This is a genomic window from Belnapia arida (genome assembly GCF_016773205.1).
Lineage (GTDB): Bacteria > Pseudomonadota > Alphaproteobacteria > Acetobacterales > Acetobacteraceae > Belnapia > Belnapia arida.
On sequence record NZ_JAETWB010000002.1, the window covers coordinates 53,914 to 108,679 of the forward strand.

The 54,766-nt window shown below is 71.4% G+C and carries 56 protein-coding genes and 1 other RNA gene (2 of these 57 running past the window's edge); 20 read left to right on the plus strand and 37 right to left on the minus strand.

What is annotated here, in order from left to right:
- Both JMJ56_RS07215 and JMJ56_RS07220 read left to right on the plus strand, forming a co-directional pair.
- Positions 1-357, plus strand: partial view of an efflux RND transporter permease subunit gene (locus JMJ56_RS07215; protein WP_202830957.1) — the final stretch only. 2,790 nt of this gene lie to the left of the window's left edge; 357 of the gene's 3,147 nt are visible here — the last part of the coding sequence; its start codon lies off the left edge, out of view; its stop codon occupies positions 355-357.
- A gap of 8 nt (positions 358-365) precedes the next feature.
- The gene (locus JMJ56_RS07220; RefSeq protein WP_202830958.1) at positions 366-1,556 is read left to right on the plus strand and encodes a TolC family protein; all 1,191 of its coding nucleotides are present in this window, start codon (positions 366-368) and stop codon (positions 1,554-1,556) included.
- Here the strand turns inward: JMJ56_RS07220 and JMJ56_RS07225 are convergent, their stop codons facing one another.
- The 5 genes from JMJ56_RS07225 to JMJ56_RS07245 form a co-directional block, all read right to left on the minus strand.
- Positions 1,557-2,144, minus strand: a complete 588-nt coding sequence (locus tag JMJ56_RS07225) for an ABC transporter substrate-binding protein (protein ID WP_202830959.1) — start codon at positions 2,142-2,144, stop codon at positions 1,557-1,559. It abuts the gene before it with no gap.
- Positions 2,145-2,206: 62 nt separating this feature from the next.
- Positions 2,207-3,208: a tryptophan--tRNA ligase gene (trpS, locus tag JMJ56_RS07230; RefSeq protein WP_202830960.1), complete on the minus strand. Its 1,002-nt coding sequence runs from the start codon at positions 3,206-3,208 to the stop codon at positions 2,207-2,209.
- 32 nt (positions 3,209-3,240) lie between these two features.
- Entirely contained in the window at positions 3,241-3,441 is a 201-nt protein-coding gene (locus JMJ56_RS07235) for a heavy-metal-associated domain-containing protein (RefSeq protein ID WP_202830961.1), read from the minus strand.
- Positions 3,435-3,836, minus strand: a complete 402-nt coding sequence (locus tag JMJ56_RS07240) for a MerR family transcriptional regulator (protein WP_202830962.1) — start codon at positions 3,834-3,836, stop codon at positions 3,435-3,437. Before JMJ56_RS07240 ends, JMJ56_RS07235 begins: the two co-directional genes overlap by 7 nt.
- Positions 3,833-6,268 carry a heavy metal translocating P-type ATPase gene (locus tag JMJ56_RS07245; protein ID WP_328702302.1) on the minus strand — a complete coding sequence of 812 codons (2,436 nt, stop codon included), beginning with the start codon at positions 6,266-6,268 and terminating at the stop codon, positions 3,833-3,835. The genes JMJ56_RS07240 and JMJ56_RS07245 overlap by 4 nt, the downstream gene beginning before the upstream one ends.
- Between JMJ56_RS07245 and JMJ56_RS07250 the strand changes: the two genes are divergently transcribed.
- The gene (locus tag JMJ56_RS07250; RefSeq protein ID WP_202830963.1) at positions 6,267-6,986 is read left to right on the plus strand and encodes a hypothetical protein; all 720 of its coding nucleotides are present in this window, start codon (positions 6,267-6,269) and stop codon (positions 6,984-6,986) included. The genes JMJ56_RS07245 and JMJ56_RS07250 overlap by 2 nt on opposite strands.
- Positions 6,987-6,988: 2 nt before the next feature.
- Positions 6,989-8,083 (plus strand): trypsin-like peptidase domain-containing protein, encoded by a 1,095-nt coding sequence (locus JMJ56_RS07255; RefSeq protein ID WP_236037551.1) that lies wholly within the window; start codon positions 6,989-6,991, stop codon positions 8,081-8,083.
- Here the strand turns inward: JMJ56_RS07255 and JMJ56_RS07260 are convergent.
- Positions 8,064-9,212, minus strand: coding sequence for an MFS transporter (locus JMJ56_RS07260; protein ID WP_202830964.1), 1,149 nt, complete (start codon positions 9,210-9,212; stop codon positions 8,064-8,066). The two genes, JMJ56_RS07255 and JMJ56_RS07260, sit on opposite strands and share 20 nt — an antisense overlap.
- Before the next feature lie 104 nt (positions 9,213-9,316).
- Between JMJ56_RS07260 and JMJ56_RS07265 the strand changes: the two genes are divergently transcribed.
- Positions 9,317-9,847, plus strand: a complete 531-nt coding sequence (locus JMJ56_RS07265) for a GNAT family N-acetyltransferase (RefSeq protein WP_202830965.1) — start codon at positions 9,317-9,319, stop codon at positions 9,845-9,847.
- Between the two features lie 63 nt (positions 9,848-9,910).
- On the opposite strand, the gene JMJ56_RS07270 is transcribed toward JMJ56_RS07265, so the two are convergent.
- Positions 9,911-10,843 (minus strand): hypothetical protein, encoded by a 933-nt coding sequence (locus tag JMJ56_RS07270; protein ID WP_236037552.1) that lies wholly within the window; start codon positions 10,841-10,843, stop codon positions 9,911-9,913.
- 142 nt (positions 10,844-10,985) lie between these two features.
- On the opposite strand from JMJ56_RS07270, the gene JMJ56_RS07275 reads away from it, so the two are divergent.
- The 4 genes from JMJ56_RS07275 to JMJ56_RS07290 all read left to right on the plus strand — a co-directional run bounded on the left by JMJ56_RS07275 (position 10,986) and on the right by JMJ56_RS07290 (position 13,818).
- The gene (locus JMJ56_RS07275; RefSeq protein ID WP_202830966.1) at positions 10,986-11,894 is read left to right on the plus strand and encodes a sulfite exporter TauE/SafE family protein; all 909 of its coding nucleotides are present in this window, start codon (positions 10,986-10,988) and stop codon (positions 11,892-11,894) included.
- A complete protein-coding gene (locus tag JMJ56_RS07280) occupies positions 11,891-12,631 on the plus strand; it encodes a TIGR02186 family protein (protein ID WP_202830967.1) in 741 nt (246 codons plus the stop codon). The genes JMJ56_RS07275 and JMJ56_RS07280 overlap by 4 nt, the downstream gene beginning before the upstream one ends.
- The gene (locus tag JMJ56_RS07285) at positions 12,631-13,131 is read left to right on the plus strand and encodes a universal stress protein (RefSeq protein WP_202830968.1); all 501 of its coding nucleotides are present in this window, start codon (positions 12,631-12,633) and stop codon (positions 13,129-13,131) included. Before JMJ56_RS07280 ends, JMJ56_RS07285 begins: the two co-directional genes overlap by 1 nt.
- A 450-nt stretch (positions 13,132-13,581) precedes the next feature.
- Positions 13,582-13,818 (plus strand): hypothetical protein, encoded by a 237-nt coding sequence (locus JMJ56_RS07290; protein WP_202830969.1) that lies wholly within the window; start codon positions 13,582-13,584, stop codon positions 13,816-13,818.
- Between the two features lie 187 nt (positions 13,819-14,005).
- On the opposite strand, the gene JMJ56_RS07295 is transcribed toward JMJ56_RS07290, so the two are convergent.
- The 4 genes from JMJ56_RS07295 to nudC form a co-directional block, all read right to left on the minus strand.
- Positions 14,006-14,296, minus strand: coding sequence for a hypothetical protein (locus JMJ56_RS07295; RefSeq protein ID WP_202830970.1), 291 nt, complete (start codon positions 14,294-14,296; stop codon positions 14,006-14,008).
- Positions 14,297-14,380: 84 nt separating this feature from the next.
- Positions 14,381-15,040 carry a phosphorylase family protein gene (locus JMJ56_RS07300; protein ID WP_202830971.1) on the minus strand — a complete coding sequence of 220 codons (660 nt, stop codon included), beginning with the start codon at positions 15,038-15,040 and terminating at the stop codon, positions 14,381-14,383.
- 55 nt (positions 15,041-15,095) lie between these two features.
- The gene (locus JMJ56_RS07305) at positions 15,096-15,401 is read right to left on the minus strand and encodes a phosphoribosylamine--glycine ligase (RefSeq protein ID WP_202830972.1); all 306 of its coding nucleotides are present in this window, start codon (positions 15,399-15,401) and stop codon (positions 15,096-15,098) included.
- Complete coding sequence (gene nudC, locus JMJ56_RS07310; RefSeq protein WP_202830973.1) at positions 15,398-16,345, minus strand: NAD(+) diphosphatase; 948 nt, start codon at positions 16,343-16,345, stop codon at positions 15,398-15,400. Before nudC ends, JMJ56_RS07305 begins: the two co-directional genes overlap by 4 nt.
- A gap of 100 nt (positions 16,346-16,445) precedes the next feature.
- Between nudC and ffs the strand changes: the two genes are divergently transcribed.
- From ffs to recR, 4 genes are all read left to right on the plus strand, one after another.
- Positions 16,446-16,538, plus strand: an RNA gene (gene ffs, locus JMJ56_RS07315) — signal recognition particle sRNA small type.
- Positions 16,539-16,587: 49 nt separating this feature from the next.
- Entirely contained in the window at positions 16,588-18,459 is a 1,872-nt protein-coding gene (locus JMJ56_RS07320; protein WP_202830974.1) for a DNA polymerase III subunit gamma/tau, read from the plus strand.
- A 9-nt stretch (positions 18,460-18,468) separates the two neighbouring features.
- A complete protein-coding gene (locus JMJ56_RS07325; RefSeq protein ID WP_043360235.1) occupies positions 18,469-18,804 on the plus strand; it encodes a YbaB/EbfC family nucleoid-associated protein in 336 nt (111 codons plus the stop codon).
- Positions 18,805-18,808: 4 nt separating this feature from the next.
- Complete coding sequence (gene recR, locus JMJ56_RS07330; RefSeq protein ID WP_202830975.1) at positions 18,809-19,417, plus strand: recombination mediator RecR; 609 nt, start codon at positions 18,809-18,811, stop codon at positions 19,415-19,417.
- A 9-nt stretch (positions 19,418-19,426) separates the two neighbouring features.
- Here the strand turns inward: recR and JMJ56_RS07335 are convergent, their stop codons facing one another.
- Positions 19,427-21,496 (minus strand): calcium-binding protein, encoded by a 2,070-nt coding sequence (locus tag JMJ56_RS07335; RefSeq protein WP_202830976.1) that lies wholly within the window; start codon positions 21,494-21,496, stop codon positions 19,427-19,429.
- A 288-nt stretch (positions 21,497-21,784) separates the two neighbouring features.
- Between JMJ56_RS07335 and JMJ56_RS07340 the strand changes: the two genes are divergently transcribed.
- Entirely contained in the window at positions 21,785-22,834 is a 1,050-nt protein-coding gene (locus tag JMJ56_RS07340) for a class I SAM-dependent methyltransferase (RefSeq protein ID WP_202830977.1), read from the plus strand.
- A 10-nt stretch (positions 22,835-22,844) separates the two neighbouring features.
- On the opposite strand, the gene JMJ56_RS07345 is transcribed toward JMJ56_RS07340, so the two are convergent.
- From JMJ56_RS07345 to JMJ56_RS07385, 9 genes are all read right to left on the minus strand, one after another.
- Positions 22,845-23,840 carry an FkbM family methyltransferase gene (locus JMJ56_RS07345; protein ID WP_202830978.1) on the minus strand — a complete coding sequence of 332 codons (996 nt, stop codon included), beginning with the start codon at positions 23,838-23,840 and terminating at the stop codon, positions 22,845-22,847.
- 41 nt (positions 23,841-23,881) lie between these two features.
- Complete coding sequence (locus tag JMJ56_RS07350; RefSeq protein WP_043342193.1) at positions 23,882-24,064, minus strand: CsbD family protein; 183 nt, start codon at positions 24,062-24,064, stop codon at positions 23,882-23,884.
- Positions 24,065-24,154: 90 nt separating this feature from the next.
- The gene (locus JMJ56_RS07355) at positions 24,155-25,486 is read right to left on the minus strand and encodes an aspartate aminotransferase family protein (RefSeq protein ID WP_202830979.1); all 1,332 of its coding nucleotides are present in this window, start codon (positions 25,484-25,486) and stop codon (positions 24,155-24,157) included.
- Between the two features lie 77 nt (positions 25,487-25,563).
- Positions 25,564-25,710 carry a hypothetical protein gene (locus JMJ56_RS07360; protein ID WP_202830980.1) on the minus strand — a complete coding sequence of 49 codons (147 nt, stop codon included), beginning with the start codon at positions 25,708-25,710 and terminating at the stop codon, positions 25,564-25,566.
- 58 nt (positions 25,711-25,768) lie between these two features.
- Positions 25,769-27,016, minus strand: coding sequence for a NupC/NupG family nucleoside CNT transporter (locus JMJ56_RS07365; protein ID WP_202830981.1), 1,248 nt, complete (start codon positions 27,014-27,016; stop codon positions 25,769-25,771).
- Positions 27,013-28,023 carry a DNA recombination protein RmuC gene (locus tag JMJ56_RS07370; protein WP_328702303.1) on the minus strand — a complete coding sequence of 337 codons (1,011 nt, stop codon included), beginning with the start codon at positions 28,021-28,023 and terminating at the stop codon, positions 27,013-27,015. The genes JMJ56_RS07365 and JMJ56_RS07370 overlap by 4 nt, the downstream gene beginning before the upstream one ends.
- A 53-nt stretch (positions 28,024-28,076) precedes the next feature.
- Positions 28,077-28,685 carry a carbonic anhydrase gene (locus tag JMJ56_RS07375; protein ID WP_202830983.1) on the minus strand — a complete coding sequence of 203 codons (609 nt, stop codon included), beginning with the start codon at positions 28,683-28,685 and terminating at the stop codon, positions 28,077-28,079.
- A gap of 201 nt (positions 28,686-28,886) precedes the next feature.
- Entirely contained in the window at positions 28,887-30,464 is a 1,578-nt protein-coding gene (gene purH, locus JMJ56_RS07380) for a bifunctional phosphoribosylaminoimidazolecarboxamide formyltransferase/IMP cyclohydrolase (RefSeq protein ID WP_202830984.1), read from the minus strand.
- 104 nt (positions 30,465-30,568) lie between these two features.
- Positions 30,569-31,390 (minus strand): lipid-binding SYLF domain-containing protein, encoded by an 822-nt coding sequence (locus tag JMJ56_RS07385; RefSeq protein ID WP_202830985.1) that lies wholly within the window; start codon positions 31,388-31,390, stop codon positions 30,569-30,571.
- Positions 31,391-31,677: 287 nt separating this feature from the next.
- Between JMJ56_RS07385 and JMJ56_RS07390 the strand changes: the two genes are divergently transcribed.
- Positions 31,678-32,493 (plus strand): calcium-binding protein, encoded by an 816-nt coding sequence (locus tag JMJ56_RS07390; protein ID WP_202830986.1) that lies wholly within the window; start codon positions 31,678-31,680, stop codon positions 32,491-32,493.
- 7 nt (positions 32,494-32,500) lie between these two features.
- Here the strand turns inward: JMJ56_RS07390 and JMJ56_RS07395 are convergent, their stop codons facing one another.
- The 5 genes from JMJ56_RS07395 to JMJ56_RS07415 are packed head-to-tail and all read right to left on the minus strand — an operon-like array spanning position 32,501 to position 36,907.
- Entirely contained in the window at positions 32,501-33,136 is a 636-nt protein-coding gene (locus JMJ56_RS07395; RefSeq protein WP_202830987.1) for a histidine phosphatase family protein, read from the minus strand.
- A 7-nt stretch (positions 33,137-33,143) separates the two neighbouring features.
- Positions 33,144-33,947 (minus strand): ABC transporter permease, encoded by an 804-nt coding sequence (locus tag JMJ56_RS07400; protein ID WP_202830988.1) that lies wholly within the window; start codon positions 33,945-33,947, stop codon positions 33,144-33,146.
- The gene (locus JMJ56_RS07405; protein ID WP_202830989.1) at positions 33,944-34,693 is read right to left on the minus strand and encodes an ABC transporter ATP-binding protein; all 750 of its coding nucleotides are present in this window, start codon (positions 34,691-34,693) and stop codon (positions 33,944-33,946) included. The genes JMJ56_RS07400 and JMJ56_RS07405 overlap by 4 nt, the downstream gene beginning before the upstream one ends.
- 16 nt (positions 34,694-34,709) lie before the next feature.
- A complete protein-coding gene (locus tag JMJ56_RS07410; protein ID WP_202830990.1) occupies positions 34,710-35,861 on the minus strand; it encodes a hypothetical protein in 1,152 nt (383 codons plus the stop codon).
- Positions 35,858-36,907, minus strand: a complete 1,050-nt coding sequence (locus tag JMJ56_RS07415; RefSeq protein WP_202830991.1) for a hypothetical protein — start codon at positions 36,905-36,907, stop codon at positions 35,858-35,860. Before JMJ56_RS07415 ends, JMJ56_RS07410 begins: the two co-directional genes overlap by 4 nt.
- Positions 36,908-36,966: 59 nt before the next feature.
- Between JMJ56_RS07415 and JMJ56_RS07420 the strand changes: the two genes are divergently transcribed.
- The 3 genes from JMJ56_RS07420 (at position 36,967) to JMJ56_RS07430 (ending at position 39,931) form a co-directional block, all read left to right on the plus strand.
- Positions 36,967-37,758, plus strand: a complete 792-nt coding sequence (locus JMJ56_RS07420) for a metallophosphoesterase family protein (protein WP_202830992.1) — start codon at positions 36,967-36,969, stop codon at positions 37,756-37,758.
- Between the two features lie 79 nt (positions 37,759-37,837).
- A complete protein-coding gene (locus JMJ56_RS07425; RefSeq protein WP_202830993.1) occupies positions 37,838-39,250 on the plus strand; it encodes a bifunctional heptose 7-phosphate kinase/heptose 1-phosphate adenyltransferase in 1,413 nt (470 codons plus the stop codon).
- 81 nt (positions 39,251-39,331) lie between these two features.
- Positions 39,332-39,931 carry an invasion associated locus B family protein gene (locus tag JMJ56_RS07430; protein WP_202830994.1) on the plus strand — a complete coding sequence of 200 codons (600 nt, stop codon included), beginning with the start codon at positions 39,332-39,334 and terminating at the stop codon, positions 39,929-39,931.
- Between the two features lie 75 nt (positions 39,932-40,006).
- Here the strand turns inward: JMJ56_RS07430 and JMJ56_RS07435 are convergent, their stop codons facing one another.
- The 3 genes from JMJ56_RS07435 to JMJ56_RS07445 are packed head-to-tail and all read right to left on the minus strand — an operon-like array spanning position 40,007 to position 43,207.
- Positions 40,007-40,999, minus strand: a complete 993-nt coding sequence (locus JMJ56_RS07435; protein WP_202830995.1) for a Bug family tripartite tricarboxylate transporter substrate binding protein — start codon at positions 40,997-40,999, stop codon at positions 40,007-40,009.
- A gap of 55 nt (positions 41,000-41,054) precedes the next feature.
- Positions 41,055-42,164, minus strand: coding sequence for an enolase C-terminal domain-like protein (locus JMJ56_RS07440; RefSeq protein WP_202830996.1), 1,110 nt, complete (start codon positions 42,162-42,164; stop codon positions 41,055-41,057).
- 53 nt (positions 42,165-42,217) lie between these two features.
- Complete coding sequence (locus JMJ56_RS07445) at positions 42,218-43,207, minus strand: Bug family tripartite tricarboxylate transporter substrate binding protein (RefSeq protein ID WP_202830997.1); 990 nt, start codon at positions 43,205-43,207, stop codon at positions 42,218-42,220.
- Positions 43,208-43,349: 142 nt separating this feature from the next.
- Between JMJ56_RS07445 and JMJ56_RS07450 the strand changes: the two genes are divergently transcribed.
- Both JMJ56_RS07450 and JMJ56_RS07455 read left to right on the plus strand, forming a co-directional pair.
- Complete coding sequence (locus JMJ56_RS07450) at positions 43,350-44,363, plus strand: NAD-dependent epimerase/dehydratase family protein (protein WP_202830998.1); 1,014 nt, start codon at positions 43,350-43,352, stop codon at positions 44,361-44,363.
- Entirely contained in the window at positions 44,360-45,325 is a 966-nt protein-coding gene (locus JMJ56_RS07455; protein WP_202830999.1) for a tripartite tricarboxylate transporter substrate binding protein, read from the plus strand. Before JMJ56_RS07450 ends, JMJ56_RS07455 begins: the two co-directional genes overlap by 4 nt.
- Before the next feature lie 133 nt (positions 45,326-45,458).
- Here the strand turns inward: JMJ56_RS07455 and JMJ56_RS07460 are convergent, their stop codons facing one another.
- From JMJ56_RS07460 to JMJ56_RS07495, 8 genes are all read right to left on the minus strand, one after another.
- Positions 45,459-47,273 carry a hybrid sensor histidine kinase/response regulator gene (locus tag JMJ56_RS07460; protein ID WP_202831000.1) on the minus strand — a complete coding sequence of 605 codons (1,815 nt, stop codon included), beginning with the start codon at positions 47,271-47,273 and terminating at the stop codon, positions 45,459-45,461.
- A gap of 163 nt (positions 47,274-47,436) precedes the next feature.
- Positions 47,437-48,780: an MATE family efflux transporter gene (locus JMJ56_RS07465; protein ID WP_202831001.1), complete on the minus strand. Its 1,344-nt coding sequence runs from the start codon at positions 48,778-48,780 to the stop codon at positions 47,437-47,439.
- On the minus strand, positions 48,773-49,255 hold the full coding sequence (locus JMJ56_RS07470; protein WP_202831002.1) for a winged helix-turn-helix transcriptional regulator: 483 nt from the start codon (positions 49,253-49,255) through the stop codon (positions 48,773-48,775). The genes JMJ56_RS07465 and JMJ56_RS07470 overlap by 8 nt, the downstream gene beginning before the upstream one ends.
- Before the next feature lie 160 nt (positions 49,256-49,415).
- Entirely contained in the window at positions 49,416-50,348 is a 933-nt protein-coding gene (gene glk / locus JMJ56_RS07475) for a glucokinase (RefSeq protein WP_202831003.1), read from the minus strand.
- Positions 50,349-50,427: 79 nt separating this feature from the next.
- The gene (locus tag JMJ56_RS07480) at positions 50,428-51,000 is read right to left on the minus strand and encodes a metal-dependent hydrolase (RefSeq protein WP_202831004.1); all 573 of its coding nucleotides are present in this window, start codon (positions 50,998-51,000) and stop codon (positions 50,428-50,430) included.
- Positions 51,001-51,099: 99 nt separating this feature from the next.
- Positions 51,100-53,391, minus strand: a complete 2,292-nt coding sequence (locus tag JMJ56_RS07485) for an HWE histidine kinase domain-containing protein (RefSeq protein WP_202831005.1) — start codon at positions 53,389-53,391, stop codon at positions 51,100-51,102.
- A gap of 139 nt (positions 53,392-53,530) precedes the next feature.
- Positions 53,531-54,130 carry an HD family hydrolase gene (locus JMJ56_RS07490; RefSeq protein WP_202831006.1) on the minus strand — a complete coding sequence of 200 codons (600 nt, stop codon included), beginning with the start codon at positions 54,128-54,130 and terminating at the stop codon, positions 53,531-53,533.
- Positions 54,130-54,766, minus strand: partial view of an arylsulfatase gene (locus JMJ56_RS07495; RefSeq protein WP_202831007.1) — the 3' portion only. Its footprint extends 20 nt past the window's final position; only the last 637 of its 657 coding nucleotides appear in the window; its start codon lies beyond the right edge, outside the window; it ends in the stop codon at positions 54,130-54,132. The genes JMJ56_RS07490 and JMJ56_RS07495 overlap by 1 nt, the downstream gene beginning before the upstream one ends.

Below are 54,766 nucleotides of genomic sequence, written 5' to 3' on the forward strand. Positions count from 1 at the left end.
GTGCTGAACGGCGTGGTGCTGGTCTCCTACATCAACCGGCTGATCGCGGAGGAGGGGCTGGCGCTGGCCGATGCGGTGCGCGAGGGGGCGAAGCGGCGGATGACACCGGTGATCCTCACCGCCACCATCGCCGCCTTCGGCCTCGTCCCCTTCCTCTTCGCCACCGGGCCGGGGGCGGAGATCCAGCAGCCTCTGGCCGTGGTCGTCATCGGGGGCCTGGTCACGGCGACGGTGCTGACGCTGGTGCTGCTGCCGATCCTCTACGCCCGCTTCGCCCTGCCGAAGGCCGAGGCCGAAGCGGCACCAGCCGCCAGAACAGCGCCCCCGGCCGGCGCCAAGCCAGTGCCTGCCGAGTGATGCCGCCGATGCGTCCGATCCTGCTTCTGCTCGCCCTCCTGCTCGCGCCGATTGCTGCCGGGGCGCAGGGCGACTCGCTCCTTGCCCGGCATCTTGATCAGGCGGTCTCGCTCGATGCCGCCAGCCGCGGCCTTGCCGCCCAGCGCGGGGCGGTGGCGGCGCGGAGCGCCACGGTGCGCTCGCCCATCGCCGGCTCGCCCGCCGTCAGCGGCGCCTGGCGCACCGATACGCGCGGGCCGCGCGAGGCGCTGCAATTCGACCTGGAAGTGGGCGCCCCGATCTGGTTGCCCGGCCAGCGCAGCGCCCTCGGCAACGCCGTGGCGACGGGCGTTACCGAGGTGGAAAGGCAGATCGCCCAGCGCCGGCTGGAACTGGCCGGTCTGCTGCGCGAGTACTGGTGGAACGCGGTGCTGGCAGCGCGCGACCAGCGCCTCGCCCGCGACCGGCTGGCCACGGCGCGCGACATCGCCCGCGACGTGGCCCGCCGCGCCCAGCTGGGTGACATCCCGCCTTCCGACAGCCTGCTGGCGCAGAACGAGACGCTGGCGGCGGAGCTGGCCTTGGCCGATGCCGAGGCGGCTTTGGTCGCCGCCCGCGCCGTCTACGCCACGTTGACCGGCGGCGCCGAGCCCGACCTGCCGCCGGAGCCGCCGGCGCCGCGTACGGCGCGCCATCCATTGCTGGCGGCCGCCGAGGCAAGCCTCGCCCGCGCCGAGGCGGAGGCCCGGCTGGTGGCAGCGACGCCGCGCGACAACCCGGAACTCGGCGTCTTCGGCCAGAGCCAGAACGGCAACGTGACGGAGCAGGGCGTCTCGCTCGGCCTCCGCCTCCGCCTGCCGCTGGCGACCGAGGCGCGCAACGCCCCCCGCCGCGCTGCGGCCGAGGCCGACATCACCCGCACCACGGCGGTGCTGGCCCAGCAGCAGCGGCTGGTGAGGGCCGGGGTGCTGGCGGCCGAGCAGGCGCTGCGTGCGGCGGAGGAGGCCTTCCGCATCGCCCGCCAGCGCCTTTCTGTCGCCGACCAGCAGCTCGATACCGCGCGCCGGGCCTTCCGCGCCGGCGAGACCGGCATCTTCGACCTCTACCGGGTGCGGCAGCTCCAGCTGGAAGCGGCCGGGGCGGAGGCGCGGGCCTCGGTCCAGCTCGGCCGGGCACGGTCCAGGCTCAATCAGGCGGTGGGGTATGCGCCGGGGCTGTGATCAGCCCCGCAGCGCCTCCGCCGTCCGCCGCCGCAGTTCGGCGACCAGCCGCTGCGCCCCGCCCTCGCGCAGGAGCCCCGCGAATTCGGAGCGGCGGCTGGCCAGCTCGCTGATGGTGCCCGTCAGGTAGATATCGACGATGCGGCCCTCGCGCAGCAGGTAGTTGATCTGCACCGGCGAGTCGCTTGGGCGGATGATCCGCGTGTTGACGATCACGTCGCCATTCGGCCGCGGCGCGCTGCCCTCGATCTCGAAGCTCTCGCCGCCATAGCCATCGAAACGGCTGGCATAGGTGGCGATGGACCAGTCGCTGAAAGCCGTCACCAGCGCCTGCTGGTCGGCTGGGGAGAAGGTGGTCCAGGGCGGGCCGACGGCGATGCGCGTCATGGCCGGCAGGTTGAAGACCTGCTCCATCACCGGCCTGAGGCGCTGCTCCCGCCCGCGGACGCCGAGGCTGCGGGCATTCTTCATCACGTCGAGCAGGGCGGCGTTGAGCCGCTCGATGGGCGCCGTCTGCGCCTGGGCGGCGGGGACGAGGGAGAGGGCCGCGAGCGCGGCAAGCAGGGTGCGGCGGGAGGGCGTGTTCATGCGGCGCCCTCTAGCATGGGGCGGCCCCGGCCCGCGATCCGGGGCCGGGATCACATCAGCCTTTACCGCGGCAGGAAGCCGACGATCCGCTCCGCCTCGGTGACGATGGGGTCGGCGATGGCGGCGGCGCGGTCGGCGCCCAGGCGAAGCGCCGCGTCGAGCGAGGCCGGATCGTCCAGCAGGCGGCGCATCTCGGCCTGAATCGGCGAGAGATGGGCGACCAGCGCCTCGGCCAGAACCTCCTTGAAGGCGCCGAAGCCCTTCCCGCCATGCTCGCGCAGCACGCCGTCGGGCGTGGTGCCGCCAATGGCGGCGAGGATGCCGACGAGGTTGCGCGCCTCGGCCCGGCCCTCGAGCCCGGCCACCGAATCGGGCAAAGGCTCCGGGTCGGTGCGGGCGCGGCGGATCTTGAGCGCGATAGCGTCGGCATCGTCGGTCAGGTTGATGCGCGACTGGTCGGAGGGGTCCGACTTCGACATCTTCTTGGTGCCGTCGCGCAGCGACATGACGCGGGCGGCGACGCCCTGGATCAGCGGCTCGATGCGCGGGAAGAAGCCCTCGGCGGAGAAGTCGTGGTTGAACTTCTCGGCGATGTCGTTGGCGAGCTCGAGGTGTTGCTTCTGGTCGTCGCCGACCGGCACCAGCGTCGCCTTGTAGGCCAGGATGTCGGCGGCCATGAGGTTCGGATAAACATAGAGGCCGGAGGAGGCCGCCTCGCGGTCCTTGCCGGCCTTGTCCTTGAACTGCGTCATCCGATTCAGCCAGCCGAGCCGGGCGACGCAGTTGAAGATCCAGGCCAGCCGCGCATGGGCGTGGACATGGCTCTGAATGAAGAGGATGCAGCGTTTCGGGTCGAGCCCGCAGGCGATCAGCGCCGCCGCCATCTCCCGCGTCTGGGCCGCCAGCTCCTTGGGGTCCTGCCAGACGGTGATGGCGTGCAGGTCGACGACGCAATAGATCGCGTCATGCGTGTCCTGCAGCGGCACCCAGTTGCGGATGGCGCCCAGGTAGTTGCCGAGGGTCGGGATGCCGGAGGGCTGGATGCCGGAGAAGACGCGCTGCATGGCGCGGTTGATCCACCTCCAGGCCCCGCAGGTCAAGCGGCGCTTGTGACCTTGTAGCCCTCTTCCTCCACCGCGGCCGCGACCGCACGGGGCTCGGCTCCGGTTTCCGCCCGGACGGTACCGGTGGCGAGGTCGATGGCGACCTCCGCCCGAGGGTCGAGCGCGCGGATCGCCTCGGTCACGGCGCGGACGCAATGGCCGCAGCTCATGCCTTCGACATGCAGGGTCAACATGGGTGCTTTCCTTCCAGCCCATCGAGGATGGGGCAATCGGGCCGGGCATCGCCGTGGCAATGCGCGGCCAGGTGACGCAGGCTCTCGGCCATGCGGCGAAGGCTCTCGGCCTTCTCCTCCAGCGCCGTGACATGGGCGAGGGCGATGGCGCGGACCTCGGCGCTGGCCCGGCCGCGATCCTGCCAGAGGGCGAGCAGGCGCCGTACCTCCTCCAGCGGGAAAGCGAGGTCGCGGGCATGGCGGATGAAGCGCAGCACGGCGATGTCTGCCTCGGCGTAGCGGCGGTAGCCGTTCGCCTCACGGGCGGGGCGGAGCAGGCCGATCGACTCGTAGTGGCGGATCATCTTCTCCGAGACGCCGGAGGCGCGGGCGGCCTCGCCGATGCTGGCGGTCATGGGCGCCACCTCGCCAGACGCAGGGCATTGGCCAGGACCGAGACGGAGGAGAAGGCCATCGCCGCACCGGCCAGCATGGGCGAGAGCAGGCCAAAGGCGGCGAGCGGCAGGCCGATCAGGTTGTAGCCGAAGGCCCAGCCGAGATTCTGCCGGATGGTCCGCAGCGTCCGCCGCGTCACCGCCAGCGCCGCCGGCACCAGAGCGGGGTCGGGCCGCAGCAGGGTGATGCCGGCGGCCTGGATGGCGATGTCGGTGCCGGAGCCCATGGCGATGCCGAGATCGGCGGCGGCGAGCGCCGGGGCGTCGTTCACCCCGTCGCCGACCATGGCGACGCGCTCGCCGCCCGTGCGCCAGGCGGCGATGCGGCCGGCCTTGTCGGCGGGGAGCAGGCCGGCGGCGGCCTCGGTGATGCCGAGGCGGGTGGCGACGGCGGCGGCGACATCGGGGCTGTCGCCGCTCAGCATGGCGGTCTTCGTGCCCATGCGGGCGAGGCTGGCGATGGCGCCGGCGGCGTTTGGCCGCTCGGTATCCTCGAAGGCGAGCAGGGCAAGGGCGCGCTTGCCCTCGATCAGCCAGGCGGGCGTCATCGTCGCGGGGGCGGCGAGGCCGGACGGGTCGGCGCCGCTCTCGGCCAGCAGGCGGGGGCTGCCGAGCAGCAGGGCGCGGCCCTCGACGGTGCCGGCGACGCCGCGGCCGGGCAGGGCGCGGAAGTCGGTGGCCTTCGGCAGCGCTGGTCCGGCGCGATCGAGCACGGCGCGGGCCAGCGGGTGCTCGCTGCCGGCCTGCAGGGCGCCGGCCAGGCGCAGCGCCTCGGCCTCCGTCACGCCCGGCGCGGTGGCGACCGAGGCGAGGCGCGGGCGGCCTTCGGTCAGCGTGCCGGTCTTGTCGAAGGCGACCAGGGTGATCGCCCCTGCCCGCTCAATCGCCTCCGCATCGCGGATGAGGATGCCGGCCCGCGCCGCCGCGCCCGTTCCCGCCATGATGGCCGCGGGCGTGGCGAGGCCAAGGGCGCAGGGGCAGGCGATGACCAGCACGGCGGTGGCGCGCAGCACGGCGGCCTCGGCCCCGGCGCCCGCCAGCAGCCAGCCGACCAGCGTCAGTGCGGCGATACCGATGACGACGGGGACGAAGACGGCGCTCACCCGGTCCACCAGCCGCTGCACCGGGGCGCGGCTGGCCTGGGCGGCGGCGACCAGGGCGGCGGTGCGGGCCAGCACCGTCTCGGCGCCGACCGCGCGGACCTCCACCACCAGCCGGCCGTCGAGGGCGATGGTGCCGGTGGAGACGGCATCGCCGGGACCGCGCGCGACAGAGCGGCTCTCGCCGGTGAGTGCGCTCTCGTCGATGCCGGCCTCGCCGTCCTCGATGCGCCCATCGGCCGGGATGCGCTCGCCGGGGCGAATGACAACGCGGTCGCCGATGACGAGGGCGGCGGCGGGCACCTCCTCCTCAGCGCCATCGGCGAGGCGGCGGGCGGTGCGGGGGCGGAGCGCCAGCAGCGCCTCGATCGCCGCCCCGGTCGCGCGGCGCGCGCGGGCCTCCAGGTACTTGCCGAGCAGGATGAAGAGGATGACGACCGCGCTGGCCTCGAAATAGAGGTGATGCCAGCCCTGCAGCAGCCCCCAGAGCGAGAGGCCGAAGGCGGCGCTGGTGCCGAGCGCCACCAGCAGGTCCATGTTGCCCGTGCCCGCCCGCAGCGCCGCCCAACCGGCCCGGTAGAAGCGGGCGCCGAGCCAGAATTGCACCGGCGCGGCGAGGGCCAGCTGCGCCCAGCCCCCCGGCATCCAGTCCTGGCCGAATGCCATTCCGATCATGCCGAGGAAGAAGGGTGCGGTGAGCAGCGCGGCCAACAGCAGGTCGCGCCGCTCCCGGCTGCCCTCGGCGGCGCGGACCTCCGGCGTGCTCTCGCGGAGCGTGTAGCCGGCGCGCTGGATGGCGACCGCCAGCGCCGCTTCCTCCGTGCCCGCCACAGCGCGGACCATGGCGCGCTCGGAGGCGAGGTTCACCTGCGCCTCCAGCACGCCGGGGAGGCGGCGGAGGGCGCGCTCCACCCGGCCGGCGCAGGTGGCGCAGGTCATCCCGGCGATGCCGAGGTCGAAGCGCGCCTCGGGCACCGTGTAGCCGGCGCGGGTCACGGCCTCGATCAGCGCCGGGAGGGGGACCGTGCCCTCGACGGCGGCCCGCTCCGTCGCCAGGTTGACCTGGGCCGAGGCGACGCCCGGCACGCGGCCGAGGGCCCGCTCCACCCGCCTGGCGCAGGTGGCGCAGGTCATGCCGGCGATGGGCAGGCCGAGGGCCTGCGGCGCAATCGCGCGGGTCTTTTCCGTCCCTGCGGCGTCTTCCCCGCTGGGGCGAGCAATCCCTCGCCGGTTCATCGCCGGCGTCGCGTCGGGACGGATCTTGGGGTCGGCAGGGAGGGGCGCTTCGGGCATGGCGGAGATATGGGGCTTCCCACAGTGGGAGGGTCAAGGGCTGGAACCGCCAGAGGTTGCCATCGCCGTCGAGGCCTGGCGCCAGGCCTGGCGGCCGGAGCGCCTCCGCCTGCTGCTGCTCGCCGAAAGCCATATGGCGGGCTCGGCGGCGGAGCTGGCGGCACCGCTCCTCCCTGCCCCGGGCTGGCCGATGCCGGCCGGCTTCGCGCGGCATCTCTATTGCCCGGCCTATGGCGAGCCTTCGCTGGCGCCCGGGGTGACCCGCAATGCGGGGACGCCGCAGTATTGGGGACTGCTTTCGGCGGCGGAGGGCAGCACGGCGCCGACCCGCGCAGCCTTTCCTGCGGTGGAAGCCCGGCTCGCCGCGAAGCTCGGCCTGTTGAAGCGGCTGCGGCGGCGGGGCGTCTGGCTGACCGATGCCTCGCTGGTGGCAGTTGCCGGGCCGGGCGGGGCACGGGTGTCGCCGGCCGCCTATGCGGCGGCACTGCGTGAGAGCTGGCGGCTGCATCATGGCGTGGTGCTGCCTGCCCTCGACCCGGCGGGGGTGGTGGTGATAGGCCTCGCCGTGGCCAAGGTGCTCAGGACGGAGCTCGATGCCGCTTTCCCCGGGCGCTGGCAGGCGGTGCCGCAACCGATGGGCGCGCGCGGGGCGGCAGCCGCGGCGGCGATGGTGGGGGCACTGGCCGAGGCGCTGCGGCGTCACGCGCCAGGCGATTGACTATGCTGCGCCCGCGTCCGACATCCCCGGCCATGCCGCACCCGTTCCGCCTCGCGCTGCTCTTCCTCCTGCTCCTGCCGGGCACTGCCCTGGCGCAAGGGCAGCCCTTCCATGTGATGAACCGCACCGGCGTGCCGGCGAAGGAGCTGAACGCCGTCCGCACCCCGCGCGGGGCGGCCAGCGACTGGGGGCGCAACCTGCTCTCGCCCGACCGGCCGCTGGCGCCGGGCGGCGGCTTCCGCGTCAACCCGGCCGAATCCGCCGGCTGCCGCTTCGACCTCCGCCTGGTGCTGGAGGATGGACGGGAGGCGATGCTGCAGAACCAGGACATCTGCGCCAACCGCGAGCTGGCGCTGGAAGCCGCGAGCCGCCCGCTGCCCTCCGGCAAGCCCGCGCCTGCCACCGCCGCCGTCGTGCCGCCGCCGCCGAACGTGCCGCAGCAGCGGCCGAACCCGAATGCCCGCAACGTCTCCACCGGCAGCGGCTTCCTCGTCGCGGCGGACCGTGTGTTGACCAACCACCACGTAGTCAATGGCTGCGACCGCATCGTCATGCGCGCGCCGGATGGCCGCTGGCTCGCCGCGGTGCCGCCGGCGCGGGTGGACAACGACCTCGACCTCGCCCTGCTCGCGGTGCCCGGCCTGCCGGGGCCGGCGTTGCCCTTCCGCAGCGGGCCGGCGGTGCGGCGGGGCGATGGCATCGTCGCCTATGGCTTCCCGCTGGCGGGGCTGCTCTCCTCCGACGCCAAGCTGACGCGGGGGGAGGTGAACGGGCTCGCCGGCCTCGCCGACAACCGTAACCAGTACCAGATCAGCGCCGAGGTCCAGCCGGGCAATTCCGGCGGGCCGCTGCTCGACATGCACGGCAACATCCTCGGCGTCGTCGTCTCGAAGCTGAACGCCCAGCGCATCGCCCGCGTCACCGGGGACATCGCGCAGAACATCAATTTCGCGGTGAAGGGAGAGGCGGCGCAGGTCTTCCTCCGCCGCGCCGGGCTCAACCCGCAGCTGGCGGAAAGCAGCGGGCCGGAACGCGGCGCGGCGGATGTCGGCGAGATCGCCAACCGCAGCACGCTCTTCATCCGCTGCGAGAAGTAACCCACCACAGCAGGCAGGCAGCGAGGAGCAGCGCCAGCCAGCTCCCCGCCAGGGCAGGCCCGGCGCCGAAGGCATCGATGCCGAGGCCGACCGTCAGCGGCACCGCGCCGAAACCGAGATGGGCGAGGACGAAATAGCCGGCGACGGCGCGCGCCCGCTCCTCGCCCGAGGCCGCCTCGGCCACCGCGGCAAGGCCGCCGGGATAGACGAAGCCGTAGGTGCCGATGCCGACCACGGCGCCGCCCAGCAGCAGCGGCGCCATCCCCCAGCCCGCCGCCCCCAGAAAGGTCAGCCCGGCGCCGAGCAGGAGCACGCCGAGGCCGATCCGCACCGCGCGCCGCGGTGCCACCTGGCGGAAGCCGCGCTGGGCGATGACGCCGATCAGCATCATGCCGCAGGCTGCGAAAGGTCCGGCGAGCGGCCGGCCGCTGGCGGCGAGGGTCGATTGCACGGCCGTCAGCACCGTGCCCGTGACGCCCCAGCCGGGGAGAATGGCGCAGGTCGTCGCCAGCGTCCCGCGCGGGAAGCCGGGGCGGCGCAGCCAGCCCTGCTGCGGCACCGCCAGCGTCTCCGGCAGGCGGGCGGCGAGGGCGAGCAGCACGAGGCATATGCCGATGTGCAGGGCGAAGGTCGGCGGCGGCCGCAGCGCCGGCCAGGCAAGGATGGCGGCCAGCGTCAGGATGCCGCCGGCGCCGAAGCTGCCGATGGTCGCCAGCGCGATAACCCCGGCGGCGCGGCGCCCGCCTTCAGGCCCGCCGCCGCCGAGTTCAGCTCCCCAGGCCGCTGCCGCACCGGCGACGCAGCCCATGCCAAGACCCTGCGCCACCCGCGCCAGGGCCAGCGCCGGGATGCTCGGCCAGAGGCTCAGCGCCAGGCTGGACAGCGCGGCGAGCGCCACGCCGAGCAGCACGCAGGGCTTTCGGCCGATCCGGTCGGGCAGCGGCCCGAGCAGCGGCGCAGTCACGATCACCGTCGCCGCATAGCAGGCGAAGGCGAGGGCCAGGGCGCCGGCGCCGTAGCCGCCGCGGGCCGCCATCTCGCCATAGAGCGGCAGGGGGATGGTTGTCGCCAGCCCGACGGCGCCGATGGCGAGGCCGACCAAGGGCACGGCATGGGCAGGATAGGGCAACGGGCGACTCCGGCGGCAGCCGGGCAGAGTGCGGCAAGCGACAGGGCGGGTGAAGGGCCCCGCCCGGTGGACAAGACGTCCCGCAGGCGGCAGGATTCGTTGCCATGACCGACCTTTCGCTTCGCGACAGCACCGCAGCCGACATCCCGGCGATCACCCGCATCTACGGCCACTGGGTCCGCCATGGCTCCGGGAGCTTCGAGACCGAGCCGCCGGACGAAGCGGAGATGGCGCGGCGGCGGGAGGCGATCCTGGCCGGGGGCTACCCCTATCTGGTGGCCGTCGATGCGGCAGGGACGGTGCTTGGCTATGCCTATGCCAGCGCCTACCGGACGCGGCCGGCCTATCGGTTCACAGTGGAAAATTCGATCTATGTGTCGCCTGAGGCCGGGCGGCGCGGCATCGGCCAGTTACTGCTGCAGGCGCTGATGGCGCAATGCGAAGCGCTCGGCTACCGGCTGATGGTGGCGGTGATCGGCGATTCCGGGAATGCCGGCTCGATCGGCCTGCACAAGTCTTGCGGCTTCGCCCATGCCGGCCTGCTGCCTGGCATCGGCTGGAAGCATGGCCGCTGGCTGGACTGCGTCCTGATGACCCGCGCTCTTGGCGAAGGGGCTTCAACCGCCCCTAAGTGATGGCGGGGCCGGGGGGAAGCCTCCCCCCAGCGGGGCGCGGGGGCAGAACCCCCATAGCCCGTTTTACGCGTAGCGCCGCGCCGCCAGGTTGGCGTTCCGCGTGCCCGTCCGCGCGCCCAGCACTGCGGCCACGGCGCCGAGCAGCATCGCCGCGAAGGCCCAGTAGGCAGCCACCGCGCCAGCCGTCGCCGCTGCATCGGCCGCTTCGCGGGCCTGGCGCTCGGCGGCCTGCGCCGTCTCGGTCGCCTGCTGCTCGACCTGCTGGATGCGGCGGGTCGCCTCATCGGCCGGGATGTTGTACTCGGCCGCCACCAGCCGGCCCAGCCGGTCGCGGTCACCCTGCGGCAGGTTGCCGTCGGTGACGCGGCGGGTCAGGAGCTGGCCGATCTCCGCCTTGCGCTGGTCGCTGTTCATTGCCGCCGGATCGCCGCCGCCGGTGCCGCTGAGGGCGTTCTGCGCGCGGTCGACGAGTTGCTGCGGGTCAATCTGGCTGGCGAGGCGGCTGGCCGGGCCGGAGGCAGCGGAGGCCGCCTGGCCGGCTGCCTGGGAGACGCCGCCGACGATGGAGGAGAGGCCCTGGGTCGCGGTCGAGGCGGTGCCGGCGATGACGTTGCCGAGCAGCACCGCCGAGAGCAGGTAGCCGATGGCCCAGACCGAGAGGCCATGCAGCGTGCTGTCGGTGCCGTCCGCGCTGCCCGAGAGCCGCGCCGCGACATAGCCGCCGACCGCGAGGCCGATCAGGTTCGAGATCAGCAGCCAGGCACCGGCGGCGATGCCAACGGTGGAGCCGCTCGGCGACTGGGCGTTGGTGGCGTCGACCGAGCTTGCGCCGATTGCGACGCCGAGAATGGAGAGCATGGCGCCCACCACGACGGCGACGATGCCGCCGGCGAGGATGGCGCCCCAGGAAACGCGGCGCGGCAGAGGCGCAGCGGTTTCCAACGAGCCGGTCATGGTGCCGGGCGTGGTGGTCGCGCCTATGGTTTGCGTGGCCATTTGTTGTATCCGTGACTGGTTGTGGCGGCTGAACGCCCGCCCCGCGCTGCGGTTCACGGCTTCTGGTTGCAGTTTCTGCCTTGCTCCCGCCACAGGCCCGGTTCAAACCCCCGGCCATTGCTTCTCTGGTCCGGAATTGCCGATGCAGGTCTACCTGCCGATCGCCGAGATGTCAGTGGACGCCTTCCTGCTGGTCGGCATCGGGTTCGGCGTGGGCTGGCTTTCCGGCCTGTTCGGCGTGGGCGGCGGCTTCCTGCTGACGCCGCTGCTGATCCTGATCGGCATCCCCTCCCCCGTCGCCGTGGCCTCGGGCGCCAACCAGACGCTCGGTGCCTCGGTCTCCGGCCTCATCGCGCAATGGCGGCGCGGCAATGTGGACGCCAAGATGGGCGGCGTGCTGCTGGTCGGCGGCGTGCTCGGCTCGCTGGCCGGGGTGCAGCTCTTCGCGCTGCTGCGGCGGATCGGCCAGGTCGACCTCGCCGTCTCGGTCTTCTACGTGGTCGTGCTGGGCACGGTCGGCGGGCTGATGGTGATGGAGAGCGTGCGCGCCATCCTCCGCCGGCGCACCGCCACGAAGCGCAAGCTGCACGAGCATTTCTGGATGCACGGCCTGCCGCTGAAGATGCGGTTCCGCCGCTCGCGGCTCTACATCTCCATCATCCCTCCGTTTGCGGTGGGCTTCGGCATCGGCGTGCTCTCGGCGGTGATGGGGGTGGGCGGCGGCTTCATGCTGGTGCCGGCGATGATCTACTTCCTCGGCATGCCGACCTCGGTCGTCATCGGCACCTCGCTCTTCCAGGTGGTCTTCGTCGCCGCCAACGTGACGATGCTGCAGGCGGTGCAGCTCGGCACGGTCGACATCCTGCTGACCATGCTGCTCCTGCTCGGCGGCGTCGCGGGAGCGCAGTTCGGCGCCTCCATGGGAACGCGGTTGCGCGGGGAGGAGACGCGGGCGCTGCTCGGCCTGCTGGTGCTCTCGGTGGCGATGAGCCTGCTTTGGGGTCTGCTGCGGCGGCCGGCGAACCTGTTCAGCAGCGGCCCCGCGCTGTGATCCGCTTCGCCCTGCTGCTGCTGCTCGCCTGGGCCGGTCCCGGCCGGGCGCAGGAGCTGCCGCTGGTCGCCGCGCTTTCGCAGAATGCCGTCGAGGTGACGACGGGCTTCACCGGCACCTCGCTCATGGTCTTCGGCAGCACCGAGGGGCCGATCGGGCCGGGCGGGGACGAGGTGCTGGTGGTCGCCCGCGGCCCGACCCGGCCGGTGGTGGTGCGGCGGAAGGTCCCGGTGCTCGGGGTGATCTGGGTGAACGGGCCCTCCGCCCGCTTCGCCGGGGTGCCGGGCTTCTACTTCCTTGCCGGCACCCGCCCGGCCTGGCAGGTGCTACCGGAGGAGGAGCGGCAGCGGAACGGCCTCGGTCTCGACAGCCTGCCGCTGACCAGCACCGGCGCGCGCTCGCCCGCCTTCCGCGCCGCGCTGCTCGAGCTCGAGAGCGACAGCGGCCTCTGGGTCGAGGATCCGGCACCGGTGGAGATCGCCGGCAGCCGGCTCTTCCATGCCCGGCTGCCGCTGCCCGCCGCGGTGCCGACCGGCGACTACCAAGTGGAGGTGCTGCTGGTCCGCTCCCGCCGGATCGTGGCGCGGCAGGCGCTCGCCTTCCGGGTGGACCGGGTCGGCACGGCGGACCGCATCGCCACCGTCGCGGCGGACCAGCCTTTCCTCTACGGTCTCTCCTGCATTCTGTTCGCGGCGCTGGCCGGCTGGCTCGGCAGCGTCCTGTTCCGGAGGGGTTGATGGGCGAGACGCGGGAGCAACAGGAAGCCGCGAGCAAGCGCGACCGGGTGTTCCTCGTGGTGGTGGATGACAGCCCGGAGCGGGCCGTCGCCCTCCGCTACGCCTGCCTACGGGCCCGCAACGGCGGCGGGCGGGTAGCCCTGCTGCGGGTGATCGAGCCCGAGGGCATCACCGAATGGGCCGGCGTCGGCGCCATGATGGCCGAGGAGCGGCGGGAGGAGGCGGAGCGCATCCTCAGCGGCCTCGCCGCGCAAGTGAACGAGATCACCGGCGGGCTGCCAATCCTGCTCATCCGCGAAGGGCATCCGCGGGACGAGCTGCTGGCACTGCTCAAGGAGGATCCGCGCCTTTCGATCCTGGTACTGGCTTCCTCCGGCGACGGCAGTGGGCCGGGGCCGCTGATCAACGCGCTGACCGGGCGCTACGCCACGCATGTGCGGGTGCCGATGACGATCGTCCCCGGCAACCTCGACGACGCAGAGATGGAGCGTGTGACCTAGCCTCGACCGCGAAGCCGGACTGCGGACGCGATAGCCGGGATCAAGCTCGCGACACCGGGGCATCCCAAGCCTGCGCCGGCCGTTACGGCATGCATGGGATATGGTCATCGAGCTTGGTACGCCTGCATGGGCAGGATGCCTTGGCCGAGGCGCTGGCGCCGGGCGGCGATGCTGTCCGCATTGCTGCTCCTGCCCGGCTGCGAGACCCTGAGCCGCATGGATTACCTGGATCAATTCTTCGATCCCAGGGCTTACGCAGCCCGGCATCAGCCTCGGTCGTCTTCCCCCGCTGGCCCCGGCCGTGCGGCAAGTCCACCCCGCGAGGTACCCCCCGCCGCAAGTCCGGAGCGGAAGCCTTCCCTGCCGGCGGCGCCCGAACCTGTCGACGAGACGGTGAGCCAAGCCTCCTCGGTACCAGAAGCGGGACGCGATCAATGGATCCGCAGCACCGTGCGGACGCATCCCTGGCTCGCCCTGAACTGGGCGCAATTGACGACCGCGCAGCAACAACAGGTCGAGCGGCAGCTATCCTATGCAGGCACCGCCGCGCCTACGGCGAACAGCGACCCTGCATCGGCTTGGGATACGATGGGTCTCGACGACCGCACCGAACTTGCCTTCGGCACCCCCGCCATGGCCGGCGTTGCTTCCAGCCGGGGTGACGGCTACGCGGAGCGGCGCCGCTAGAGCGATTTCCGTTCGCACCGGCTCTCGAATCTCGCTCTAGCCTGTTGTTTGGACGAGTAAATTACTCCGATCGGTTGATTCCATCTGATCGGAGCTTGCTCTAACGCGGATATTTCCGGTCAGGCGATCCTGCCTGACCGGAGTTGTTTCGGGATCCGCCTTCCGGTTGGCGTTGGCCGGTGGACCGTCAGTAACGCCGCGGTGCCGTCAGCGCGCCACCTGCCGCACCGATGCCACCACCAACCAGGGCACCCGTGCCGACGCTGCCACCGGTCAGTGCGCCGACGCCAGCACCGGCACCGGCACCGAGCAAGCCACCCGATACGGCTCGCCCGCCCGCGCTCTGGCCGCAGGCCGCAAGGCTGAGCGATACGGTCGCTGCCAACAGCACTGCCTTGAATGTCTTCATGATGATCGCCTCCCGCTTGATGAACGGGAAACGTACCAGTCGGCCAAAAGCCGCTTCCGGCCTGTTCACGTCTCCGCTTCCCTCAGGGGCAAGAGAGGGGCCGGACAAGCGTGCGGCATCATCGCATCGCCAATGCCGGGCCTTGCGCAGGGTTCAGCGCGTATCGCCAGTGAAGTCGGCGCGCGGCACGACGGCGCCGAGCGCCTCCAGCGCCGCCCGGCTGCGGCGGGCGACGACCAGCAGGGCGGGCAATTCCCGCGGCTGGCGAAGCAGGGCGAGTGCCACCCGCCCGGCTGCCGGCCGGCCATCCGCCGTCAGCCCGACCGCAGCGGCGCGTGGCAGCACCTCCTCGGCCGTATCCGCCACGGCCCGCAGGGCTGCGAAGGGCAGGCGGCGGGCGGTGGCGAAGGCGGCCGCCGCCTCGGTCTCCAGATCGACGACGAGGGCGCCGGTCGCCGCCCGCAGCAGCCGCTTACCTGAGGGCTCGCCGACCACGCCGGCCGCGCCCGCCACCATGCCGAGCCGCGCACCGCAACGCTGGGCGAGTCTGGCCGACCAGACCGGATCGGCCGCATAGGCCCCGCCGGGACCGCGCACCCGCGTGGCGACCACCAGATCGCCGGTGATGAGCGAGGGATCGAGCCCGCCGGCGATGCCGAAGCTGAGTACGCCGGTGATGTCCTCCGGCTGGTTCTGCAACAGGGCACGCAGCCGGGCCGGGTCGCCGCCGCTGACGACGACGCGCAGGCCCTTCGGCAACAGGGCCGCCTCCGACTGCATGCCGACGACGGCGAGGATGGACGGGGCGCTCATGCTGCGGTGCAGTATAGACAGGGCGAGCCGGCCCTGCCCACCCCGCGCCGAGAGTTTACCTCGGCTGCTCGGTCTCCACGCCACCCGGAAGGGTCAGGCCACGGGTGCGCAGACAATCCCGGAAGGCGCGGGCCAGCAAGGTCCGCTCCTCCCGGTTCAGCCGGTCGTCATTCACTGAGTTGCCCGGCATCCGCTGACGGTTGAGCGCGGTGACGGCCGGGGATTGCCTGGCTTCCTCCCGGCACTCCTGCTGCTCCGGCGTCTCCGGCTGGCGCTGCGGCGCGGCGCCGAGAAGTCTGTCGTACAGGCCGCAGCCGCCGAGCGGCAGGAGCAGGGCGAGCGCCGCGGCGGCTCGCCTCATCGCCTGGTCCCTGCCGGTCCAGCTTCGGCCAGCCAGTCCTCGATCAGCCGGCGGGCGATGCTGTCGCCGCGCGGCAGGGCGAAGCCATGCGCCTCAGGGTTGCGCATCTGCTCGACCGTGAACCAACGGGCGTCGCGCAGCTCTTCCGGGTCGATGGTGATCTCGTCGCTCAGCCCCTCGGCATGGAAGCCGAGCATGATGGAGGCGGGAAAGGGCCAGGGCTGCGAGGAATGGTAGAGGACCTCCCCGACATCGATGCCGGCCTCCTCCTTCACCTCGCGGCGCACCGCCTCCTCCAGCGTTTCGCCCGGCTCGACGAAGCCGGCGAGGGTCGAGTACATCACGCTGTTGGGGAAGCGGGTGGAATGGCCGAGCAGGCAGCGCCCCTCGCGCACCACCAGCATGATGACGGCCGGGTCGGTCCGTGGGAAATGCTGCGTGCCGCAGTTGGTGCAGGCCATGGCATTGCCGGCCGAGCGCGGCTCGCAGCCGGCGCCGCAGACGCCGCAGAAGCGGTGCCGGGTGCGCCAGTGCATCAATCCGCGCGCATGGGCGAGGACGCTTGCCTCGCCCGGCGGCAGCAGCCCGGCGACGGCGCGGAGGTCGGTGAAGGCGCCCATTCCCTCCGGCAGCAGCGGCAGCGGGTCCTCCGCCTGGGAGCAATCGACGGCGAAGACCGGCCGCCCCTCCCAAAAGCCGAGGAAGGCCCAGGGCCCACCCGCCATGCGCACCGCCTCGGCCGCGGCGCCGGTCAGCAGCACCGCCTCCGGCGCGCCTTCGGGGACGCCCTTCATCAGGCTGCGGCTGCGCCAGACCGGGACGAAGAGCGTCTCCGCATCGGCCAGGGCGGCCTCGATAAAGGCGGCATCCTCGCGGCGGTTGGACGCGCGATCGAGGGGGCTGCCGGAATAGGCGTTGGGGCGGCTGGCGGGAATGGAGAGCATGCGGGACGGACGGTGCCATGCGAGGGGCGCGGGGGCAACGGGCGGACCGAAGAGCCCGGCTTGTACGAAGCCCCCCAGGGCATGATATGGTGCCCCCGGAAGGTCGGCGGCGGACGGGCTCCCCGCCAACCCGGTCAGGTCCGGAAGGAAGCAGCCGTAACGGGTTCTCGCCCGGGTCGCTTGCCGGCCTTCCACCCTCTCCCCGGCCCGGCGGGCCAGATGCACGGGATGCCGCCGCGCCGATGTCCTCATCCCTATTCGGCACCGAAGACCCGCCGCCCGAGGACGCCCTGCCAGAGCCGCCGGCCGAGGGCCCCGGCCTCTTCGGCGAGGCTCCGCCCCTGCCGCCGCCGCCCGCCCCGATGCCGCCCGCTGCCCAGGTAGATGCGCCCTACCGGGTGCTTGCCCGCAAGTACCGCCCCAGCACCTTCGAGCAGCTGATCGGCCAGGATGCGCTGGTGCGCACGCTCCGCAACGCCTTCGCGCAGGACCGCGTGGCGCATGCCTACCTGCTGACCGGCGTGCGCGGCGTCGGCAAGACCACCACGGCGCGGATCATCGCCCGCGCGCTCAACTGCATCGGCCCGGACGGCAAGGGCGGCCCGACGCCGGAGCCCTGCGGCGTCTGCCCGGAATGCAAGGCGATCCTCGCCGACCGCCACCCGGATGTGCAGGAGCTCGACGCCGCCTCCAACAACGGCATCGACGACGTGCGGGAGCTGCGCGAGCGGCTGCGCTACCGCCCGGCCCAGGGGCGCTTCAAGGTCATCATCCTGGACGAGGTCCACATGTTGTCGACGGCGGCGTTCAACGCGCTGCTGAAGACGCTGGAGGAGCCGCCGGCTCAGGTGAAATTCATGCTGGCGACGACCGAGCTGCGCAAGGTCCCGGCGACCATCCTTTCGCGCTGCCAGACCTTCCACCTGAAGCGCGTTCCCCAGGCGGAGCTGCGCGGGCATTTCGAGCGCATCGCCGGGCTCGAGCGGGTGACGGTGGAGGCGGAGGCGTTGGCGATGCTGGCCCGTGCCGCGGATGGCTCGGTGCGCGACGGCCTCTCGCTGCTCGACCAGGCGATCGCCCTCGGCGGGCCGGAGGGGCAGGTCACCGCCGAGGCGGTACGCGACATGCTCGGCCTCGCCGACCACGCCATGGTGCTCGAGCTGATGGAGGCGCTGATGGCCGGCCGCACGGCGGAGGCCCTCGCCCTGCTCGACCGCGCGCATGAGCGCGGCGCCGACCCGGCCGTGGTGCTGCAGGACCTGCTGGAGCTGACCCATACCCTGACCCGCCTGCGCAGCGTCCCCGGCCTGAAGGACGATCCCTCGCTGACCGAGGGCGAGCGCACCCGTGGCGCGGCGCTGGCCGAGCGCCTCTCCGTCCCCGTGCTAGGCCGTGCCTGGCAGATGCTGCTGAAAGGCCTCGGGGAGGTGAACGAGGCGCCGGACCGCCGCGCCGCGACGGAGATGGTGCTGATCCGCCTCGCTCATGTCGCGGAGATGCCGACGCCGGGCGACCTGGTGCGCCGCCTGACCGAGGGCGGCGCGGTGCCCGCCGGCACGCCCCGCCCCGCCCCGCCCGGCAATGGCGGCGGCATGCGGGCGGTGGCCAACGGCCCGCCGGTGCTGGCCGATGCCGTCGCCACGCCCGACCTCGCCCAGCCGCGGAGCTGGCGCGAGGTGGTGGCACTCGCCTCCGGCCGCAAGCCGATGGTGCATGCCCATCTCGTCCACAGCGTCCATCCCGTGCGGGTGCAGCCGGGGCGGATCGAGATGCGGGTCCAGCCGGACACGCCGCGCGACCTCGCCACCGAGCTCGGCGCCCTGCTGCTGGAGCGCACCGGCCAGCGCTGGACCATCGCCCTCTCCAACGCCGAGGGCGAGCCGACCCTCGCCCAGCAGGGCCGCACCGCCGATGCGGAGCGCCGCAGCCTGGCGCAGAGCCACCCGCTGGTGCAGGCGGTGCTGGCCGCCTTCCCCGGCACGGTGATCGAGGCGGTGCGCGATGCCGGGGCGGATGCCTACGGCCTCACCGCCATCGCCACGGAGGCGGACGGCGAGGGCGAACCGCCGGATTTCGACGATGTTCCACCCCCCGATGACGACGAGAGAGAATAGGGCAGCGCCATGAAGAACCTCGGCAACATGCTGAAGCAGGCCCAGCAGATGCAGTCCCGCATGGCGGAAATGCAGGCGAAGCTGGATGCCACCACCGTCGATGGCGCCGCCGGCGCCGGCATGGTGCAGGTGACGCTGACCGGCAAGGGCGACCTCAAGCGCGTCGCCATCGACCCGAGCCTGATGGCGGCCGACGAGCGCGAGGTGCTGGAGGACCTGCTGGTCGCCGCCCACGCCGATGCCAAGCAGAAGGTCGAGGCCATGATGGCCGAGGAGATGCAGAAGGCGACGGCCGGGCTGAACCTGCCGGGCGGCCTGCCGGGCGGCTTCAAGCTGCCCTTCTAATGGAATGAGTGACCGGCCCGCCGACCCGATCGAGCAGCTGGTCGGGCTGCTCGCCCGCCTTCCCGGCCTAGGCCGGCGGAGCGCCCGGCGCGCGGCGCTCAAGATGCTGATGCAGCCGGACCGGGTGATGCTGCCGCTCGCCGCCGCGCTCCAGGCCGCGGCGGCGGCAGTGCAGCCCTGCGGCACCTGCGGCAACCTCGACGCCCGCAATCCCTGCCGCATCTGCCGCGACCCGCAGCGGGACCACGGGCTGATCTGCGTCGTCGAGGGCGTCTCCGAACTCTGGGCGCTGGAGCGCGCGCATGCCCATCGCGGCCTCTACCACGTGCTGGGTGGCACGCTCTCGGCGCTCGGCGGCGTCGGGCCGGAAGACCTCGCCGTACAGCCTCTCCTTGCCCGGATCGAGGGCGCCGAGCCCAGGGTGGAGGAGGTGATCCTCGCCCTGCCCGCAACGGTCGATGGGGCGACGACGGCGCACTACCTCTCCGACCGCTTGGCCGGCACCGGCGCGCGCGTCACCCGCCTGGCCCAGGGCGTGCCGATGGGCGGCGCGCTCGACGTGCTCGACGAGGGCACGCTGGCGGCGGCGCTGAAGGCGCGGCGCTCGCTATGATGCTTCCTTTCAGATGATGAAATCGCTTTCGAGCAGCTCTGCCTTGGAGACGCCGACGAGGTAGAGGTAGTCGAGACCATCGCCGAGCGAGATGTATGTGCTGCCGGCGCCGTCATCGACGGCCCTGGCTATGACGGTGGCGGCGTTGGCGTAGCGGTAGGCGGAGACGTCGACCTTGTCTTTCGTGGAATCAAACTCGAAGACGATGTCGTAGGAGACGGAGCCGGACTGGCGCGGGTCGACAATGATGGTGTTGTTGCCACGGGCGACGTAGTTGCCGACATCCGTGACGCCGAGGGTCGACAGGGAGATGAAATCGATGCCGTCGCCAGCGCGGTAGGTGTCGGAGCCTCCGCGGCCGAAGAGGACGTTGTTGCCGGAGTTGCCGACCATCTCGTTGCCGAAGATCGAGCCGACGGCGGTGGTGCCGGTTCCGTTCGGGTCGTCGGCGCCCTCGGCGATGATGACGCGCTCCGCGACCGAATAGACATCCCAGTAGAAATTCGCCTTGGAGATGATGGTGTCGAAGCCGCCGAAGCCATAGGCGGCATAGGCTGGAATGTTGCCTTCGTCGACCAGATCGAGGCCGCTGTGGACGACGTACGTATCGCTGCCGGCACCGCCGAGCAGGACGTTACCGAAGCCGGCCGGGCTGGAGCCGCCATCGAGCGTATCGTTGCCGGCTTCGCCGATCAGGAGGTCGATCCCGGCGCCAGCCACAACGCTATCATTGCCGGCCCCGCCGTAGAGGTAGTCGGCGCCAATGCCCCCGGTGAGCGTATCGTCGCCACCTTGGCCGTAAAGCGAATTGCCGCTGTCGTTACCGGTGATCTGGTTGCCCAGTTCGTTGCCAACGCCAAAGCCCGCAGTAGCGCCGGCGGTCAGCACCAGGTTCTCGACACCGGTCATCAGATTGAGGCTGATGCTCGACCGGATGGTGTCGATGCCATCCCCTGGCAGCTCTGTCACCGTGTCGCCGGCACCGTCTAGCACATAGGTGTCGTTGCCGGCGCCGCCGGACATGACATCGTCACCCGTGCCGCCATTCAACGTGTCATCGGAGGTGCCGCCAGCTAGCGTATCCGTGCCTGCATCGCCCTGGAGGACGTATTGGCCGTCATCGGCCGCGATGATCGAATCCGCCCCGTCGCCGCCGGAGAGGGTCGCGTTGCCGCCCCGCCCAGGGAAACACTCGATGACGTCGTTTCCGTCATCGCCATAGACATGAATGACACCGCCCGGATCGGCGAAGGTCTGGCCAATCTGATCGTTGCCGGTTCCGCCACGAACCGTGCCGCTGCTGCTGGCGAAGATGATATCGTTGCCGGAGCCGCCATCCATGCTGTCGGTGCCGGTGCCGCCCAGGATGACGTCGTCCCCGTCGTTGCCCAGCAACGTATCGTCGCCCGACCCGCCATACAGCGAATCGTTACCGATCCCGCCATCCAGGCTATCGGTCCCAGCCGCCCCGCCGTCCAACGTGTCATTGCCCGAAAGGCCGAAGATCGTGTCGTTGCCGAGGCCGCCCAACTGGGATTCTGCGGCAGCGGTGCCGTTCAGGCGCAAGCCGGCCAGGGGGGCACCTTGAGGATCATACCCAAGGTTAGCTTGGGTCAGCGCGCTGGTGGCCACGCCTTTGAGGATGACCAGGGGGACGTAGTTGTTCCCTCCGCCATTCTCGTCCCATTGGACGATGGTATCGCCTTGCTGCGCCACCAGTCGCAAGTACCCGGCCGGCCCGAATGGGTTACCGAGGTCGACGCCCAGGTCACGGATGGGGCGCAGCAGATCGGAGAAGTCGAGAATATCGCCGCCACCGCCGGGGGCGAAATCAGTGACAAGGATCGCGTCGGCCTCGGTCAGCCCTATATGGATGGGCGGCAGGTGGATCGTGTCCTGACCGGCACCGCCAATGACCGTGGTGGGACCGTTAGGGCTGATTTGGTCGTTGCCGTCACCGCCGTCGATCGTATTGCCGAAACTGCCGATTAGGGTGTCGTTGCCGCCAAGCCCGGACAGCGAGTCGAAGGGTCCGCCCTGGAGAAAATTCTCGCCTGAGACGTCGATTTGCGTCGCCATTTTTGGCTTCCGACCTATGACATGATTCAAACTCGCGCCCCGGCTATCAACCATAGCTTCGTAAATCGAGAGTTAATTTTGCCACCTCGAACGGCTGCAGCGGACCCTCCGCAACACCCAGGCAGCTTCGATTTTGCCGGCAGTCATGATTGTTCTGTATTGAAGCTGAGATATGCTTGCACCTTACGGCGGCCCGGATCGTACTTTTCCAGACTGAGAAATTTCTTTTGAAGCTGGCCGGCACAGTTTTCGAGGGATCTTAACCTAGCTTAGGACCATTTACGGATAATGACCCAGTTACTCCCTCATCAGGCGATCATTTGGGCGTTCCGTATGTTGATCGGGCGTGATCCGAAGGATGAAGGCGAAATTGAGCTGCACAGACGGCACCCCGATATCGATTCCCTGCGCACCGCCTTTCTGAGCACCCCAGAATTCCGAATGACCCTATCGAAGTTCGGGCCCAAACAGCCCTACTGCGCACCGCTTTTCCTGTTGCAGAAGCCGCAGGATCCGGCACTCCCCTGGCGCTTCGCTCCGCCATCACTGCAAGAGCCGGTGTCGCAGCTTTGTACCGCCGCGCAGATGGAAGAACCCTGCTTCGCTGAACTCTGTGCCGCGCTTGACCTACCCGTAAGCCAGCATCGCAAGATCTGGGAATTCTGCTTTCTTGTTGCGGCAATGAAAGAAAAGGGCCTGCTCCGGCCCGGCTTGCGGGCGCTCGGCTTCGGCGTCGGGACGGAGCCACTGCCCGCTTTCTTGGTGAAGCACGGCATAAGCGTCCTTGCGACCGATGCACCGCTCGACGTCGTGGAGGGCCAAGGCTGGGAAACATCCAACCAGCACGCGACAGGCATCGAGGCCCTGGATCGCCCTGCAATTCTTCCCTTTGAAATTCTACAGCGCCACACTCAGTTCAAGGCGCTCGACATGAACGCAATACCGGATGATCTCGAAGGCTTCGACCTGTGCTGGTCGTCCTGCGCCCTCGAGCACCTCGGCTCGATCGGCCACGGCCTGCGGTTCATCGAGGAAAGCCTCCGCCCGTTGAAGCCGGGTGGCTTCGCCCTTCACACGACCGAATTCAATCTTTCTTCCAACTCCCATACCCTGGAAGCGCCCAACCTCGCCTTCTTCCGCAGGCGGGATATCGAAGAACTGGCCAGCCGGCTTGTGGCGGCTGGCCATCAGGTCGCTCCACTCAACTTTCATCCGGGTGAAGCAGAACTCGATACTGTCATCGACTTGCCGCCTTACGCGCTGCCGCATCTGAAGCTGTTGGCAGCCGACTACGTCACCACGTCGATCGGCCTGATCATCCGTAAGGCGGGGGGCTAACGTAAGCGGATCAGCCTGGACTTTGACCGAAGTTCACCGGATCCAGGCGAGACAGGTAAAGCATCGTGTCTTCCCGTTCAGCCAGAAGGCGCTCCGGCTGAGCGGGCCTTACCACTGCGTCATCATCAAGCTGACGCAACGGGAACGCGGCCGAGATCTCCTTCAGCATCCGCTGCGGGTCCCGGCAACGGAGCGCGTTGAACTCCAAGAGGATTTTGATGTCGGGGCTACGCCGAATAAGGTCGCCAATGCCCGACCACAATACTTCCTCGGCTCCTTCGACGTCGATCTTCATAAAATCAACAGAGCCGACGGCCAGATCGTTCAATGCGAGTGTTTCGACCTCGATTTCGATAACGTCGCCGTCCGTCGTGGACACTCCGGCCATCAGGCTGCCATTTTTGGGATCGCGAACCGAAGCACGGAATTGCAGACGGTCACCGCTGCGCCCCGCAATGGCCTTGGCCTCGCACTCCGTCCACCGGCTGAAGCCGTTGATATCAATGTTTCGCCGCAACAAATCCAGCAGCCGGGGGTTGGGCTCGAAAGCAAGGACCTTGCCATCAGCACCAACCAGATCACCCATTAAAACGGTATAATAACCAAGATTAGCACCGACATCGACAACGGTCATGCCTTTGCTTACGTTACGCCAGATGAAATCGCTTACCCAATATTCCCAATAACCGTCCATCATCAAGTGCGGCGCAAGACCACGATCCCGACAGTCGACAAAAAATTTATAACGGCCAAGAATTCGGCACAGTATAGTTTCAGAATCTATTGGGATCGTGTGGCAACGCCGCCGAATCGCTGCTTCGAGGCCTCGGCGGTCCTGGGAGGCGATTAAATCCTGGACATTTAAAAGATCAAGTTGTTGGTCAAACGACATCAAATGCCCCCATGCATGGCACCGAACAGCCAGTACGGCGCCGTTCCGGAATTGTAATGCACCATAAGGGGCGGCGGCTAGCCGGTTCAACAACAAGAAGCCGCCCCCCAGCAAATTGGGAGACGGCTCCTACACCAAGCAAACGCCAGCCAATCTCAGTCGTTGGTAGCGTCGCGAACCTTGTCCTTGGCGCCGCCGACGGCGTTCTGCACCTTGCCCTCGGCCTTGTCGGTCTTGCCCTCGGCCTGCAGGGCGGCGTCGCCGGTCACCTTGCCGGCGGCATCCTTCACCGCGCCCTTGACCTGCTTGCCAATGCCTTCGATGCGATCCTTGTCCATGGCTGGCACTCCCCTTGGCGCACCGCGACATGCGATGGCTTCGTGGGCAGAACGCGATGGGAGAACGAAAGGTTCCGGGTTACGATATGGTCACCGGCTGTCCAGCGCTGCATCCACCGCAGCGCCGAAACGCTCGACGATCGTATCGATCTGCTCGGCGGTGACGTTGTAGGGCGGCGCGAGGATGGCATGATCGCCCTGCCGCCCGTCGATCGTCCCGCCCATCGGGTAGCAGGCAAGGCCGCGGGCATAGCCCTCCATCTTCACCCGCTCGTTCAGCTTGAGCGCCGGGTCGAACACCGCCTTGCTGGCCCGGTCGGCGACGAACTCCACCGCCCAGAACAGCCCGCGTCCGCGGATGTCGCCGATATGCCGGTGGTTGCCGAAGCGCTCCAACAGCCGCTGCTCCAGCCGTGCGCCCATCGCCTTGGCGTTCTCGAGCAGGTGCTCCTCGGCGATCACCCGCTGCACCGCGAGCGCCGCGGCGCAGGCCACCGGATGCGCCTGGTAGGTATGGCCGTGCATGAAGGCGCCGGAGCCTTGCAGGAAGGCGTGCATAACCCGCCCATGCACCAGGATGCCGCCAATCGGCTGGTAGCCGCCGCCGAGCCCCTTGGCGACGATCTGGATGTCGGGCACCACGCCCTCCTGCTCCCAGGTATGCATGGCGCCGCAACGGCCCATGCCGCTCATTACCTCGTCGAGGATGAGCAGGGCGCCGTGCCGGTCGCAGACCGCCTTCATCGCCGGGAAATAGCCGGGCAGCGCCGTGGCGCAGCCGAGCGTCGCGCCCACCACCGTCTCCGCTATGAAGCCGATGACGGTATCTGGGCCGAGCCGCTGGAACTCCGTCTCCAACTCATCGGCCAGCCGCGCGACATACTGCTCGTCGCTCTCGCCTTCGCCCTGGCCGCGATAGGCATAGCAGGGCGAGACATGGCTGAATGCGGGCGAGAGCAGCGGCTGATAGGGTGCTCGGCGCATCGCATTGCCGCCGGCCGAGAGCGCGCCGAGCGTGTTGCCGTGGTAGCTCTGCCGCCGGGCGATGAAGCGCGTCCTCTGCGGCTGGCCGAGCTCGAGGAAATACTGCCGCGCCAGCTTGATCGCCGCCTCGTTCCCCTCCGAGCCGGAGGAGCAGAAATAGGCATGCGTCAGCCCGCCCGGCTCGTGGCCGACCAGCACATCCGCCAGCGCCTCGGCGCTCTCGCAGCTGAACAGCGCGGTATGCGCATAGGAGAGCGTGTCGAGCTGCGCCTTGATCGCCTCGATCACCTTCGGATGCCCATGGCCGAGGCAGGCGACGGCCGCGCCGCCGGAGGCGTCGATGATCGCGCGGCCGTCCTGGTCGAAGAGATGGATGCCCTCGCCCCGCACGGCGAGCGGCGGATCGGCATGCAGGCTGCGATGGATGAGGTGGCTCACGGGTGGGACCTCCGGCGCGGCAAGGAGGCGAGGGTTCCATAATTCCGGGAGCCGCTCAACACGCGGCCGACGTGCGATCAAGGCATGGTGCGCGGCGCCGTGGTCTGCGGCGTCGGCGCGACGCGGCCGTTCTGGTCGGGCGTTGCGACCCCATTGGTCCGGCGCGGCGCTTCGGCGCAGGCGGCGAGCAGGGCGAGCAGCATCAGCGGGGCGGCGAGGCGCATGATTCGTCTCCAGGGCGGTTGCAACAGGAGCAGAAACCCCGTCACCGCCCGAAGTTGCTCAGGGCGCCGTCAGCACTCCGACCGTCGCGCCCGCCGTGCAGCAGGCGATGCTCGCCGCGACCAGGGCCTTCAGCCCGAGCCGCAGGATGTCGGCCCGCCGCTCAGCGCACATCCCGACCATCCCCGTCACCATGATCCCGACCGAGGCGAAATTGGTGAAGCCGCAGAGCGCATAGGTGAGGATGACGCGCGAGCGCGGGCTCAGCCCCGCCCCGCCGCTGGCGGCGAGCTGGAGGTAGCTGACGAACTCGTTCACCACCACCTTCACCCCGAGGCTCGCCGCGACCGTCGCGCATTCGCCGGCGGGGATGCCCATGGCGAAGGCCAGCGGCCAGAACACGACGCCCGCGATGCCCTCCAGCGTCCAGCCCGTCAGCGGCTGGAGGATGCCGTTCGAGAGCGCCACGAGGGCCACGAAGACGATGAGCGAGGCCATGATGCCGAGCAGCAATTGCAGCCCGTCCGCCGTGCCGCGCACCAGCGCATCCATGGTGCTGTCGTAGAGCCGCGGCGCCTTCCCCTCCGGCGCGGCGGCGGCCACCGCCTCCCGCTCCGGCAGCATCAGCAGCGCGGCGAGGATGGAGCCCGGCGCCGAGACCAGGCTCGCCGTCAGCAGCTGCCCCGCCGCATCCGGCACCACCGGGGCGATCATCGTCGCATAGACCACCAGCATGTTGCCGCTGATCGTGGCGAGGCCGGCCACCATCACGACGAACAGCTCCGCCTGCGTCAGCCGCCCGAGCCAGGGGCGGATCAGCAGCGGCGCCTCCACCATGCCGACGAAGACATTCGCCGCCACCGAGAGGTTGCAGGCCCCCGAGAGCCCGAACAGCCAGCCGAGCCCCCGCGCCAGGCCCTTCACCACCAGCGGCATGATGCGCCAGTGGTACAGCACGGCCGAGAGCGCGCCGACCAGCAGCACCAGCGGCAGCGCCTGGAAGAACAGGATGAAGCTGCCGCCCGGCACCGTCTCCGCATAGGGCAGCGGCCCGCCGCCGAGATAGCCGAAGACCAGCGTCGTCCCCGCCCGCGTCGCCCGCGCCAGCGCATCCACCGCATCGCCCACCAGGGCGAAGCCGGCCCGCAGCACCGGCACATGCAGCAGCGCCGCGGCGACCAGCATCTGCCCGAGCAGCCCCGCCACCACCACGCGCGGGCGCACGCCGCGCCGGCAGCCGCCCAGCACCCAGGCCAGCAGGCAGAGCGCCGGCAGGCCGGCCAGCGATTGCAGTTGCAGCGCGCTCATTCGGCGGCCCTGGCCGGGGCCGGCGTGTCGATCTCCACCGCCTCGATGCGGGCGGCGGCGCCCAGGATCTTCTGCGCGGTGATGCCGATCTGGTCCATATCGGCCTGCGCCTCGCCGAAATGCCGCTTGAGGTTGGCGACGCGCCGGTCGAGCCGCCCCGTCTCCTCCGCCAGCCGGGCGACCTCCAGCCGCAGGTGCTGCGCCTCCGCCCGCAGCCGCACGTCGCGCATCAGCGCCCGCATGGCGCCGAGCACCGCCCAGAGCGTTCCCGGCGAGACCAGGTAGACGCCGCGCCGCGCCGCCTCCTGCACCAGCCCGCCATGCAGCGCATGGAGGTCGGCATGCAGCGCCTCGGAGGGGAGGAAGATCAGCGCCCCCTCCGCCGTCTCGCCGGGGCGGATGTACTTGGTCGCCACGTCGTCCACATGGCGGCGGATATCGGCCGAGAGGCGCCGCGTCGCCTGCACCCGCGCCGCGTCGTCGGGGGCCGCGCGCAGTGCCTGCCAGGCCTCGAGCGGGAATTTGCTGTCGATGGCGATCGGCCCGGGCGGGAAGGGCAGGCGGATCAGCGCATCGCAGCGCGTGCCGTTGGAGAGCGGGTGCTGCCAGGCCCAGCCCTCGGCCGGCAGGCGGTCGGCCAGCATGTCGCGCAGTTGCACCTCACCGAAGGCCCCGCGCGCCTGCTTGTTGCCGAGGATGCCGGCCAGCGTCGTCACCTGCCCGCCCAGCGCCTCGATATTGGCCCGCGCCGCGTCGATGACGGCCAGCCGTTCATGGATGCGCCGGGCGCTCTCCTGCGTCCGGTCGGCGCTGTCGGCGAGGCTGCGGGCCAAGCGCTCGTTTTGCTGCGCGACGGCCTGGTCGAGCCGGTCGGACAGCGCCTCCATCCGGTCGGCGAGCAGCGCCACGCCTTCCCCGCCGCCGCGCGGGCGGAAGGCGAGCACCAGAAACCCGCCGGCGAGCGCGGCCACGACAGGCACCAGCAAGGGCAGCAGCCAGTCCGGCACGCAGAGCACTCCCCCGATTCGCGGCGGGAAGTCTCGCATGTTTCGAGCTGGGATCAGGAGGCCGGATGGAATTCCCCATCCTCGCCGAGCAGCATCAGCCGCCCCGTCGCCACGCCGAAATGTGCGCCATGCAGCGTCAGCCGGCTGGCCTGCACCGCCTCGACCACCCAGGGGAAGGTCATCAGGTTGGCGAGCGAGATGCGCACCGCCTCATGCTCGCCCTCGGTCTGCTGCTCGGCGGGATCGCAGCGCAGCACCCGTTCCCGCGCCGCTGCGGCGATGCCGATCCAGCCGACGACGAAATCTTGCGCCTCGGGCGGCGCGCCATGCAGCAAGGCCGCGACGCCGCCGCAGAGCGCATGGCCGAGCACCAGCACCCGCTCCACCTTCAGCACCCTCACGGCGAATTCCAGCGCCGCGCTGGTCCCGTGGAAGGCGGCGTCCGGCATATAGGGCGGCACGAGATTGGCGACATTGCGGACGACGAAGAGCTCCCCTGGCGCCGCCGAGAAGATCATCTGCGGATCGACCCGGCTGTCGGAACAGGCGATCACCAGGGTCTTCGGGCTCTGCCCATGCGCCGCCAGCTCCTCGAAGCGCGCCCGCTGCTGCGGCCAGGTCTCCTCGCGGAAGCGGCGGTAGCCGTCGATCAGGCGTTGCATGGGCCTCCTGCTGCGCTGCCATAGGGACTGTGCGGATGTGTTCCGACCGGTGCCGGAATCAAGCCCGCCCCAGCCGATTGCCAAAACCGGCCCCCGCCCGGTGCCCTCCCGCGGCTTCGCCGCGGAAGGCGTGCGAGGCCTGGGGAACAAGGCACTGATCGGCGGCCCCGCGAAGCTGCGGAGCGGTTTCGCGGGGCGTTTTCAGTGCCGGAAATGCCGCATGCCGGTGAAGACCATGGCGAGCCCCGCCGCATCGGCCGCCGCGATCACCTCGTTGTCCCGCATCGAGCCGCCAGGCTGGATCACCGCCGTGGCGCCGGCCGCCGCCGCCGTCTCCAGCCCGTCGGCAAAGGGGAAGAAGGCGTCCGAGGCGACGACGCTGCCGCGGGCCAGCGGCTCCGGCAGGCCGGCCGCCTTGGCCGCCGCCTCCGACTTCCAGGCGGCGATGCGGCTGCTCTCCACCCGGTTCATCTGCCCAGCGCCGATGCCGACCGTCGCCAGCCCCTTGGCATAGACGATGGCGTTCGACTTCACATGCTTGCAGACGCGGAAGGCGAAGAGCAGGTCTTCCATCTCCTGCTCGGTCGGCGCCCGCTTGGTCACCACCTTCAGGCTGGCGGCCTCAACGCGCCCGGCATCCCGCGACTGCGCCAGGAACCCGCCGGAGACGCTCTTGAACACCCGCCCCGGCGCCGCTGGGTCGGGCATCCCGCCGGTCAGCAGCAGCCGCAGGTTCTTCTTCCGGGCGAAGACGGCCTTGGCGGCCTCGTCGGCATCCGGGGCGACGACGACCTCGGTGAAGATGGCGGCGATCTTCTCGGCCGCCGCCGCATCCAGCACCCGGTTCGCCGCCACGATGCCGCCGAAGGCCGAGACCGGGTCGCAGAGCAGGGCGCTGTCCCAGGCCGCCGCCAGGCTCCCGTCCACCGCGACGCCGCAGGGGTTGGCATGCTTGACGATGACGATGGCCGGCCGGTCGAACTCGGCGACGCATTCGAAGGCGGCGTCGGTGTCGTTCAGGTTGTTGTAGGACAGCTCCTTGCCCTGCACCTGCCGCGCGGTGGCGATGCCCGGCCGCTCGCTGCCATCGGTGTAGAAGGCCGCCTGCTGGTGCGGGTTCTCGCCATAGCGCAGCCCCTGCCGCAGCACCCCGGCGAAAGCGAGCCGCGGCGGGAAAGCCTCGCCGAGCTGCCCGGCGAACCAGCCGGAGATCGCCGCGTCATAGGCCGCCGTCCGCGCATAGGCCGCCGCCGCCAGCCGCCGGCGCGTCGCCAGCCGCGTGCCGCCCTCGGCCGCCATCTCGGCCTGGGCCTCGGCGAGATGCGCAGGCTCGGTCAGCACCACCACATGCGCATGGTTCTTGGCGGCGCTGCGGATCATCGCCGGCCCGCCGATGTCGATGTTCTCGATGCAGTCCTCGAAGCCCGCGCCGCCCGCGACCGTCGCCTCGAAGGGGTAGAGGTTCACTGCCACCAGGTCGATTGGCGCGATCCCGTGCTCCGCCATCTGCGCCCCATGCTCCGGCAGGTCGCGCCGGCCGAGCAGCCCGCCATGCACCTGCGGCACCAGCGTCTTCACCCGCCCATCGAGGATCTCGGGGAAGCCGGTATGCTCGGAGACGTCCTTCACCGGGATGCCGGCCTCGCGCAGCGCCCGCGCGGTGCCGCCGGTCGAGAGGATTTCCACCCCCTGCCCGGCCAGGAACCGGCCGAATTCGAGCAGCCCGGTCTTGTCGGAGACGGAGATCAGGGCACGGCGGATGGAGACGAGGTCGGTCATGGATGGCGCTCCGCGGGTCGCGGCGGGGCATAGACCCGGGGGCGGCGCGGGGCAACCTTGGGGGCGTCGAGAGGGGCTTTGCCCCCCGCGAGCCCTCCCGAACCCTACCGCAGCGGCGCCAGGGGCGCCCGCTGCACGCCACCGCCGGCCACCGGCGGCGGCCCGCTGCCGAGCGTGCCCGGCGCCGGCTGCTGATAGGCAGGCGCTGGCTGATAGGCGGCCGGCGCCGGAGCGGCCGTGCCGCTCCGGCCATCGAAGCGCATCAGCGCCGCCCGCAGCGGGTCCGCCCCCGGATTGTGCACCTGCATCGCCACCACGATCTGTCGAGGCCCGACTTCCTGCCGGTAATAGGAGCGGTTCCACTCGCTCCGCGCCGAGAGCAGCGTCCCCTCCAGCGTCAGCCCGGCATAGAGCCCGCGCGCCCGGGCGAAGGCGACGATATCCGCGCCCACCGCTGCCGTCGTCGCGCCCTCGACCGAACCGCCGAAGGTGGCGAAGGCGAGCGAGGCATCCGCCCCGAGCTTCAGCTGACTGTCGAGCAGCGCAGTCAGCGCCCGGTCGTTCATGATGAGCATCAGGATCTGCAAGTCCTGGATGCCAGCCTGGAGGCCGAAGCTGCCCGACCCCATCGAATAGAAGGCTGGCGAGGACCAGGATCCGGCCGCGTCCCGCCCGACCATCACGCAGCCGCCGCCCTCACCACCGAAAAAGAAGCCGCCGCGGAAGATGCGCGGGCAGACCAGCACGGCACGCGCCCGGTGCAGCAGCTCCGCCGCCTTCAGCCGGTCGTTCCCCTCGCCGAGGATCTCCTGGACCGAGAGCGTCGCCCGGTCGACCAGCGTCTGCTCCTCCCCCCCGGCCGGCACGCCGCCCGCGCAGCCGGACAGCATCGCCAGGGTAAGGCCCAGGATCATCAGACGCCGCATGAAGCTTCCCCACCAAGCCATGGATTTCCGTGGCAGAAGCTAACCTCGTTTGCCCGCGCTGTCCAAAGCTTCGCCGGGACGGCTTGCCTGCGGCCGGTCGGGGATGCCGGCCCGCGACGACATTTTGTTACGATTAACAAAGTGTTTCCAGTAGTGCGCATTCAATCTGTAGTTGTAATGTCCGCCACGGTTACCCGCCCCGCGCGCCCATCGGCAAAAGGAGTCGAGCCATGGCTGACTACGCATCCATCATCGGTGGCAACGGAGGCCACCTGGCCTTCGACGAGGTGCCGCGCGGCATCGACGCCTTCTACCATGTCGACAGCGCCCTCCCGATCCTCGACCTCTCCATGCGCAGCGGCGACAGCTATGTCGACGGTGCCGCCAACGCCAACCCCCTGCACATCCTCCTTGGTAAGGGCGACGACACCGTCCACACCGGCAGCGGTGACGACATCATCATCGGCGGCAAGGGCAATGACAGCATCGATGCCGGCGACGGCCGAAACTTCGTCCTCGGCAACCAGGGTCACGACACCATCAGAGCTGGCCAGGGCGACGACACGCTGAGCGGCGACAAAGGGGACGACGAAATCTGGGGCGGCGGCGGCCAGGACTACCTTGCCGGCGACGACGGCAACGACTTCCTCGATGGCGGTGCAGGCGGCGACACGCTTGACGGCGGCAAGGGAGACGACAACCTCTATGGCGGCGCCGGCAACGACTCCCTCATCGGCGGCAAGGATGACGACCTGCTGAACGGCGGCGCCAGCAACGACACCCTGCTCGGCGGGACCGGTGACGATACCCTGTCCGGCGGCGACGGTGCCGATGTTCTGTTCGGTGGCGACGGACATGACTTCTTCTATTTCGGTGACGATTTCGGCTGCGACCGGATCACCGACTTCTCGACCGGAGACAAATTGATGTTCGCCTCGGACATCAACGGCTCCGGCATCATGACGCCGAAGGACCTGGCGCCCCATGTCAGCGGCGACCATGGGATGACGAAGATCACCATCGGCGACAACAGCATCGTCCTGCACGGCGTGGACAAGGATGTCTTCCTTGACCACCTGACGCAGTGGGTGAAGATCCTGTAGCCGGAGCCTACTCGTATTCCGGCATCACCCAGGGCTCCTCGTTCACGGCGGAGACGCGCCAGTCTCCGCCGTGCCGCTCCAGCCGCGTCACCCCGAGATTGCGGATGGAGAAGGCCAGCGCTTGGTGCCCGGTCAGCCCCAGCGCATGCGCGATCGCGGCGCGGATCGAGCCGCCATGCGCGACCACCACCACATCCTCACCGGCATGCGTCGCGGCCAGCCGGTCGAGCACCTCGCCGACGCGCGCCGTGACGGCAGCGAAGCTCTCGCCACCCGGTGGCTCCTCCTCCGCCGCATGCGGCCAGAAAGGATGCGCCGGGTGCCGCAGCTTCGCCGCCAGCGCCTCATGCGGCAGCCCCTGCCACTCGCCGAGGTGCTGCTCGGCGAGCCCCGGCTCCGTCGCCATCGCCTGCTCCGGGTAGCCGGCCGCGAAGATCGCCGCCGCCGTCGCCCGCGTCCGCGCCAGGTTGGACGTCACCCAGACTGCCGGCCGCGGCAGCCGCGCCGCCAGCCAGCGGAACAGCGAAGCGTCCTGCTTCAGCGCCAGGTCGCAGAGCGGCACATCCATCGCGCCGTAGAACAGCGTCCGCGCCTTGGGCTCGACCAGGGCGTGGCGGATGAGGTGGAAGCGTGTCTCCGGCATCGCGCCGCTATTCCCCGATATTAAGCAGCGCGCCCCGCACCCGCGCCGATTCGAATTGGCGGAGGAAAACGTACCCCATCAGCGCCAGCCACAGGGCATCGAGCGCGAAGGCTGCCAGCAGGTGCCCCGTCTCCACCGTCCCGTCGCGCAGCGCCGCCCGCATCCCCTCGAAGACATGCGCCGAGGGCAGGGCAAGCGCCACCGGCTGCAGCCAGCCCGGCAGGATGGCGACGGGGTAGAATACCGCCGAGAAGGGCGTCAGCCCGAACAGGATCGACCAGGCCAGCGCCTCCGCCCCCGCGCCGTAGCGCAGGATCAGCGCGGTGACGCCGAGCGCGACGGCCCAGCCCATCACCAAGAGCGCTGCGAAGAAGCCGACGACCACCGGCCCCATCGTCAGGATGCCGAAGGAATAGAGCAGCCAGGCCATCAGCATCGCCGGCAGCACGCCGACCAGGACGCGGATGACGCTCATTCCCATCAGCGCCGCCACCAGCTCCCGCGGGCGCAGCGGGCTGACGAAGACATGGCCGAGGTTGCGCGACCAGATCTCCTCGAGGAAGGAGAGCGAGAAGCCCATCTGGCTCCTGAGCGCCACCTCCCAAAGCAGCACGCCGCCGAGCAGCACGCCCGCCGCGACGCTCGCCGTATTCCCCTGCACGCCCGCCAGGTAGGAGGTGACGAACCCCCACACGACCATCTGCAGCACCGGCCAGTACATCAGCTCCACCACCCGCGGCCAGGACCGCCGGTAGAGCGCAAGGTGCCGGTAGATGATCCCCCAGACCCGCCGCAGCGCCGCCCGGTTCATGCCGGCACCCGCTGCCGCCCGCGGGCGATGTCGAGGAAGACCTGCTCCAGATCCTCCCGCCCATATTTGCCGAGCAGCCCTGCCGGGCTGCCGCTGTCGACCACGCGCCCCTGCTTCAGCATCAGCACATGGCCGCAAAGCCGCTCCACCTCGGCCATGTTATGGCTGGCGAGGAGGATGGAGCAGCCCGTCTCCGCCCGGTACCGCTCCAGCCAGGACCGCACCCAGTCGCCCGTGTCCGGGTCGAGGCTCGCCGTCGGCTCATCCAGCAGCAGCAGCTCCGGCCGGTTGACCAGCGACTTCGCCAGCGCCACCCGCGTCTTCTGCCCGGCCGAAAGCTCCCCCGCCGGCCGGTCCAGCAGGTCGGTGAGCTGCAATTGCCCCGCCAGCTCGCCGATCCGCCGCTCCGCCTCCGGCACGTCGTAGAGATGCGCATAGACCCGCAGGTTCTCGGCCACGCTCAGCCGCGCCGGCAGGGCGATATAGGGCGAGGAGAAATTCATCCGAGCGAGCGCCGAGAACCGGTCCCGCGCCATGTCATGCCCGAGCACGCTGATCCGCCCCCCGCTCGGCACCAGCAGGCCGAGCAGCATGGCGATGGTCGTCGTCTTGCCCGCCCCGTTGCCGCCCAGCAGCCCCCAGGTCGCGCCGCGCGGCATGGAGAAGGAGAGCGCATCGACCGCCGGCGGCGCATCGGGGGCGTAGCGCTTGCTCAGCGCCTCGGCGAGGATGGCGGGGGTTTCCATATGCCCCGCATATGCGTCACCCCCGCGGCCGCAGCAACCGCCCTTCGAACAAGGTGATCCCCGCCTCCCACCCCCAGCCGATCGCCGCCGCCCGGTCCGCCCCCGACAGCATCACCTTGGCGCGGTCCGCCGGCAGCGCCGCCGCGAAGCCCGGCAGCGCCGCCGACCACCGCAGCCGCAGCAGGTCCACCTGCAACCCGGCCAGCGGCAGGGCGGGCAGCAGGACCGGCGCCGCGAGGTCGAGCGCCACCCGCCAGCCGCGCAGCCGACAGAAGTCACGAGCGAAGGCGAAGCCCGCCGTGTCGGCCAGCGCATCCCCGGCGGCGAAGCAGACGGTCATCCGCCCCCGCCGCTCCGGCCCCAGCGCTGCGTCGAGGCGCAGGAATTCCGGCTCCGCCACCGTCTCCGGCGCCAGCGACAGCCCGGCCTGGCCAAGCCGCCTGGCATCCTCCGGCCGCGCCAGCTCGCTGAGCAGCCGTCGGTCGGCCAACCGCCGCAGCCGGCGGAACAGTGCCGGAGCCAGCGCAGGGTCCGCCCCCGGCAGCAGCGTGGCGCAAAGCTCCGCCCAGTGCAGGGACCAGTCCTCCCATACCGCCTCCGGCCCGGCCTCGCCCGGTGCGAGGCGGCAGACCGGCCGCCGCACCAGGAAGCGCGCCAGGCTGGCATGGCCGAGCCCGCGCTCCAGCGCAACCAGGTCGGCAGCCGAGATAGGCGGCCGCTCCTCCTCCGGCACCGGCCAGCGCGGCGCGGCCTGGTTCGGGGTGAGGCTCTCCTCCACCGCCGCCAGCAGCGCCGCCGCCTCCTCCGGCAGCCGCCGCCGCCGGGCGAAGGGCAGCTGTCCCTCGGCGGCGAAGAGGATACCGAGCGCCTCCTGCACCTCCCCCAGGTGCCGCCCCTCGGGCGGAGCAATGGCGACGATATCGCCGTTCGGCAACTCGAAGACGCGCGCGCGGGTCGGCCGCATCAGCGGCGCCAGCGCATCGCGCACCAGCCGCTGGTGATGGGACCGCCGCAGTTCCTCGGCCAGGGCGCCGAGGCGGAGGTGCAGCACCTCCCGCACCGTGCCGGCGGCCACCGCCTCACGCAAGAAATGCGCCAGCGCCAGCGCATCGGCGCCGCGCGGCCCGGCGAAGGGACGAAGCGGGGCAAGTGAAGGTTCCACCGTCATGCCACCGCCTCCGCCGCCGGGCCGGTCGCCATCGCCCCGAGCCGGGCGGCCCAATCGAGCGCGGCCGCCCCGTCGCAGCCGGTTACCACCAGCCGCTCCCCGGGCAGGCCGCGCAGCGCGGCGAGCGCCGCCCGCTCCTCCAGCGCCGGCGACCAGCGCAGCAGCAGCAGGTCGGCCGGCAGCCCGGCCGGGGCGAGCAGCGCCAGCCCGGCCGCATCTAACCCCTCCAGCGCCAGGCCCCAGCCGCGTGCCGCCAGCGCCTCGCGCTGCGAGGGCAGGGCCGGATCGGCCGCGGCGGCGAGAGGCAGCACGCCGAACAGGCCGGGCACCACGGCCGGCGGCGGCAACACGCTCACCGGCAGCGGCAGCAGCCGCCGGCCCGGCAGGTCCCGCGCCCAGGCGGCGAGGCCGGGCAGCAACCGCCGCGCCAGCCGCTCCGCCGCATGGGCCATCAGCTCCGCATCCGCCGCCAGTGGTCCGAGCACGGCGGCGAGGGCCGGCCGCGACAGCCGCAGCCGCCGCCCGCGGCCCGGCACCGCGGCACCAGGGCGGATCACATGCCGGTGCCGCAGCACCGTATCGGCCGGAAGCGAATCGAGCCGCCCCTCCAGCCCCGCCAAGCCCTCGCTGGGCGGTGCCGCCATCGCCTCCGGCCCGGCGAGCTGCGCCGTGGCTGCCCAGGCGAGCAGCGCCGCCGCATCCCGGGGCAGCGTCCAGATGGCCGGCGCCGGCGCCTCGGGCCCTGCGAGCTGCGCCAGCGCCGCCGCCGCCCGCCGCGCCGCCGCCGGCATGGCGCCGAGCAGCAGCAACTCCCCCGCTGCCGTGTCGTAGACCGCCCCGCCACCGGTCTCGGCCGCATCCTGCAACAGGGCCCGCGCCAGCCGCCGCCGCGCCGGCGGTCCGGCCAGCCGCCCGGCCGGGCTCAGCCGTAGAGCGACACGCCCCTCCGCGCCGGGCAGGGCCTGGCGGAGCAGGGGCAACAGCCCCGCCATCGGCGGGGAAGCCGGGGGAGGGGCAGGAAAGCCGGCAAGGCGGGGTCCGGTCACGATCATGCGCTGTCCTGGCGCGGTGCGGTGCGGCGCGTCATCCTCTAAAGTCGCGCCGGATGGTGAACGATGCCCTAAGCGCCGGCCCGAAATCGGCGCGCCCCGCTGCCCCCTGGCCAGCCCCCTGGCCCGGCCAGCTCGCCCCCGGCGCGCTGCCCCCGGGCTGGCGCATCTATGCGGTGGGCGATGTGCACGGCTGCGCCGACCGGCTGGCCGCGCTGCATGCCCAAATTGCCGAGGACGCTGCGGCCCGCCCGACCGAGCGCATCACCCTCATCCATCTTGGCGACTACGTGGATCGCGGCCCGGACAGCGCTGCCGTGCTGCGCCGCCTGCTCGACCCGGCGCCGCTGCTCGGCGAGGCCTTTACCGCAGTCGAAGTGGTCAACCTGCTAGGCAACCACGAGGTGATGATGCTCGATGCCTGCGAGCCTGAGGCCCATCCCGGTGCGCTGCCCTTCTGGCTCGACAATGGCGGCGCTGCCACGCTCGCCAGCTACGGCGCCGACCCTGAGGACCCGGAGGCCTGCGCCGCCGTCCTGCCGGAGGATCTCGACCTGCTGCGCCACTGCCCGCTGCAATTCTCCGCCGGCGACTACCTCTTCGTGCATGCCGGCGTGCGCCCCGGCATCCCGACCGACCGTCAGGACCCCTTCGACCTCGTCTGGATCCGCGAGCCCTTCCTCTCCTTCGACGGCGACCTGCCGCTGGTCGTCGTCCATGGCCACACCCCCAGCGAGATGCCGGTGGTGCGCCCGCATCGGATCGGCATCGACACCGGGGCCTGCTTCGGCGGCGCGCTGAGCTGCGTGGTGCTGGAAGGCCACCGGCTGCGCTTCCTCTCCGCATGACGAAGCGATGCCACCTGCATTACAAGATTTGGCGTCTCTCGCCTTGCGTGTGAGCCCTGGCTTAGGCTACCGCAGGGAGATGCACGGCCCCGCGCCCGAACCTCGTCCGAGCCCATCCGGCGCCATCCCGGCCGATCTGCTGGAAGCGGTGCGGCAGCTGAAGCGCGGCACCGTCCTCGTCGTCGGCGATGCCATGCTCGACCGCTATGTCTATGGCCGGGTCGAGCGCATCAGCCCCGAAGCCCCCATCCCGGTCCTGGCGGTGGAGCGCGAGGTCGCGCTGCCCGGCGGCGCCGGCAACGTTGTACGAAATCTGACAGCGCTCGGCGCTGCCGTTGCCTTCGTCTCCATCGTTGGCGACGACCAGGCAGGTAGCGACCTCACCGGGCTGATCGGTGGCCAGCCGGGCGTCGAGCCATGGCTGCTGGTCCAGGGCGGCCGCGCCACCACGGTGAAGACGCGCTTCGTCGCCAGCGGCCAGCAGCTGCTCCGTGCCGACCATGAGGAGGCGGCGCCCATCCACCCCCGCCTCGCCGACCGGCTGGTGCGCATCGCCGCCGATGCGGTGGCGGCGACGACGGTCATGGTGCTCTCCGACTACCGCAAGGGCGTGCTGGCCGGCACCACCGCGACGCGCCTGATCGCCGCGGCGCGCACCGCCGGGCGCAAGATCGTGGTCGACCCGCGCGGCGGCGACCCGGGCCGCTTCGCCGGCGCCGACCTCATCATCCCCGATTGCGCCGAGCTAGCCGCGGCCACGGGCCTACCCACCGGCACCGAGACCGAGATCGCGGCCGCCGCCACAGCGCTCCGCACCGCGCATGGCTTCGGCGCCGTGCTCGTCATCCGCGGCCCGGAGGGCGTGATGCTGGTCGGCGAGGATGCGGTGCCGCAGCACCTGCCCGCCGATGTGGCGGAACTCGTCGATCCGGCCGGCGCGGGCGATGCGGTGATCTCGGTCACCGCGGCCGGCCTCGCGGTCGGCCTGCCGCTGCCGCTGATCGCCCGGCTCGCCGCCCTGGCCGCCGGCATCGCCATGGGCAAGTCCGGCATCGGCGTGGTGCGCGAGGACGAGTTCCTCGAGGTGCTGACCCCTGGCCGCCTCGCCGCCCGCAAGCTCGTCACCCGCGGCCAGGCCGCCGAGCGCGTCGAGGGCTGGCGCCGCGCCGGCCACCGCGTCGGCTTCCTCGCCGCCAGCACCGCGGCGGCCGAGCCGCATCTTCTGGACCGCGCGCAGGACTGGTGCGACCGGCTGGTCGTCGGCATCGCCGATGGCGACCCGGCGGCGGAGGATCTGGCGGAGCGCAACAGCGTCGACCTCGTCATCCGCTACGGGGCGGAGACGGCGCTTGACCTCATCCGCATGCTCCGCCCGGACGTGCTGGTGCAGGACCCCGGCCGGGCACCGGAGACGCTGGCCGGCGGCGACATCATGCAGGAGTGGGGCGGCATCGTCCGCCGCCCCGTAGCCGAGTCGCATCAAGGGCTCTGATCCAGCAACACAAGGTTGTGTGAGCACCCCGGCGCAGAGTACAGGCATCCGGCCAACACGGTGCCTGAGGGATCAATGCGCGTGACGTTCAAGGCTCTGGCTGCAACGGCAATGCTCACCGCCTTCGTCCCCACCATCGGCCAGACCCAACCTGCTCAGCGCCCGGCGGCTCAGCCTGGCCAGCCGGCGGCCGGGGAGAGCAGCCCGGACCGCACCATGGCCGTCTTCACCGACTGGGTGGTGCGCTGCGAGACGCGCCCGGCCAGCGGGACCACGCCCGCCGCCCGGCTCTGCGAAATGGCGCAAACGACGCAGGACCAGCGCCAGCAGCCGGTCGCCGTGCTCGCCATCGGCCGCACCGCGAAGGGCGAGCCGCTGCGGCTGGTGGCCCAGGTGCCAGTGAACCTCCAGGTCGGGCCACCGGCGAAGCTGGTGCTCGACATCCCAAACCGCCCGGCCGAGGCGCCGCTGACGGTCGCCTTCCGCAACTGCATGCCGCGTGGCTGCTTCGCCGAGCTGGAGCTGCGCGACGAGGCGGTGCTGCGCCGCCTGCGTGCCCGCCCGGCCGAGGCCGCCGGCCGGCTGGAATGGAAGGACGCCGCCGGTGGCGACGCCTCCATTCCCGTCTCCTTCCGCGGCTTCACCGCAGCGCTCGACGCCCTGGTGAAGGAAGGCGAGTAAAAACTCGAGGTTTCCAAAGGTTTTTCGGCCTTTGAAGGGAAGAGTATGAGAGGGGCAGCGCCCCTCTCACATGGGTCAGCCGTCCGCCCGAATATTGTTGGAGCGCACCACCTCTCCCCACCGGGCATGATCGCGCCGCATGGTCTCGCCCAGCGACTCGGCCGTGCCGCCGCCCGGCTCGTCGCCCTGGCTGGTGATCTTCTCGCGGATCGCCGCATCCTGCACCGCCTGGTTCAGCGCCGCGTTGAGCCGCTGCACGATCTCGGCCGGCATCCCCGGCGGGCCGAACAACCCGATCCAGGCGTTGAAGACGTAGTCGGGCAGCCCCGCTTCCGCCGCCACCGGAATATCCGGGAAGGCTGGGATGCGCGCCGCGCCGGTCGAGAGCATCCCGCGGATCTGCCCCGCCCGCAGGAAGGGCGCCACCACCGAGGAGGCGTCGCACATGATGCTGAAGCGCCCGGCGATGAAGTCCTGCATCGCCGGCCCGCTGCCGCGATAGGGGATGTGCTCCATCGGCGGGTTGCCGATGCGGTTCTTCAGCATCTCCATCGCCACGTGGGAGAGGCTGCCCGCGCTGGCCGAGCCATAGTCCACGCCATTCGGCTGCGTCTTCGCCCAGGCGGCGAATTCCTGCGGCGTCTTCGCCGGCACGGTGGGATGCACGCAGAGGATGAGCGAGCTTTGCAGCATCAGCCCCACCGGCGTCAGCCGCAGCGGGTCGATCGTCATCCCCTGGAAGGTATGCGGGTTGATGGTCAGCGGGTTGGCATTACCCGCGAGCAGCGTATAGCCGTCCGGCCGCGACCGCAGCACCGTCTCAGTGCCGAGATTGCCACCGGCGCCGCCACGGTTGTCGATGACGACACTCTGCCCGAGCGCGTTGGACAGCCCCGGCTGCAGGATGCGCGCCGCGAAATCCGTCTGACCGCCCGGCGGGAAGCCCACCACCACGGTGATCGGCTTGTTCGGATAGCCCCCCTGCGCGATGGCCGGCGTGGCGAGGCCGAAGCTCAACGCCCCCGCCAATGCACCCCGTCGCGAAATCCCCTGTACGGTATCGGTCATGCCCGGCGTCCTCGAATCCGTTGTCGATGGCGCCGCTTCTACAATGAGTGGCGGCTTACTCCAGCACCGCGATCCGCTTCCGCTCGATCAATTCGAAGTCGATGGCCGCCCCGAGCCCCGGCCCCTGCGGCGCCTGCACCATCCCGTCCGGGCCCACGGTGATGTCCTCCGCCAGCCCGTATTTATGCGCCCCGTCCGGCAGCAGCACCTCGAAGAAGCTGGTGTTGCGGATGGCGCAGCAGACATGCAGGTTGGCGACATTGTTCAGCGAGTTGCCGCCGTGATGGACCTCGTAGTTCATGCGGAAGGCCTCGGCGAGATGCGCCGTCTTCATCAGCGTGGTGATGCCGCCCTTCACCGCCACGTCGCCGCGCAGGTAGTCCGTCGCCTGCATCATGATCCAGGGCGCATAGCTCTCCAGCCCCGCCGCCGGGTACTCCGTGGCGAGGATCGGGATATCGAGCTTCTGCCGCAGCTTCACGTAGCTGGTGATGTCCTGGTCGTGCAGCGGGTCCTCGTACCAGAGGAAGCCGAGGTCCTCGATCGCCCGCCCGACGCGCATCGCCGCCGGGAAGTCATAGGCCCAGGTGCTGTCGAGCATCAGCGTGTACTCGTCGCCGACGGCCCGCCGCACCGCCCGGCAGACGGCGATATCCTCGCTCGGCCGCTGCGGCGGATGGATCTTGTAGGCCGCCCAGTTCGCCTCGCGGAAGCGCACCGCCTCCTCGGCATACGCCTCCATGCCCGACAGGATCGCCGAGCTGGCATAGGCCGGGATGGAATGCCGCGTGGTGCCGAGCAGCCGATGGATCGGCATCCCCGCCGCCTTCCCCGCGATGTCCCACAGCGCGACATCGACCGCGCCGATGGAGCGCACCGAGATCAGCCGCGACCAGGGCCAGAGCGCCGCGTTCAGCCGCTCCCGGTCCATCGGGTCCTGGCCCATCAGCAGCGGCTTGAGGTAGCGGATCAGCCCCGGCCCGTCATTCGCCGCCGTATGCGTGGCCGAGCCGAGGAAGGCATGGCCCTCGATCCCCGCATCCGTCCCGATCCGCAACAGCCCGAGCGCCGAGCTGCCCGAATCCAGGCGACTCGCCGCGTGGTACTTCGTCGGCGGGATGCCCTCCCAGGCGAAGAGCGTCAGCGAGACATGGTCGATCTTCATCAGCGTGGTTCCCTTCCCTTTCGGGAAGGGTAAGGGAAGGCCCGCCGCCCCGCCTAGTCGAGCTGGATGTTCCCCTTGCGGATCACCTCGCCCCAGCGGGCGATCTCGCCCTGGATGAAGCCGGCGAAATGCTCCGGCGTGTCGCCCACCGGCTGCGCGCCCTGCTCCTCGATCTTCGCCCGCACCGCAGGCTCCTTCACGATCGCCTGCAACTCTTGCGACAGCCGCTGCACGATCTCCGCCGGCATGCGCGCCGGGGCCTGGATGCCGAACCAGGCCGTGGCGTCGAGCCCGGGATAGCCGGCCTCCCGCGTCGTCGGCACATCGGGCACCGCCGGGCTGCGCTCCGGCGTCGTCACCGCCAGCGCCCGCACCCGCCCGTCGCGGATATGCCCGAGCGAGGAGGGCAGGTTGTCCACCGCCAGATCGACCCGTCCGGCGATCACCTCGGTCAGCATCGGCCCCGAGCCGCGGAAGGGCACATGCACCAGGTTGATGCCGGCCACCTGCTTCCACAGCTCGCCGGTGAGGTGCAGGCTGGTGCCGTTGCCCGAGCTGGCGATGGTCAGCCCGTCGCGCCGCTGCTTCGCCAGCGCCACCGCCTCCTGCAGGGTCTTCACCGGCACTCCCGGCGCCGCGATGATGACGTTCGGCACCGCTGCGATGTTCGAGACCGCGACGAGATCCTCCGGCTTGTACGGCATGGTGGTGCGATAGAGGCCGTAGTTGATGGCGGCCGTCCCGATGGTCGTCATCAGCAGCGTGTGGTTGTCGGTCGCCTTCGCCACCGCCTCGGCGCCGATATTGCCGCCCGCGCCAGGACGGTTCTCGATCACCACGGACTGGCCGAGCCGGGCGCTCAGCGGCTCCACCAGGATGCGGGCGACGATGTCCGTGGTGCCGGCGGCACTGAAGGGCACGATGATCCGCACCGGCCGGTTGGGCCAGGCGGCCTGGGCCGCGGCACGGCGGCCGGGCAGCAGGGTGGACAGGGCGGCGCCGAGGCTGGCCCCGAGCGCGACGCGACGTGGGATGGCGGGCATGGTTTTCCCTATCTGGCGTTGGGGCGCCCTTCTAGCGGCGGGGCCACAGCCGGTCGAACCCCTGCCGGGGACACAACAAGCGGCTTGGCCTGCAACGCGCATCGCGCTTGGATGGCGCGCAAGGAATGTCAGGAGGAAACGCATGGCCGCCTCGGTCCCCATCGCCGGCAACCGCTTCGCCATCATCGGCGGCGCCAGCCTGGTCGGCTCCGCCACCGCCGGCGAGCTGCTGGACCACGGCGCCGCCGAGGTCGTGATCTTCGACAATTTCGCCTTCGGCTCCGATGCCGCCATCGCCCATCTGCGGGACCATCCGCGCCTGAAGCTGGTGCGCGGCGACGTGATGCGCGTGGCCGACCTGCTGCGCGCCACCGAGGGCCTCGCCGGCGTGCTGCAGCTCGCCGCCTACATGACGCTCTCCATGGACCGCGACCCCTGGGGCGGGCTCGACGTCAACATCCGCGGCGTGCAGAACGTGCTGGAAGCCTGCCGCGCCAACCGGGTGCGCAAGGTCGTCTTCGCCTCCTCCAACGCCACCTACGGCTACGGCCCGGGCGTTGCCGGCGAGCTGGTGGAGGACACGCCCTTCCACTCCGCCGGCGCCCCGCCGGCGGCCATCCTCTACGGTGCCAGCAAGATCATCGGCGAGCAGCTCTGCCGCGACGCCCACCGCAAATGGGGCCAGGACTATGTCGTCCTGCGCTATTCCACCGTCTATGGCGAGCGCCAGCACTACCGCGCCGCCAATGCCCTCTATATCATCGAGACCATTGACCGGCTGAAGCGCGGCGAGGCGCCGCAGGTCTTCGGCGACGGTGCCGAGACCAAGCATTTCGTCTATGTCGGCGACCTGGCGCGAGCCAACCGCATGGCCTTCGAGAGCGCGGCGACCGATGTGGCGGTCAACACCTCCGGCCCCGCCCCGACCACGACGTTGGAGCTCGTCCAGCTCATCACCGAGCTGCTCGGCGGTGGCCCGGCGCCGGAGTTCATCGGCAACGAGCCGGGCAAGGTCCGCCTCACCTCCGGCGGCGCCTTCCGCATCGCCCACGAGAAGGCGAAGGCCGCCATCGGCTGGGCGCCCGAGGTGGACATGCGCGAGGGCCTCCGCCGCCTCATCGCCTGGCGCGACAGCAACGAGGGGCGCGGGACATGACCCTCCGCCGCCGCACCCTCCTCGCCGCCACGCTGGCGACGCCCGCAATCGCCCCCGCCCTGGCTCAGACTGCGCGCTACCCGGACCGCCCGATCGAGATCGTCGTCGGCTTCACCGCCGGCGGCGGCACCGACCTCGACGCCCGCTCCTACGGCCGCGCGCTGGAGCAGCGGCTCGGCGGCACCGTCGTCATCAGCAACCGCCCCGGCGCCGGCGGCGAGCTGGCCCTGGGCGCCGTCGCCCGTGCCCGGCCCGACGGCCACACCCTCGGCACGACGAACTATCCGGGCCTGCTCACCATCCCCATCGAGCGGCAGGCGCAATTCCGCCTCGACGACTTCGCCCCCATCGCCAACCTGGTGACGGACCCGAGCGCCATCACCGCCCATGCCGACGGCCCCTACAAGACCTTGCGGGACGTGATCGAGCGCGCGAAGGCGGCGCCCGACAGCATCACCTATGCCTCGCCCGGCATCGGCACGGACGACCACCTGCAACTCGTCCTCCTGCAGGAGGCGGCCGGCATCCGCCTGACGCATGTCGCCTTCCAGGGCGACCCGCAGCTCCGCACGGCCGTGCTCGGCAAGCAGGTGGACCTGATGGGCCTCAACCTCGGCGCCGTCACCGCCGCGCCGCAGGGCTTCCGCATCCTCGCCCAGGCCGCCGCCAGCCGCAGCCGCTTCGGGCCCGAGGTGCCGACGCTGAAGGAGCTGGGCTACCCGGTCACCATGGCCTCCGAGCGTGGCCTCGTGGCCCCAGCCGGCACGCCGCCCGCCATCCTCGCCCGGCTGCGCGAGGCGACGGAGGAGATCGCCCGCGACCGTGAATTCACCGGCGCCCTGGAGAGCCGCTTCACCGAGCCGGCCTACGAGCCCGGCGAGGCCTGGTTCGCCCGCCTGCGCCGGGAAGAGGCCGATTACCGCGGCCTCTGGCAGCGCACGCCCTGGGTGCAGCGGGGCTAGAGCAAACTCCGATCGGATGGAATCATCTGATCGGAGTATTTTGCTCGGTAGAACCACAAGCTGGAGCGGGGTCCGTGAGCCAGCGCCAACGGAAACCGCTCTGGCGCAGCCTGAGGGGCGGCGACCGCGCCCCCTATGGCGCTTCGGCCGGCGCCTCCGGCAGCCAGAGCGTCACCGCCGTGCCGCGGCCGGGGCCCGGGCTCTCGACGCGCATCGCACCGCCCGCGGTACGGGCGAAGGCCGCCGCCGAGGAAAGGCCTAGGCCGGTTCCCTGGCCCTCTGCCTTGGTCGTGAAGAAGGCCTGCCCGACCCGGTCGAGGATCTCCCCATCGATCCCTGCCCCGCTGTCGATGACCACGATCCGGGCATAGAGCCCCGGCGCCAGCTTCGCCGGGTATTCGTCTCCCTGCTGCACCCGCTCGGCCACGACCGAGAGCCGGATCGTCCCGCCCTCCGGCATGGCGTCACGGCTGTTCACCGCGAGGTTCAACAAGGCCGCCTCAAGCTCCGCCTGGTCGCCCCGGACGCGCCGAGGAAGGTCGGGCGGCATCGGGTCGGCGCGCACCATCCAGCGGCTGCCGATGACCGCCTTGAGTAGCACCGCCGCTCCGGCGACGGCCGCGGCGGGATCGAGCGTCGCCATGGCGCTTGCCTCGGCTTGGCCGCGCCGGACCATGCGCACCATCCGCTCGGTCAGGCTCGCCCCGCGCCCCGCGGTCTCGTCCAGCAGCTCCGCCACCATGCTGGCGCGGTCCCGGTCGTCGCGCGCCAGGGCCTGCCGGATCAGCTTGGCCCCGCCCTGGACCGAGAGCGCGAGGTTCCGGATGTCATGGGCGACCCCTGCCGTGACCTGGCCGAGCGCGGAAAGCCGCTCCGCCCCGCGCAGCCTGGCTTCGGCGGCAGCGCGCACCTCGGCCTGCCGGGCCACCCGGCGCGACGTGACCCAGGTCACCCAGAACAGCACCGCCATGGCACCGCCCGAGACGAGACCGATGATGGCGACGCGGTGCGTCCAGGCGGACCAGGGCCCGGCCGGGTGCTGGCCATAGACGACCACCAGCGGGACATTGGTCAGCTGCCGCAGGGCATAGAGCCGCTTCTGTCCGTCCATGGGCGAGAGCCCGGGCGCGAGGACCGTCCGCCCCGGCGGGTCCGAGGCCTGCCGCAAGGCGTCCTCGCCCCAGCCGGTCAGGCGCGTGCCGTCGTCCCCCGTCATGGCCGGGTGCCGCACCAGGACCGCTCCATCAGGCCGGACCAGCAGGATGGCATCCTTGGGGTGCTGGAGCAGGGTGTCGTAATAGGGCGCCAGCTCACCGGTCCGGATGGTCGCCCACAGCACGCCGCCATCGGGCCGCCCGTCCTGGTCCAGCCGGGGACGGCTGTAGCGGATCACGTGGAGGCCGTTCGCGCGGGCGGTGATCGTCCGGCCGATGAAAGGCCCCGCGGTGGCGAGGTCCACCTGTGCCCGGACATAGTCGCGATCGGAGAAGTCGTCCGGCGGCGGCGTGAAGGGCGGGGCGGAGAGCTGCACCAGCCGCCCCGAAGGATCGGTCATCCCGATGGCGCCAAGCCCGGCGGTCCGCTCGTCGAGGTCGCGCAGGAAGGAGGCCAGCTCCGCATTCCCGCGAATCCGGTCCCAGCCCATCCCCTTGGAGGCGCGCTGCGCAGCGGCGAGCAGCGCATCCTGGGTCTCGAAGGCCCGTGCGGCATGCTCGGCGGCGACGGCGAGGGTGCGTTTCAGGCGGTCATGCGCCTCCGCCTGGACCATGTGCCACGACCACCAGGCTCCGCCCGCGAACAGCAGCAGCGGCACCAGGATCGAGGCCAGCCAGAGCGGCCAGAATACCTCGCCGGCGCTTGCGGAAAAGGCCGGGGCGGGACCGCCGGCGGGCGGGATCGTCTGGGTGCCAGGGCCGTCAGGCTTCTGTTGCAACGCAGTGTGAGCCATGGATTCGCCTGTGGCGCGCTCGGACTACCGTGTCCCGCTGCCTCCTGGTTGGGTCGCCTGGCACGAATGTTCCGTCGGGATGCGTGTCATAACATCGATGCCAGCCATGAGGGCGGAGATTTCAGACGCCGGCCTCCTTGCATGCCTGTGGGCGTGATGCCGCTTACCCCCTTGCCGCCCACACTCCCGGCCGCACCGATAGCGCCGTGATCAGCCCATAGGCGCTGATCCCGAGCGCGACGGCGACGAACTGCCCCTGCAACCCATAGCCCAACAGGTCGGACAGTACCCATCCGCCCCCGACCGCCAGGCCGATGCGTGTCAGCGCCGCCACCACCGGCCCCGCCATCCGCCCCGCTCCCATGCTGGCGAAGTAGAGCGCCATGCCTACGCCGAAGCCCGGCAGCGCGAAGCCGATCACCGCCAGCGCCTGCGTGGCGATCTCCACCACCGCCGGGTCACGAGTGAAGGCCGAAGCGGTGAAGCCCGGCGCCGCCGCGACGAAGACGCCGACCACCAGCGTCACCGCCAGCGCCATCGCCGCCCCCGCCCAGGCCGTCCGCCGCGCCGTCGCCCAGTCGCCCGCCCCCACCGCACGCCCGACCAGCGCCGTGAGCGCCGAGCCGACGCCGAAGGCCAGCGGCACCATCAGGAATTCGATCCGCGCCGAGACGCCGTAGGCCGCCACCGCCACCGCCCCATAGGAGGCAACCCGCGCCGTCACCAGGATCGTCGCCAGATTCGCCACCGTCGCCATCGCGCAGGCCACCAGCCCGACCGAGAGGATGCGCCCGAACAGCGCCCCCTGCAGCCGCACCCTGAGATCCGGCACGAATCCCGCCCCGCCGCGCAGCACCACCACCGCCATGCCCACCGAAGCCGCCGCCATGCTGATGGCGAAGGCCATCCCCGCCCCCGCCAGCCCGAACCTCGCCTGCTCCATCAGCAGCCAGGCCAGCACCGGATAGGCAACCCAGGCCAGCAGCAGCACCCGCGAGGCCAGCGCATGCCGCCCGCCCCCGCGCAGCACGGAGGCGAAGGTATTCGCCAACCAGGCCGGTACCGCCCCCGCCCCGAACAACCAGGCGCAATAGGCGGCCGCCGCCTCCGCCGCCTCCGGCCCGCCGATCAGGCCGAGGATCGCCCGCGGAAACCCCGCCAACGCCACCGCGAAGGCCAGACCGAAGCCGAGCGCGATCACCACCGCATGCACGACGAGGGTCGATGCCTCCTCGCGCTTGCCCGCCCCCAGCGCCCGGGCGATGGCGGAGACCACGCCGCCCCCCATCGCGCCGGTCGACATCTGCTGCATCAGCAGGGCGAAGGGCAGCACCACCGCCCAGCCGGCCAGCGCCGCCGTCCCCTGCCGCGCCGCGAGCCAGGGCTCGACCAGCTGCGCCGCCGATTGCAGCGCGGCGACGGCCGTGGTCGGCGCCGCCAGCACCCAGACCCGCCGTAGTAGCTCGCGCAAGGAGGGCGCTGCGAGCGCCGCCGTGCCGTCAGCCATCGACCAGGGCCCCGAACCGCGCCCGCAGCGCCTCGCTCGCCCCCGGCCCCGCCAGCACGCGGATATCCTCCGGCCGCAGCGCCTCGCCCGTCGAAGAGAGCGCCGGCGGGCTCCGCACCGGCGCCCCCGTCCCCCGCTCCTCCAGCACCACCGGCGGCCCCTCCGGCCCCGTCATCCAGCGATCCGCCCATCCCTTCAGCGTCAGGAAGACGGGGAAGGCATCCCGCCCCTTCCCGGTCAGCCGGTACTCGTGCCGCCCCGCCGCCGGCACCCGCTCGATCAGCCCATGCGCGGTGAGATCGCGCAGCCGGGCCGAGAGGATGTTGGGCGCGATGCCGAGGTTGCGCTCGAACTCGTCGAAGCGCCGCGTGCCGTAGAAGCACTCCCGCAGCACCAGCATGGCCCAGCGCTCGCCGAGCACCGCCATCGCGCGCGCCACCGGGCAGCGCATCTGGGTGAAATCCGTGCGGCCCATGGGCTCGGCGCTCCTCCAGGCTGCCTTCGCCCAGGCTCCGCAGGGCTGAACGCGGCCAGGTTATTGTTCTACCGCATTTTCCGAGGCGTCCGGCGCCCACGCAGGACTTGAAAATGCTTTGGCTTGCATGATGCAAGCATCGCCGCCGCCACCCGGCAAGTCATTTCGCGGAGCCGCGCGCGATCGCCGCCAGCCCCAGCATCGCCGGGTCGGGCCGCATCACCAGCCAAGCCGGCACCGGTGCCAGCCACTCGCGGAACCGCCCCTTCGCCTCGAACCGCTCCCGGAACCGCGACGCCGCCAGGTAGTCTGGGAAGCGCGGGCAGATGCCCCCTGCCACATAGACCCCGCCCTTCGCTCCGTAGAGCAGCGCCAGATCTCCCGCCACGCTTCCCAGCATGGCGCAGAAGAGGTCGAGCACCTCGGCGCAGCGCGCATCCTCGCCGGCCAGCGCCCGCCGGGTGATCTCGGCGGCCTCGAGCGGTTCGACCGCAACCCCGTCCACCGCCGCCAGCCCGGCATGCAGGTTCTCGAGCCCCTGCCCCGACAGCACCCGCTCCGCCGAGACATGCCCGTGGTGCCCGCGCAACCACTCCACCACCGCCGCCTCGCGCGGGTCATGGGTGGCGATGCTGGCATGGCCGCCCTCCGTCACCAGCGCCTGCCCCGGCGGCAGGAAGGCCCCGATGCCGAGCCCCGTCCCCGGCCCCACCACGGCGAGAGGCGCCCCCGCCTCCGCCGCCGTGCCACCTAGTGGATGCAGGTCAGCCCCTGTGAGGTCCGGCAACGCCCAGGACTGGGCCGCGAAATCGTTCACCACCCGCACATGCCCGATGCCGAGCGTCCGCTCGATCGCCGCGCCGTCCACCACCCAGTCACGGTTGGTCAGCCGCACGCTGTTCCGTACGACCGGGCCGGCGACGGCCAGCACCGCGGCTTCCGGCGGCGCCGCGCCGCCGAGGAAATGCGCGATCGCCTCGACGATGCCGGGGAAGCTGTCGAGCGCCACGCTGGCCGGGTCGGTGGGAACCTCGCCCTTGGACAGGGCGAAGCGGGCATTGGTGCCGCCGATATCGGCGAGGAGCGTTGTCATTCCGGCATTCTGGAGGGGCCCCACCCCTCCAGGCCACCCCGGCGAGGGCCGAAAGGCCTTCGCAAGCCGGGAGTTGATGTTACGCCACGCGGCGACGGGGCGGCAGCGGCGGCGGCGGGGGCGGCAAGGGCAGCGACTCGCAGGTGATGCAGAGGCCCCAGCGCTCTGCCAGCGCCCGTGGGTCCGGCCGGTGTGGCAGGCTCAGCCAGGCAGCGGCGATCAGCGCCGCCACCACCAGCGGCTCGAAGGCCGAGCCAGTCCGCACCAGCGGCAAGGCCCAGCTTCCCTTCAGCGGCCAGCCCAGCCGCAACCCGCCCGGCGTCAGCAGGTCCGCGCCGAGATGGCTGAGATAGCCGATCACCAGCGGCCCGGCGTATTCGGCCGGCACCTCGCCGCGCTTCAGCAGCCAGCCGCAAGCCAGCACGGCCAGCAGCGAATGCGTCACCCCCCGATGCCCCAGCAGCGCCGCCAGCAGGTCGGACACCGGCCGCACCCGCCGCCCTACCCAGGATTTCGGATGGTCGATATCCGGCAGCAGCCCGCCGAACGCCGCCAGCGCAAGCGCTCCCGGTGCCAGCGGCGGCTGGCCGAGATGGGGCGCAGCGGCCATCCAGGCCGCCATGCCGAGCGCAACATGGGAGCCCGCCATCATCGGCGTGCAGGTCCTTGCCGGAGGTGCCTGGAACGGAGCGTGAAGATTCCAGCGCAACCGCCGGAAAGTCCAGCCCTTTTCCGCCCAGCCGTGCGCCGTTTAGCCGATCCCCGCCGCGCCCGCCCCCGACTCGGCCGCATCCTCCCGCCGCAGCGGCACCTTCAGCGTGCAGACCAGCCCGCCCGCTTCCCAGGCGAGCGTCACCGCCCCCGCCAACTGCCCCCGCACCGTGCCCTCCAGCACGCGCGAGCCGAATCCACGCCGCACCGGCGTCGCAACCGGCGGCCCGCCTGTCTCCACCCAGTGCAGGTTCAGCACCGGCGTCGCCCCGCGCTCCACCGACCAGCGCACCGCGACGCAGCCCGAGGGCACCGACAGCGCCCCGTATTTCACCGCATTGGTCGCCAGCTCGTGGATCGCCATGGCCAGCGGCTGCGCCGCCCGCGCCGGCAGGGCGACCGGCGGGCCCTCCAGCAACGCCCGCTGCCGCTCGCCGACGAAGGCCGCCAGCTCCCCCTCGACCAGCGTCCGCAGCTCCGCCCCGGACCAGCGGTCCTCCGCCAGCAGCGTCTGCGCCCGCGCCAGCGCCGCCACCCGCCCGGCGATCGCCCGCCGGTAGCTCTCGAGATCCGGCGCCAGGGTCAACCGCACCGCCGCCTGCACCACGGCGAGCGCATTCTTCGCCCGGTGGTCGACCTCCCGCATCAGCAGCACCTGGCGCTCCTCCGCAGCCTTGCGCGCGCTGACATCGAGCACCACGCCGACGACCCGGCTCGGCGCCCCCTCGGCGGCGAACCGCACCTCCGCCCGCATCATCAGCCAGCGCACGGAGCCATCAGGCCAGAGGTAGCGGTACTCCGCCTCGAAATGCCGCTCGCCCCGGGCCAGCGCCTCCCGGGCGGTCGCCTGCAGCCGCTCATGCTCTCCCGGCCAATAGCGCGCCCGCATCTCGGCGATGCCGGGGGTGGCATCCTCGGGGAAGCCGAGCAGCCGGTTCAGCTCCGGCGAGCCGATGACCGCGTCGGTGGCGACGTCGTATTCCCACACCGCCATCTGCCCCGCCTCGACCGCGAGGCGCAGCCGCGCCTCGCTCTCGCGCAGGGCCTCGGCGGCCTGCCAGGCTTCGGTGACATCCTGCAGCGTGCCGACATAGCGCACCGCCCGCTCCTCGCCGCCGATCCGCTCGAACAACGCCCGGCCATGCGCGATGACGCGACGCAGGCTGCCGTCCGGCCGCACCACGCGGTAGTTGAAGACCGGCCGCTCCCGCAGCGCGGGGTCCAGGGCCCGCCGCGCCGCCGCCGAGGTCCCGGGGAGATCCTCCGGATGCGTCGCCCGCAGCACGTCCTCGTAGCTCGGCTCCCGCTCCGGGTCGAAGCCGCAGATCGCCTTGGCGCGCGGGGAATAGACGAAGCGGTTGGCCACCAGGTCCCAGTCCCAGATGCCAAGCCCGGCCGCCTCTGCGGCGAGGGCGAGCCGCGCCTCGCTTTCCCGCCGCTCGGCCTCGGCGCGCGCCCACTCGACCGCCGCCCAGGTGCGCTCGGCGACCTCGTGGACGAGCTCCGCCTCCGCCGCCGACCAGCGCCGCGGCGCCATCTCATGGACATAGAAGAAGCCGTTGAGAGTCCCTGCCTTGACCAGCGGCGCGACCAGCAGCGCGCGGACACCGATGCCGGCCCAGGTCGCCGCCGCCGTCTCGCCCGTGGTCCTCGGATCGGCGAGGCAGTCCTCCACCACCAGCACGCGCCCGGCGCGCAGCTCGGCCGCGGCGGCCGGGCCGAAGGCGTCGAGCGCGCGCTGCTCTCCCGCACGCACCGGAATGCGCCCGTCGGTCCAGCCCCGGGTCACCCGCAGCATCGCCGTCGCGGCATCCACCTCGGCATAGCCGGCGCGCACCACATCGAGATGCCGGCCCAGCATCTCGGCCGCGGCGGCCATGGCCTCGTCCGGGTCGGCAAGGCCGCGCAGCCGCTCCTCGAGCGCGAGCAGGAAGGCCTGCCGCGCCTCGCTCTGGCGCAGCGCCTCGGTCGCGTGGTGCTCCGCGGTGCGGTCGCGGAAGGCAACGCCGAGGCCGCGGGCAGTCGGGAAGGCGGTGACCTCGAGCCAGCGGTCCGGGCGGGCCACGCCTTCCCGCTCCACGCGCATCGGCCGCCGGGTCGCCATCGCCTCGCGCAGCAAGGGCTCGAGCCAGCTGCCGCGCGCACCTTCCAGCACCTCCCAGATCGGCCGCCCCAGCGTCGCCTCGGCTGGCCGGCCGTAGTAGGCCACGCAACCCGCGTTGAAGGTCAGGAAGCGGAAGTCGCGGTCCAGCTCATAGGCATTGTCGCCGAGCGCCTGGAACAGCGCCTCGCTCGCCAGGTCGAGCGCGTCCCTCCCGCGGTCGAAGCTCATTGGCTGGCCTCGCTGTGAGCCGTCACCCAAGGCCCTTTTTGCCTGACAACCGAACTTGCCGCGCCCGCCCCTACCCTTCAACCGGTATGTGCCGCACGCCGCGCTGTTGTCGCATTGTTGCGCTCTCGAGGCGAGCCCGTCAGAGGCCCGCCAGGGACCGCAGGAACCGCTCCGCCGCCAGTTCCGGTGCCCAGGGCCGCCAGGGCTCGCCGCCGAAGACGGCGGCCAGGGGGTCCTCCTGCATCACCTTCGCCCTGATGCCGAGCGTCCCCCGCACCTCCGCCGGCGTCCATCCGGCGACATGCACCGCCTCGGCGGCGGCGAGGGCGATGTCGCAGGCCTTGTGTGCCCGCTTCTCCTCTGGCGTCCAGGCCGGCAGCGCGTAGCGCAGCGCCACCACGCCCTGCAGCCGCGCCTGCAGCTCGGCAAAGCCGGCGCCAAGGAATGGCTTCAGCGGCGAGATGCAGTCGAAATTGATGAGCCCTTCCTCGGCATCGTGCAGCAGTTCCCGCCGCGCCTGGGCCGGGTTCAGCCGTGCCCTCGCCTGCCGCAGCGCCAGCACGGCGAGCGAATGCTGCGCGACGGAGAGCGGCGCCCCCGGCCAGACCGAATGCCCGCCCCAGCGGAAGGTCCGCGACAGGCCGATCGCCAGATCCTCCTCCGTCCAGTCGAAGGGCGTCGGCGAAAGAAGGTCGAGACGCCGCCCGGAGGGCAGCCGCACCCAGGCCCGCGCCACCATCAGCCGGGCAGCAGCCGCCTCAGCTTGGCGACGGCGCTGTCCGGCGTGGTGAAGACCGGCCGCCCCGTCGCCGCCTCGACCAGCGGCGCCGCCCGCGCCAGGCTGAACTGCGCCAGCGCCACCACGTCGCAGTCGGAGAGCGCCTTCGAGGCCTCCGCCGCCCGCTGGTCATGCCCCTCGGCATCTCCGGCATCGAGCGCAGCGAGCGAGCCCTCGGCAAGGCAGGTCACCACCTCGACATCCCCAGGGAATTCGGGCGGCATGGTCTCCAGCGTCGGCTGGAAGCTCGCCAGCAGCCCGACGCGCGGGCGCCGCCCGGCGGCAATCCGCCGCGCCTCGGCGACGGCGGCCTCGATCATCGCCTGGTTCGGCTTCAGCACCGGCATCGGCGCCCGCTCCGCCGCCACCGCCTCGATGCAGGGGCCGAAGGCGGAGCAGGTGAAGAGGATCGCATCCGCCCCCGTTCCCGCCGCATAGCGCGAGAGGGTGAGGAAGCGCTCCGTCATCGCCGGCGTCAGCGCCCCGGCACGAGCCAGGTCGGCCGAGAGGCTGTCGTCCAGCAGGTTCATCAACACGGCCTCCGGCCAAGCGCGGCGGAAGGCGGCCTCGATCGGGGGCGGCGAATGCCGCAGCGCA

Coding starts and splice junctions, on each gene's coding strand:
- JMJ56_RS07375 (WP_202830983.1), bottom strand. CDS start 28,685: ATGCAACGCCTGATCGACGGCTACCGCCGCTTCCGCGAGGAGACCTGG.
- glk (WP_202831003.1), bottom strand. CDS start 50,348: ATGACAACGCTCCTCGCCGATATCGGCGGCACCAATGCCCGCTTCGCC.
- JMJ56_RS07325 (WP_043360235.1), top strand. CDS start 18,469: ATGAAGAACCTCGGCAACATGCTGAAGCAGGCCCAGCAGATGCAGTCC.
- JMJ56_RS07235 (WP_202830961.1), bottom strand. CDS start 3,441: ATGTTGACCCTGCATGTCGAAGGCATGAGCTGCGGCCATTGCGTCCGC.
- JMJ56_RS07275 (WP_202830966.1), top strand. CDS start 10,986: ATGCAGGTCTACCTGCCGATCGCCGAGATGTCAGTGGACGCCTTCCTG.
- JMJ56_RS07250 (WP_202830963.1), top strand. CDS start 6,267: ATGGCGGAGATATGGGGCTTCCCACAGTGGGAGGGTCAAGGGCTGGAA.
- JMJ56_RS07340 (WP_202830977.1), top strand. CDS start 21,785: ATGACCCAGTTACTCCCTCATCAGGCGATCATTTGGGCGTTCCGTATG.
- JMJ56_RS07455 (WP_202830999.1), top strand. CDS start 44,360: ATGACCCTCCGCCGCCGCACCCTCCTCGCCGCCACGCTGGCGACGCCC.
- JMJ56_RS07460 (WP_202831000.1), bottom strand. CDS start 47,273: ATGGCTCACACTGCGTTGCAACAGAAGCCTGACGGCCCTGGCACCCAG.
- JMJ56_RS07435 (WP_202830995.1), bottom strand. CDS start 40,999: ATGACCGATACCGTACAGGGGATTTCGCGACGGGGTGCATTGGCGGGG.
- JMJ56_RS07450 (WP_202830998.1), top strand. CDS start 43,350: ATGGCCGCCTCGGTCCCCATCGCCGGCAACCGCTTCGCCATCATCGGC.
- JMJ56_RS07385 (WP_202830985.1), bottom strand. CDS start 31,390: ATGCGGCGTCTGATGATCCTGGGCCTTACCCTGGCGATGCTGTCCGGC.
- JMJ56_RS07335 (WP_202830976.1), bottom strand. CDS start 21,496: ATGGCGACGCAAATCGACGTCTCAGGCGAGAATTTTCTCCAGGGCGGA.
- JMJ56_RS07405 (WP_202830989.1), bottom strand. CDS start 34,693: ATGGAAACCCCCGCCATCCTCGCCGAGGCGCTGAGCAAGCGCTACGCC.
- JMJ56_RS07360 (WP_202830980.1), bottom strand. CDS start 25,710: ATGCGCCTCGCCGCCCCGCTGATGCTGCTCGCCCTGCTCGCCGCCTGC.
- JMJ56_RS07485 (WP_202831005.1), bottom strand. CDS start 53,391: ATGAGCTTCGACCGCGGGAGGGACGCGCTCGACCTGGCGAGCGAGGCG.
- JMJ56_RS07220 (WP_202830958.1), top strand. CDS start 366: ATGCGTCCGATCCTGCTTCTGCTCGCCCTCCTGCTCGCGCCGATTGCT.
- JMJ56_RS07445 (WP_202830997.1), bottom strand. CDS start 43,207: ATGCCCGCCATCCCACGTCGCGTCGCGCTCGGGGCCAGCCTCGGCGCC.
- purH (WP_202830984.1), bottom strand. CDS start 30,464: ATGACCGACCTCGTCTCCATCCGCCGTGCCCTGATCTCCGTCTCCGAC.
- JMJ56_RS07425 (WP_202830993.1), top strand. CDS start 37,838: ATGCACGGCCCCGCGCCCGAACCTCGTCCGAGCCCATCCGGCGCCATC.
- JMJ56_RS07465 (WP_202831001.1), bottom strand. CDS start 48,780: ATGGCTGACGGCACGGCGGCGCTCGCAGCGCCCTCCTTGCGCGAGCTA.
- JMJ56_RS07420 (WP_202830992.1), top strand. CDS start 36,967: ATGGTGAACGATGCCCTAAGCGCCGGCCCGAAATCGGCGCGCCCCGCT.
- JMJ56_RS07255 (WP_236037551.1), top strand. CDS start 6,989: ATGCTGCGCCCGCGTCCGACATCCCCGGCCATGCCGCACCCGTTCCGC.
- trpS (WP_202830960.1), bottom strand. CDS start 3,208: ATGCAGCGCGTCTTCTCCGGCATCCAGCCCTCCGGCATCCCGACCCTC.
- JMJ56_RS07265 (WP_202830965.1), top strand. CDS start 9,317: ATGACCGACCTTTCGCTTCGCGACAGCACCGCAGCCGACATCCCGGCG.
- JMJ56_RS07395 (WP_202830987.1), bottom strand. CDS start 33,136: ATGCCGGAGACACGCTTCCACCTCATCCGCCACGCCCTGGTCGAGCCC.
- JMJ56_RS07410 (WP_202830990.1), bottom strand. CDS start 35,861: ATGACGGTGGAACCTTCACTTGCCCCGCTTCGTCCCTTCGCCGGGCCG.
- JMJ56_RS07350 (WP_043342193.1), bottom strand. CDS start 24,064: ATGGACAAGGATCGCATCGAAGGCATTGGCAAGCAGGTCAAGGGCGCG.
- JMJ56_RS07300 (WP_202830971.1), bottom strand. CDS start 15,040: ATGAGCGCCCCGTCCATCCTCGCCGTCGTCGGCATGCAGTCGGAGGCG.
- JMJ56_RS07245 (WP_328702302.1), bottom strand. CDS start 6,268: ATGCCCGAAGCGCCCCTCCCTGCCGACCCCAAGATCCGTCCCGACGCG.
- JMJ56_RS07365 (WP_202830981.1), bottom strand. CDS start 27,016: ATGAGCGCGCTGCAACTGCAATCGCTGGCCGGCCTGCCGGCGCTCTGC.
- JMJ56_RS07305 (WP_202830972.1), bottom strand. CDS start 15,401: ATGAGGCGAGCCGCCGCGGCGCTCGCCCTGCTCCTGCCGCTCGGCGGC.
- JMJ56_RS07480 (WP_202831004.1), bottom strand. CDS start 51,000: ATGATGGCGGGCTCCCATGTTGCGCTCGGCATGGCGGCCTGGATGGCC.
- JMJ56_RS07240 (WP_202830962.1), bottom strand. CDS start 3,836: ATGACCGCCAGCATCGGCGAGGCCGCCCGCGCCTCCGGCGTCTCGGAG.
- JMJ56_RS07270 (WP_236037552.1), bottom strand. CDS start 10,843: ATGGCCACGCAAACCATAGGCGCGACCACCACGCCCGGCACCATGACC.
- JMJ56_RS07490 (WP_202831006.1), bottom strand. CDS start 54,130: ATGGTGGCGCGGGCCTGGGTGCGGCTGCCCTCCGGGCGGCGTCTCGAC.
- JMJ56_RS07400 (WP_202830988.1), bottom strand. CDS start 33,947: ATGAACCGGGCGGCGCTGCGGCGGGTCTGGGGGATCATCTACCGGCAC.
- JMJ56_RS07225 (WP_202830959.1), bottom strand. CDS start 2,144: ATGAACACGCCCTCCCGCCGCACCCTGCTTGCCGCGCTCGCGGCCCTC.
- JMJ56_RS07285 (WP_202830968.1), top strand. CDS start 12,631: ATGGGCGAGACGCGGGAGCAACAGGAAGCCGCGAGCAAGCGCGACCGG.
- JMJ56_RS07320 (WP_202830974.1), top strand. CDS start 16,588: ATGTCCTCATCCCTATTCGGCACCGAAGACCCGCCGCCCGAGGACGCC.
- JMJ56_RS07440 (WP_202830996.1), bottom strand. CDS start 42,164: ATGAAGATCGACCATGTCTCGCTGACGCTCTTCGCCTGGGAGGGCATC.
- JMJ56_RS07470 (WP_202831002.1), bottom strand. CDS start 49,255: ATGGGCCGCACGGATTTCACCCAGATGCGCTGCCCGGTGGCGCGCGCG.
- recR (WP_202830975.1), top strand. CDS start 18,809: ATGAGTGACCGGCCCGCCGACCCGATCGAGCAGCTGGTCGGGCTGCTC.
- nudC (WP_202830973.1), bottom strand. CDS start 16,345: ATGCTCTCCATTCCCGCCAGCCGCCCCAACGCCTATTCCGGCAGCCCC.